The sequence below is a fragment of the Tardiphaga sp. genome (genome assembly GCF_028290785.1).
Lineage (GTDB): Bacteria > Pseudomonadota > Alphaproteobacteria > Rhizobiales > Xanthobacteraceae > Tardiphaga.
Genome location: NZ_JAQGJD010000140.1, coordinates 1 through 44,487, shown reverse-complemented (window position 1 = coordinate 44,487; position 44,487 = coordinate 1). Strand labels below are relative to the sequence as shown.

The 44,487-nt window shown below is 65.2% G+C and carries 48 protein-coding genes; 20 read left to right on the top strand and 28 right to left on the bottom strand.

Features of this window, described 5'->3' with window-relative positions; all coding sequences use genetic code 11:
• Nucleotides 1–497: ABC transporter permease subunit (locus tag JWR89_RS08610; protein WP_299714348.1), on the top strand; the 497-nt coding region annotated here is incomplete at its 5' end.
• 201 nt (nt 498–698) lie between these two features.
• Here the strand turns inward: JWR89_RS08610 and JWR89_RS08605 are convergent.
• The 3 genes from JWR89_RS08605 to JWR89_RS08595 form a co-directional block, all read right to left on the bottom strand.
• A complete protein-coding gene (locus JWR89_RS08605) occupies nt 699–1,760 on the bottom strand; it encodes an AI-2E family transporter (protein WP_299714346.1) in 1,062 nt (353 codons plus the stop codon).
• 172 nt (nt 1,761–1,932) lie between these two features.
• Nucleotides 1,933–2,583 (bottom strand): 3-oxoacid CoA-transferase subunit B, encoded by a 651-nt coding sequence (locus JWR89_RS08600; RefSeq protein WP_299714345.1) that lies wholly within the window; start codon nt 2,581–2,583, stop codon nt 1,933–1,935.
• 26 nt (nt 2,584–2,609) lie between these two features.
• Nucleotides 2,610–3,314, bottom strand: coding sequence for a CoA transferase subunit A (locus tag JWR89_RS08595; RefSeq protein WP_299714343.1), 705 nt, complete (start codon nt 3,312–3,314; stop codon nt 2,610–2,612).
• Between the two features lie 470 nt (nt 3,315–3,784).
• Here JWR89_RS08595 and JWR89_RS08590 point away from each other — a divergent pair, with 470 nt between their 5' ends.
• Nucleotides 3,785–5,713, top strand: a complete 1,929-nt coding sequence (locus tag JWR89_RS08590; RefSeq protein ID WP_299714341.1) for an AsmA family protein — start codon at nt 3,785–3,787, stop codon at nt 5,711–5,713.
• A gap of 161 nt (nt 5,714–5,874) precedes the next feature.
• Here JWR89_RS08590 and JWR89_RS08585 read toward each other — a convergent pair whose 3' ends face one another.
• From JWR89_RS08585 to JWR89_RS08570, 4 genes are all read right to left on the bottom strand, one after another.
• Nucleotides 5,875–6,687, bottom strand: a complete 813-nt coding sequence (locus JWR89_RS08585; protein ID WP_299714338.1) for an ABC transporter permease subunit — start codon at nt 6,685–6,687, stop codon at nt 5,875–5,877.
• Between the two features lie 166 nt (nt 6,688–6,853).
• The gene (locus JWR89_RS08580; RefSeq protein ID WP_299714335.1) at nt 6,854–7,765 is read right to left on the bottom strand and encodes an ABC transporter permease subunit; all 912 of its coding nucleotides are present in this window, start codon (nt 7,763–7,765) and stop codon (nt 6,854–6,856) included.
• Entirely contained in the window at nt 7,762–8,850 is a 1,089-nt protein-coding gene (locus JWR89_RS08575; RefSeq protein WP_299714355.1) for an ABC transporter ATP-binding protein, read from the bottom strand. Before JWR89_RS08575 ends, JWR89_RS08580 begins: the two co-directional genes overlap by 4 nt.
• A 383-nt stretch (nt 8,851–9,233) precedes the next feature.
• A complete protein-coding gene (locus JWR89_RS08570) occupies nt 9,234–11,528 on the bottom strand; it encodes an EAL domain-containing protein (RefSeq protein WP_299714332.1) in 2,295 nt (764 codons plus the stop codon).
• A gap of 195 nt (nt 11,529–11,723) precedes the next feature.
• Here JWR89_RS08570 and JWR89_RS08565 point away from each other — a divergent pair, with 195 nt between their 5' ends.
• Nucleotides 11,724–12,824 (top strand): NAD(P)/FAD-dependent oxidoreductase, encoded by a 1,101-nt coding sequence (locus JWR89_RS08565; protein ID WP_299714329.1) that lies wholly within the window; start codon nt 11,724–11,726, stop codon nt 12,822–12,824.
• Nucleotides 12,825–13,046: 222 nt separating this feature from the next.
• Here the strand turns inward: JWR89_RS08565 and JWR89_RS08560 are convergent, their stop codons facing one another.
• A complete protein-coding gene (locus JWR89_RS08560; RefSeq protein WP_299714326.1) occupies nt 13,047–13,232 on the bottom strand; it encodes a DUF465 domain-containing protein in 186 nt (61 codons plus the stop codon).
• A gap of 244 nt (nt 13,233–13,476) precedes the next feature.
• Between JWR89_RS08560 and JWR89_RS08555 the strand changes: the two genes are divergently transcribed.
• From JWR89_RS08555 to JWR89_RS08545, 3 genes are all read left to right on the top strand, one after another.
• Nucleotides 13,477–13,683 carry a DUF465 domain-containing protein gene (locus tag JWR89_RS08555; protein ID WP_299714323.1) on the top strand — a complete coding sequence of 69 codons (207 nt, stop codon included), beginning with the start codon at nt 13,477–13,479 and terminating at the stop codon, nt 13,681–13,683.
• A gap of 65 nt (nt 13,684–13,748) precedes the next feature.
• Nucleotides 13,749–14,138 (top strand): YkvA family protein, encoded by a 390-nt coding sequence (locus JWR89_RS08550; protein WP_299714320.1) that lies wholly within the window; start codon nt 13,749–13,751, stop codon nt 14,136–14,138.
• Between the two features lie 82 nt (nt 14,139–14,220).
• The gene (locus tag JWR89_RS08545) at nt 14,221–14,472 is read left to right on the top strand and encodes a hypothetical protein (RefSeq protein WP_299714318.1); all 252 of its coding nucleotides are present in this window, start codon (nt 14,221–14,223) and stop codon (nt 14,470–14,472) included.
• Between the two features lie 291 nt (nt 14,473–14,763).
• Here JWR89_RS08545 and JWR89_RS08540 read toward each other — a convergent pair whose 3' ends face one another.
• Nucleotides 14,764–15,417, bottom strand: coding sequence for a GGDEF domain-containing protein (locus JWR89_RS08540; protein ID WP_299714316.1), 654 nt, complete (start codon nt 15,415–15,417; stop codon nt 14,764–14,766).
• 139 nt (nt 15,418–15,556) lie between these two features.
• On the opposite strand from JWR89_RS08540, the gene purE reads away from it, so the two are divergent.
• Together purE and JWR89_RS08530 are read left to right on the top strand one after the other, a co-directional pair.
• Nucleotides 15,557–16,060 (top strand): 5-(carboxyamino)imidazole ribonucleotide mutase, encoded by a 504-nt coding sequence (purE, locus tag JWR89_RS08535; RefSeq protein ID WP_299714314.1) that lies wholly within the window; start codon nt 15,557–15,559, stop codon nt 16,058–16,060.
• Nucleotides 16,057–17,160, top strand: coding sequence for a 5-(carboxyamino)imidazole ribonucleotide synthase (locus JWR89_RS08530; RefSeq protein WP_299714312.1), 1,104 nt, complete (start codon nt 16,057–16,059; stop codon nt 17,158–17,160). Before purE ends, JWR89_RS08530 begins: the two co-directional genes overlap by 4 nt.
• 98 nt (nt 17,161–17,258) lie before the next feature.
• Here the strand turns inward: JWR89_RS08530 and aqpZ are convergent, their stop codons facing one another.
• A complete protein-coding gene (gene aqpZ / locus JWR89_RS08525; protein ID WP_299714310.1) occupies nt 17,259–17,981 on the bottom strand; it encodes an aquaporin Z in 723 nt (240 codons plus the stop codon).
• 249 nt (nt 17,982–18,230) lie between these two features.
• Here aqpZ and rpsU point away from each other — a divergent pair, with 249 nt between their 5' ends.
• Both rpsU and JWR89_RS08515 read left to right on the top strand, forming a co-directional pair.
• The gene (gene rpsU / locus JWR89_RS08520; RefSeq protein ID WP_299714308.1) at nt 18,231–18,539 is read left to right on the top strand and encodes a 30S ribosomal protein S21; all 309 of its coding nucleotides are present in this window, start codon (nt 18,231–18,233) and stop codon (nt 18,537–18,539) included.
• A gap of 125 nt (nt 18,540–18,664) precedes the next feature.
• The gene (locus tag JWR89_RS08515) at nt 18,665–19,321 is read left to right on the top strand and encodes a tetratricopeptide repeat protein (RefSeq protein ID WP_299714307.1); all 657 of its coding nucleotides are present in this window, start codon (nt 18,665–18,667) and stop codon (nt 19,319–19,321) included.
• A 97-nt stretch (nt 19,322–19,418) separates the two neighbouring features.
• Here JWR89_RS08515 and JWR89_RS08510 read toward each other — a convergent pair whose 3' ends face one another.
• The 3 genes from JWR89_RS08510 to JWR89_RS08500 all read right to left on the bottom strand — a co-directional run bounded on the left by JWR89_RS08510 (nt 19,419) and on the right by JWR89_RS08500 (nt 21,869).
• Nucleotides 19,419–20,300 (bottom strand): hypothetical protein, encoded by an 882-nt coding sequence (locus JWR89_RS08510; protein WP_366142978.1) that lies wholly within the window; start codon nt 20,298–20,300, stop codon nt 19,419–19,421.
• 168 nt (nt 20,301–20,468) lie between these two features.
• On the bottom strand, nt 20,469–20,756 hold the full coding sequence (locus JWR89_RS08505; RefSeq protein ID WP_299714305.1) for a cupin domain-containing protein: 288 nt from the start codon (nt 20,754–20,756) through the stop codon (nt 20,469–20,471).
• A gap of 21 nt (nt 20,757–20,777) precedes the next feature.
• On the bottom strand, nt 20,778–21,869 hold the full coding sequence (locus JWR89_RS08500; protein WP_299714303.1) for an ionic transporter y4hA: 1,092 nt from the start codon (nt 21,867–21,869) through the stop codon (nt 20,778–20,780).
• Between the two features lie 188 nt (nt 21,870–22,057).
• On the opposite strand from JWR89_RS08500, the gene JWR89_RS08495 reads away from it, so the two are divergent.
• Nucleotides 22,058–22,447: a VOC family protein gene (locus tag JWR89_RS08495; protein ID WP_299714301.1), complete on the top strand. Its 390-nt coding sequence runs from the start codon at nt 22,058–22,060 to the stop codon at nt 22,445–22,447.
• Nucleotides 22,448–22,600: 153 nt separating this feature from the next.
• Here JWR89_RS08495 and JWR89_RS08490 read toward each other — a convergent pair whose 3' ends face one another.
• The 9 genes from JWR89_RS08490 to JWR89_RS08450 form a co-directional block, all read right to left on the bottom strand.
• Nucleotides 22,601–24,004 carry an NAD(P)(+) transhydrogenase (Re/Si-specific) subunit beta gene (locus JWR89_RS08490; RefSeq protein ID WP_299714298.1) on the bottom strand — a complete coding sequence of 468 codons (1,404 nt, stop codon included), beginning with the start codon at nt 24,002–24,004 and terminating at the stop codon, nt 22,601–22,603.
• A 10-nt stretch (nt 24,005–24,014) separates the two neighbouring features.
• Nucleotides 24,015–24,329 carry a proton-translocating transhydrogenase family protein gene (locus tag JWR89_RS08485; RefSeq protein WP_143575335.1) on the bottom strand — a complete coding sequence of 105 codons (315 nt, stop codon included), beginning with the start codon at nt 24,327–24,329 and terminating at the stop codon, nt 24,015–24,017.
• An 11-nt stretch (nt 24,330–24,340) separates the two neighbouring features.
• Nucleotides 24,341–25,471: a Re/Si-specific NAD(P)(+) transhydrogenase subunit alpha gene (locus JWR89_RS08480; RefSeq protein WP_299714287.1), complete on the bottom strand. Its 1,131-nt coding sequence runs from the start codon at nt 25,469–25,471 to the stop codon at nt 24,341–24,343.
• A 78-nt stretch (nt 25,472–25,549) separates the two neighbouring features.
• Nucleotides 25,550–25,702 (bottom strand): aa3-type cytochrome c oxidase subunit IV, encoded by a 153-nt coding sequence (locus tag JWR89_RS08475; protein WP_299714284.1) that lies wholly within the window; start codon nt 25,700–25,702, stop codon nt 25,550–25,552.
• Nucleotides 25,703–25,805: 103 nt separating this feature from the next.
• On the bottom strand, nt 25,806–26,195 hold the full coding sequence (locus tag JWR89_RS08470; protein WP_299714282.1) for a type II toxin-antitoxin system death-on-curing family toxin: 390 nt from the start codon (nt 26,193–26,195) through the stop codon (nt 25,806–25,808).
• Between the two features lie 12 nt (nt 26,196–26,207).
• A complete protein-coding gene (locus tag JWR89_RS08465; protein WP_299714352.1) occupies nt 26,208–26,432 on the bottom strand; it encodes an AbrB family transcriptional regulator in 225 nt (74 codons plus the stop codon).
• Between the two features lie 102 nt (nt 26,433–26,534).
• On the bottom strand, nt 26,535–28,427 hold the full coding sequence (locus JWR89_RS08460) for a M3 family oligoendopeptidase (RefSeq protein WP_299714279.1): 1,893 nt from the start codon (nt 28,425–28,427) through the stop codon (nt 26,535–26,537).
• Nucleotides 28,428–28,452: 25 nt separating this feature from the next.
• Nucleotides 28,453–28,881: a hypothetical protein gene (locus tag JWR89_RS08455; RefSeq protein WP_299714276.1), complete on the bottom strand. Its 429-nt coding sequence runs from the start codon at nt 28,879–28,881 to the stop codon at nt 28,453–28,455.
• The gene (locus JWR89_RS08450; protein WP_299714273.1) at nt 28,878–29,207 is read right to left on the bottom strand and encodes a helix-turn-helix transcriptional regulator; all 330 of its coding nucleotides are present in this window, start codon (nt 29,205–29,207) and stop codon (nt 28,878–28,880) included. The genes JWR89_RS08455 and JWR89_RS08450 overlap by 4 nt, the downstream gene beginning before the upstream one ends.
• Before the next feature lie 98 nt (nt 29,208–29,305).
• Between JWR89_RS08450 and JWR89_RS08445 the strand changes: the two genes are divergently transcribed.
• The 5 genes from JWR89_RS08445 (at nt 29,306) to JWR89_RS08425 (ending at nt 36,348) form a co-directional block, all read left to right on the top strand.
• Nucleotides 29,306–29,644 carry a hypothetical protein gene (locus tag JWR89_RS08445; RefSeq protein ID WP_299714270.1) on the top strand — a complete coding sequence of 113 codons (339 nt, stop codon included), beginning with the start codon at nt 29,306–29,308 and terminating at the stop codon, nt 29,642–29,644.
• Between the two features lie 115 nt (nt 29,645–29,759).
• Nucleotides 29,760–30,425, top strand: a complete 666-nt coding sequence (locus JWR89_RS08440; protein ID WP_299714267.1) for a TerC family protein — start codon at nt 29,760–29,762, stop codon at nt 30,423–30,425.
• A gap of 63 nt (nt 30,426–30,488) precedes the next feature.
• Nucleotides 30,489–31,994 carry a sigma-54 dependent transcriptional regulator gene (locus tag JWR89_RS08435; protein ID WP_299714264.1) on the top strand — a complete coding sequence of 502 codons (1,506 nt, stop codon included), beginning with the start codon at nt 30,489–30,491 and terminating at the stop codon, nt 31,992–31,994.
• A gap of 297 nt (nt 31,995–32,291) precedes the next feature.
• Nucleotides 32,292–34,424 carry a L,D-transpeptidase family protein gene (locus JWR89_RS08430; RefSeq protein ID WP_299714261.1) on the top strand — a complete coding sequence of 711 codons (2,133 nt, stop codon included), beginning with the start codon at nt 32,292–32,294 and terminating at the stop codon, nt 34,422–34,424.
• A 280-nt stretch (nt 34,425–34,704) separates the two neighbouring features.
• Entirely contained in the window at nt 34,705–36,348 is a 1,644-nt protein-coding gene (locus JWR89_RS08425) for a DUF882 domain-containing protein (protein WP_299714258.1), read from the top strand.
• A gap of 190 nt (nt 36,349–36,538) precedes the next feature.
• Here the strand turns inward: JWR89_RS08425 and JWR89_RS08420 are convergent, their stop codons facing one another.
• Nucleotides 36,539–36,814 carry a DUF2312 domain-containing protein gene (locus JWR89_RS08420; protein ID WP_143575346.1) on the bottom strand — a complete coding sequence of 92 codons (276 nt, stop codon included), beginning with the start codon at nt 36,812–36,814 and terminating at the stop codon, nt 36,539–36,541.
• 290 nt (nt 36,815–37,104) lie between these two features.
• Nucleotides 37,105–37,407: a DUF1244 domain-containing protein gene (locus JWR89_RS08415; RefSeq protein ID WP_299714249.1), complete on the bottom strand. Its 303-nt coding sequence runs from the start codon at nt 37,405–37,407 to the stop codon at nt 37,105–37,107.
• Between the two features lie 248 nt (nt 37,408–37,655).
• Between JWR89_RS08415 and JWR89_RS08410 the strand changes: the two genes are divergently transcribed.
• From JWR89_RS08410 to JWR89_RS08400, 3 genes are all read left to right on the top strand, one after another.
• Nucleotides 37,656–38,174, top strand: coding sequence for a DUF1036 domain-containing protein (locus tag JWR89_RS08410; RefSeq protein ID WP_299714350.1), 519 nt, complete (start codon nt 37,656–37,658; stop codon nt 38,172–38,174).
• Nucleotides 38,171–39,607 carry a pyruvate kinase gene (gene pyk, locus JWR89_RS08405; RefSeq protein ID WP_299714246.1) on the top strand — a complete coding sequence of 479 codons (1,437 nt, stop codon included), beginning with the start codon at nt 38,171–38,173 and terminating at the stop codon, nt 39,605–39,607. The genes JWR89_RS08410 and pyk overlap by 4 nt, the downstream gene beginning before the upstream one ends.
• 91 nt (nt 39,608–39,698) lie before the next feature.
• The gene (locus JWR89_RS08400) at nt 39,699–41,405 is read left to right on the top strand and encodes a hypothetical protein (protein ID WP_299714243.1); all 1,707 of its coding nucleotides are present in this window, start codon (nt 39,699–39,701) and stop codon (nt 41,403–41,405) included.
• Between the two features lie 180 nt (nt 41,406–41,585).
• On the opposite strand, the gene JWR89_RS08395 is transcribed toward JWR89_RS08400, so the two are convergent.
• The 3 genes from JWR89_RS08395 to JWR89_RS08385 all read right to left on the bottom strand — a co-directional run bounded on the left by JWR89_RS08395 (nt 41,586) and on the right by JWR89_RS08385 (nt 43,805).
• A complete protein-coding gene (locus JWR89_RS08395) occupies nt 41,586–42,014 on the bottom strand; it encodes an OsmC family protein (RefSeq protein WP_299714240.1) in 429 nt (142 codons plus the stop codon).
• A gap of 42 nt (nt 42,015–42,056) precedes the next feature.
• Nucleotides 42,057–43,019, bottom strand: a complete 963-nt coding sequence (locus JWR89_RS08390; protein ID WP_299714237.1) for an alpha/beta hydrolase — start codon at nt 43,017–43,019, stop codon at nt 42,057–42,059.
• A 72-nt stretch (nt 43,020–43,091) separates the two neighbouring features.
• Nucleotides 43,092–43,805 carry a DUF3750 domain-containing protein gene (locus JWR89_RS08385; RefSeq protein WP_299714234.1) on the bottom strand — a complete coding sequence of 238 codons (714 nt, stop codon included), beginning with the start codon at nt 43,803–43,805 and terminating at the stop codon, nt 43,092–43,094.
• Nucleotides 43,806–44,012: 207 nt separating this feature from the next.
• Between JWR89_RS08385 and JWR89_RS08380 the strand changes: the two genes are divergently transcribed.
• Nucleotides 44,013–44,195 (top strand): hypothetical protein, encoded by a 183-nt coding sequence (locus JWR89_RS08380; RefSeq protein ID WP_299714231.1) that lies wholly within the window; start codon nt 44,013–44,015, stop codon nt 44,193–44,195.
• Between the two features lie 48 nt (nt 44,196–44,243).
• Here JWR89_RS08380 and JWR89_RS08375 read toward each other — a convergent pair.
• Nucleotides 44,244–44,487 (bottom strand): hypothetical protein (locus JWR89_RS08375; RefSeq protein WP_299714228.1); only part of this gene is annotated, 244 nt, incomplete at its 5' end.

The following is a 44,487-nucleotide window of genomic DNA, read 5'->3' as shown; positions in this document are numbered from 1 at the left end:
TGGGCCTGCTGACGCCGGTGCTGGCGATCGACGGCGCGCTCAATACGCTGGCGGCGTGGCTCGGCCTGGCATCACCGGGGCTGGTCATGGTCGGCTCGGGTGCGGCCGTGGTGATCGCCTATGTGATCCGCTTCCTTGCGGTGCCCACCGGCTTCATCAAAGCGGGCTTCGAGCGAATTCCTGTAGACTACGACGACAGCGCCCGCGCCGCCGGCGCGCCGGCGCTGACCACGCTGCGCAGGATCCAGTTGCCGCTGCTGCGGCCGGCGCTGCTCGGCGCCGTCATCGTGGTGTTCGTCGATTGCCTCAAGGAATTGCCGGCGACGCTGCTGCTGCGCCCGCTCAATGTCGAGACGCTGGCGACCTCGATCTATCAATATGCCAGCCGCGGCAGCTTCGAAGACGGCGCACTCGCCGCGCTCCTGATCGTCGCCGCCAGCATCCCGCCGGTGATGTGGCTGACCCGGTTTGCCGATGTGCCGCAGGGGCCGGTGTAGTTCTGCCGCTACTTCTTATCCCTCCCCCGCGTCTTCGCGTGGGGAGGGTGGCCGCGCGAAGCGCGGTCGGGTGGGGGTGGTGCCACATGCACGGCTTCCTGCTTTGCGCCCCCCACCCGTCACGTTTGTTCGCTTCGCTCTCAAACGCGCCACCCTCCCCACTGCGCGCAGCTTTGCTGCGCTTGGGGGAGGGAAAAAGAGCTACGGCGCTCCGCCATCCTGCTTCCTTTGCGTCGAAAATATCTGCCACGCCGCGATGAACATCGCGGCGATCACCGGGCCGATCACGAAGCCGTTCAGCCCGAACGCCTCGATGCCGCCCAGCGTCGAGATCAGCACCACATAGTCGGGCAGCTTGGTGTCCTTGCCGACCAGCATCGGACGCATGATGTTGTCGACCAGGCCGATCACCAGAAAGCCGTAGGCGACCAGGATCGCGCCCTGCCAGAACGAACCGGTGGCCAGCAGATAGACCGCCACCGGCATCCACACCAGGCCGGCGCCGACCGCCGGCAGCAGCGACAGGAACGCCATCAGCACCGCCCATAGCAGCGCCGCGTTGATGCCGAGGATCCAGAAGATCAGGCCGCCAAGCGCGCCCTGCGCCAGCGCCACCAGCAGGCTGCCCTTCACCGTGGCGCGGATCACCACCGTGAACTTTTCCAAGAGTTCGTCGCGCAGCCCGGCGCGCAGCGGAATCGCATCCTTGACGCTTCCGGCCAGCGTGTCGCCGTCGCGGAACAGGAAGAACAGCAGATAGAGCATGATCACCAGGTTGACCATGAACGCAAAAGTGCTCTGGCCGATGTCGAGCGCCTGCGTCGCGATGGTCTGGCTGCCCTTGACCAGGCCGCCAGTGATTTTTTCCTGCATGTCGCCGAGGTTGGCCACGCCGAACCGGTCGAGCAGGCCGGTGGCCCACGTCGGCAAGGCGTCGAGGATCTGCTGAAAGAACTTCACGAAGTTGAGTTCGCCGGATTGCATCTTGCCGACCACGACGGCGCCCTGCTGAGTTAGCGACGCCGCCACCAGCGTCAGCGGCAGGATGACGATCAGCACGATCAGCACGATCATCGCCAGCGCGGCGAGGTTCGGCCGCTGCGGCATCCGGCGCAACAGCCGGCGATGCAGCGGCGCGAACATGATGGCGATGACGACGCCCCACAGGATGGCGCCATAGAACGAGACGAGGATCCAGCCGAACGCCAGCGACACCGCGACGATCAGGATAAGGAAGAACCTGTCTTCAAGACGGCCGCGCATGGGGGTGTCTGTTTCTTTTCTTCCCCTCTCCCCCTGTGGGAGAGGGTGGCTTCGCGAAGCGAAGACGGGTGAGGGGTAGCCACGAAGTCCGAGTCTAGTGACCCCTCATCCGACGCCGACTTCGTCGGCGCCACCTTCTCCCACAAGGGGAGAAGGAAAAAGCAGAGCGCCGTTACGCGTTGGTCAGCGCCACGCGATATTCGGCTTCGGTCTTGGCCTTGACCTCGTCCAGCGTGACGCCGTCGGCGAGTTCGATCAGCGCCATACCGTCCTTGCCGTGCTTGTCGATGGTGAACACCGCGAGGTCGGTGACCACCATGTCGACCACCCGCTCGCCGGTCAGCGGCAGGTTGCAGCTCTTCAGCAGCTTGGCGCCGTCCTTGGCGGAATGCTCCATCACCACCACGACGCGCTTGACGCCGGCGACCAGATCCATCGCGCCGCCCATGCCCTTGACCATCTTGCCGGGGATCATCCAGTTGGCGAGGTCGCCGTTCTGGGCGACCTGCATCGCGCCCAGGATCGACAGGTCGATATGGCCGCCGCGCACCATGGCGAAGGAATCCGACGACGAGAAATAGCTGGTCTCGGGCAGTTCGGTGACGGTTTGCTTGCCGGCGTTGATCAGGTCGGGATCCTCTTCCCCTTCATAGGGGAACGGGCCCATGCCGAGCATGCCGTTCTCGCTCTGCAGCAGCACATCGACGCCCGCGGGAATGTAGTTCGACACCAGCGTCGGAATGCCGATGCCGAGGTTGACGTAGAAGCCGTCCTTCAGCTCTTTCGCTGCGCGGGCCGCCATTTGATCACGGGTCCAAGCCATCGTTCTCTCCTGTTGTTCGCGGTTTTTTACGCGGGGCGCTTGCGCGTGGTGCGCTGCTCGATCCGCTTCTGCGCGGTGCCGACCTCGACGATACGCTTGACGAAAATGCCGGGGGTGTGGATGTGGTCGGGATCGATCTCGCCGGCTGGGACGAGGTGCTCGACCTCGGCGACGGTGACTTTGGCGGCGGTCGCCATCATCGGGTTAAAGTTGCGCGCGGTCTTGCGGTAGACCAGGTTGCCGGCGGTATCGCCCTTCCAGGCGTGCACGATCGCCAGATCGGCGAACAGCCCGCGCTCCAGCATGTACTTCTCCCCGTTGAACTCCATGGTCTCCTTACCCTCGGAGATCAGCGTGCCGACGCCGGTCTTGGTGTAGAAGCCCGGGATGCCGGCGCCGCCGGCGCGGATCCGCTCGGCCAGGGTGCCCTGCGGGGAGAATTCCAGCTCCAGCTCGCCGGCGAGATACTGCGCGGCGAACAGCTTGTTCTCGCCGACATACGACGAGATCATCTTCTTGATCTGGCGGGTTTCCAAGAGGCGCGACAGGCCGATGCCGTCGACGCCGGCGTTGTTGGACACCACCGTGAGGTCCTTGACGCCGGATTCGCGCAATGCGTCGGACAGCGCCTCGGCGATGCCGCACAGGCCGAAGCCGCCCGACATGACCATCATGCCGTCCTTGAGGATACCTTCGAGGGCCGACTTGGCGTCGGGATAGACCTTGTTCATGGGGAATTCGACCTGATGGAGGAAAGCGCTGAATGGCTCGGAAGCCGGTCTTATTGTCGGGGATTATTAGGCGACTTCCGCGCGACAGGTCAAATCGGGAGCACTTCTCCCTCCCCCCGCGAAGCGAAGCTTCGCAGGTGGGGAGGGTGGCCGGCCGACAGGCCGGTCGGGTGGGGGGCGCCACACGCGCCGTCGCCCGTGGCGCCCCCCACCCCGGCCTCCACTTCGGCAATGCTGCGCATTGCCTCGTTCGGCCGACCCTCCCCACCTTGCGAAGCTTCGCTTCGCCTGGGGGGAGGGATGCCATCAGCTTCGTGGCACCTCATGCGACCGCATAACCCCCGCTACGGCCTTGAAAGCGTCAAGAAAACCGATCAAATTGCGGGCTTGGACGGGCCCCGCGCGACGACGCCCGCTCGCCTGTTTTACCACCAACCAACCCGGATAGATCATTGACGAGTGCCCAAGGAATGAAACGCCTGGGGATGCCGATTGCGGTGCTCCTGGGCGTCGCGCTGATCGGGCTGTTCGCCATGTCCTGGCTGCTCAACCGCGACGCGCTGCGTCATGCGGTGGAGGCGCAGATCCGCGCCGTCACCGGGCTCGAGCTCGTGGTCAACGGCGAGGTCGATGTCTCCGTGTTCCCCGGCAGCTACGTGTCGTTCCACGATGTCGGGCTGAAGGGCGGCGGCGCCATCGACCCGGCGCTGTCGGTGGACGTGCTGACCGCCAATTTGCGCCTGCTGCCGCTGCTGCTGCAGCGCTTCGAGATCGCCGACATGATGATGCTGCGGCCGCGCATCCGCGTGGTCCGCGACGCCGCCGGCGACAGCAACTGGACGCCGTTCATCGAGTCCATCGCCCGCACCATGAAGCCCGGCGCCGACCATCCGCTGTCGTTCTCCGAGATCCGCATCCAGGACGGCGTGCTGAGCTATCAGGACCCCCATAACAGCGAACAGCTCGGCGACATCGACCTGTCGCTGGCGTGGCCTTCGATCTCGCGCTCGTTCGCCGCCACCGGCCAGTTCGACTGGCGCGGCGAGCGCATCGACGGCAGCCTCAGCGTCAGCGATTTCGTCGCCGCTTTGTCCGGCGACCGCTCCGGGGTGAAGGCGCGGATGGTCAGCGCGCCGATCAAGCTGGCGTTCGACGGCACCGTCGCCAACCGCGCCAGCCTGATGATGGAGGGCACGCTCACCGCCGACAGCCTGTCGCTGCGCAACGCGCTGCGCTGGGCCGGCCAGGCCCCTCCCGGCAACGGCGGCTTCGGCCGCTTCGCGCTGAAGGCGCGCGCCAGCCTGGTGGGGCCGTCGATCGCGCTGACCAACGTCAATGTCGAACTCGACGGCAATGTCGCCGAGGGCGTCATGACCTACAGCAATAACGGCCGCCAGACCCTGCAGGCGACGCTGGCCGCCGGCGCGCTCGACTTCACGCCGTATATTTCCACGGTGCGGCTGCTGGCCTCCGGCGCACGCGACTGGAACCGTCAGTTGTTCGATCTCAACGCGCTGTCCACCACCGACCTCGACATGCGCCTGTCGGCCGCCAAGGTCACCGTCGGCTCGTCGGTGCTGGGGCGCACCGCGCTCGGCGCCAATCTGCGTGGCGGAACGCTGGCGCTGTCCGTTGGCGAGGCGCAGATGTATGGCGGCATCGTCCGCGGCTCCTTTGGCGTCGCCCATTCCGACGCAGTGGCCGACGTGAAGGCCCAGTTCCAGTTCACCGACGTCGATCTGCAGGCCACGGCCTCCGACCTGTTCGGCGTCAGCAAGCTGACCGGCCGCGGAAATTTGTCGATGGCGCTGGAAGCCTCCGGCTCGTCGCCGTTCGGCCTCGCGCAATCGCTCGACGGCACCGCGACGCTGACCGGCCATGACGGCGCCATCGCCGGCTTCAACGTCGAACAACTGCTGAAGCGGCTGGAGCGCCGCCCGCTGTCCGGCGCCGGCAATTTCCGCTCCGGCTCGACGCCGTTCTCGACCCTCAACATGAACGTCAAGTTCAACGACGGCATCGCCACCGCGCAGGACATCCGGATCGAAGGCCCCGCCGCGCGCCTGACCCTGACCGGCACCGCCTCGGTGCCGTCCCGGGAGTACGACCTCAAGGGTATCGCCAGCCTGAACTCGCTGCCCAACGCCCCGCCCGGCTTCGACCTGCCGTTCGTGATCCAGGGGCCGTGGGACGATCCCTTGATCTTCCCCGACCCCGAAAGCCTGATCCGCCGCTCGCCCGGTGCGGCGCCGCTGCTCGACGCCGTCAAGGACCGCAAGACCCGCGACGCCGTGCGCTCGGTCCTGGAGCGGTTTACGGGCGCGAAGAAAGAGCCGGAAGCCGAGAAGCCGGCAGAGCCGGCAGAGCCGGCGGCGGTAGCCGTGCCGAAAGCGGAGTAAAGGCGAACACGCCGCTCGGGCTCCGTTCCCGGACGCGGTGCACTGCGCCGCTCCTTTGCGGCGTGGTGCGCCGCAGATCCGGGGTCCCGGTTGTTGCGACGAAACCGGGATCCCGGCTCTGCGGAGCGGCACTTCGCGCCGCAGCGCGTCCGGGACACGTGCTACAACGGCGCCGCGCTATCGCCGCGGCTGCTCGACAGTTTCGACGCCAGCGATGCTCCCACGATCAGCACCGCAATAAACCCGATGATCAGCGTGCAGATCGCGTTGATCTCCGGTTTCACGCCGAGCCGCACCTCCGAATAGATCCGGATCGGCAGCGTCGCCGAGCCCGGCCCGGTGGTGAAGCTGGCGATCACGAGATCGTCGAGCGACAGCGTGAAGGCGAGCATCCAGCCCGCGGCCATCGCCGGCCAGATCAGCGGCAGCGTCACCGCAACAAAGGCACGCGCGGGATCGCAGCCAAGGTCCATGGCGGCTTCCTCCAGGCTGCGGTCGAGCCCGGCGAGGCGCGACTGCACCACCACGGCGACGAAGCACATGGTCAGCGACGTGTGCGCGATGGTGACGGTCCAGAAGCCCCGTTCGGCATCGAGTGCCACGAACAGCAGCAGCAGCGACAGGCCGGTGATCACCTCCGGCATCACCAATGGCGCATACAGCATGCCGGACATCAGCGTGCGGCCGCGAAACCGCGCGCCGCGGGTCAGCGCCACCGCCGCCAGCGTGCCGAGCAGCGTCGCCGCGGTGGCCGACACCAGGCCGACGCGCGCGCTCATCCAGGCGGCGTCGAGCATCGCGCGGTCGTTGAAGAATTCCGTGTACCAGCGCGTCGACCAGCCACCCCACACCGTCACCAGCTTCGAGGCGTTGAACGAGTAGATGACGAGAACGACGATCGGCAGATAGAGGAACGCCAGGCCAAACGCGAGGGCGGCGATGTTGAAGCGCGATAATCTCATCACGGGTGCCACCTGCCCCCCTCCCCCCAGGCACAGCGAAGCTGCGCAAGGCGGGGAGGGGTCGGGGGTGGGGGGCGCAACACGGAAAGCGGCGCGTGGGGCGCCCCCCACCCCAGCCCTCCCCGCCCTTCGCTTCGCTCGGGGGGGAGGGAGCTTACAGCACTTGCGGTAACTACCATCACCTCGCCTCCAGCGCGCGCCGCTGCAGGCGGTCGTAGACCAGCAGCGGCACGATCAGCAGTGCCAGCAGCACGATCGCGAGCGCCGACGCCACCGGCCAGTCCTTGTTGGTGAAGAATTCCAGCCACAGCGTCTGGCCGATCATCATCGAATCCGATCCGGCCAGCAGATCGGGGATCACGAATTCGCCGACGATGGGAATGAAACACAGCAGCACGCCGGCGCCGACGCCACCAAGCGACAGCGGAAACGTCACCCGCCAGAACGCGACGAGACGCGAGGCGCCGAGATCGGCGGCGGCTTCCAGCAACGCGCCATCCTGCTTCGCCAGCGTCGCGTAGAGCGGCAGGATCATGAACGGCAGATAGGAATAGACGATGCCGAGATACATCGCGCTGTCGGTCGACAACCACACCACCGGCGCCGAGACGATGTGCAGCGCCAGCAGTATTTGGTTGAGCAGGCCGTCGTGCTGCAGGATGTTGATCCAGGCATAGATGCGGATCAGGAACGAGGTCCAGAACGGCACGATCACCAGCATCATGGCCACGCCTTGCCAGCGCCGCGGCAGCCGCGCCATCGCGTAGGCGATGGGATAGCCGATCGCCAGCAGCAGCGCGGTCGAGACCAGCGCGACGACCAGGCTGCGCCCGTACGACGCGATGTAGAGATTGTCCGAGACCAGCAGCCAGAAACTGTCCAGCGACAGCGCGGCAAACGCCGCCTTCAGCCCGGCGATGCCATCAGTGAGCCCGAACAACGGCAGATAGGGCGGCTGCGCGATCGCGGTCTGCGACAGGCTGATCTTCAGCACGAAGCCGAACGGCACCAGGAAGAACAGCACCATCCAGATGTAAGGCGCGACCGAAGCCCGGCGCGCCGGGCGGGTGAAGATCGTTCGCGCGCTCATCGCGGCAGCACCACGCAGTCGTCCGGCGCGAACCACGCCACCACTTTCTGCCCGACGCCGTAGGCATCGACGTCGAGCCGGTTGGTATTGGCCAATGCCACGCGCAGGGTGGCGCCGTGGTCGAGCTGCACCTTGTAGACCGACAGCCCGCCGAGATAGCCGACCTCGGTCACCACGCCCTCGATGCTGTTCAGCCCCCCGGCCGAAGTCGGTGCCCGCCGCGACAGCCGGATCTTTTCCGGCCGGATCGCGAGGCAGATCGCGCGGCTGGGGAGAGGCGCTTTCGGTTCGGCGACGGTCAACATGCCCGCGCCGGCGGCGGCAACGGTCAGGCGATGCGCGTCCTGCAGCGTCACCTCGCCCTCGATCAGGTTGATGTCGCCGACAAAGCCGGCGATCCAGCGCGACGCCGGCGCCTCATAGAGCTGCCGCGGCGTCGCGACCTGTTCGAGCCGGCCGTCCTTCATGACGCCGATACGGTCGGCCATGGTCATGGCCTCGTCCTGGTCGTGGGTGACGATCACAAAGGTGGTGCCGAGCCGGCGCTGCAGCTCCATCAATTCGGCCTGCGTCTCTTCGCGCAGCTTCTTGTCGAGCGCGGCCAAGGGCTCGTCGAGCAGCAGCAGTTGTGGCCGCCGCGCCAGCGCACGGGCCAGCGCCACGCGCTGCTTCTGGCCGCCGGAGAGCTGGTCCGGCTTGCGCTTCTCCAGCCCGCCGAGCTTCACCAGCGCCACCATCTCGGCGACGCGGGCGGCGATCTCGGGCTTCGGCAGGGCCGCGCGCTTGAGGCCGAAGGCGATGTTGTCGCGCACGCTGAGATGCGGAAACAGCGCGTAGTTCTGGAACATCATGTTGACCGGCCGCTGATGCGGCAACACCGCGGCGATGTCTTCACCATCGAGCAGGATTTTTCCGGCATCGGGCGTCTCGAAGCCGGCCAGCATCCGCAGCAGCGTGGTCTTGCCGCAGCCGGACGGCCCGAGCAGCGCGAAGAACTCGCCGGCCTGGATATCGAGCGAGAGCCCGTCCACCGCGGTGAAGGCGCCGAATTTCTTGCTCACGCCGTCGACGCGCAGCAGCGGCATCGGATAGGCGGCAACGATAAGCGGGGCTTCGGCGATGGCGTCGGGGAGGATGTCGGTGGCTGTCGTCATCGCCGCACGCTAGCGGCGGAACGTCGCGGGCTCAACTGCAATGGCCCTCTTGTCCCGGGCGAGTGGCGGCATTCTCAGGCGATGCAGCTGCGGAGCCGGGACCGTATCAAACGCCGGCGTCGATTGACGCGCACTTCTTTCCCTCTCCCCCTGTGGGAGAGGGTGGCCGCGCGAAGCGCGGACGGGTGAGGGGTAGACACAAGCTCCGAGCCCTGCAGTACCCCTCATCCGTCGCGGACTTCGTCCGCGCCACCTTCTCCCACCCAGCGAAGCTTCGCTTCGCGCGGGGGAGAAGGAAGAAAGCGGGGCCGGTCTCACCCCACCTTGCGCGCCGGTGTCGGCAGGCGGCCGACCAGCGTGGCGTATTGCGCGATCGGCGCGGGGCGGCCGATGAAATAGCCCTGCACGCCGTCGCAGCCCTCGTTGGCGAGGAAGCTGAGCTGCTCGTGGGTCTCGACGCCTTCCGCAACGATCGAGACGTCGAGGCCGTGGCCGAGCCCGATCACCGCGCGGACGATGGCGGCGGATTGCGGGTTGCGGCCGAGGTTCATCACGAAGGCGCGGTCGATCTTGATCTTGTCGAACGGGAACGCCTGCAGATAGGTCAGCGAGGAATAGCCGGAGCCGAAATCGTCCATCGAGATCCGCACGCCCAGCGCCTTCAGCCGCCGCAGCAGCGCGACGCCGCGGTCGAAATCCTCGATCAACACGCCTTCGGTGATTTCCAGCTCGAGCCGGCCGGGCTGCAGGCCGGTCTCCAGCAGGATCGAATGCACCAGGCTGACCAGGTCGCCGTGCATGAACTGCGCCGGCGACAGGTTTACGGCGATCTGCAGCGGCACCGGCCACGACGCCGCCTCCAGGCAGGCCTGGCGCAGGATCCATTCGCCCATCTCGACGATCAGCCCGCTTTCTTCCGCCAGCGGAATGAATTCGCCGGGCGGCACGAAGCCGCGGACCGGGTGGATCCAGCGCGCCAGCGCCTCGAATCCGGTGATGTCGGCATCGACCACCGTCTGTCCGGCGCGGGCCTGCGGCTGATAGTGCAGCGACAGTTCGCCATTGCGGATCGCCACTGAGAGGTCCTGGTGCAGCACGCGGCGGTCGCGCAGCTGCTGGTCCATCTCCGGCACGAAGATGCTGATCGAGCCGCGCGAGGTGGCCTTGGCGCGGAACAGCGCGGCGCCGGCATTGGCGAGCAGCGCCGCGGCGTCGGAGCCGTCGCGCGGGAACAGCGCAATGCCGGTGGTGACACCGGTCTGCACCGATTTGCCGTCGATCGGAAAACCTTGCGACAGCGCCGTGGCAATGCGCTCCGCGGTCGCCTGGCCCGTCTCCGGCTGCTTGCCGTCGATGATGATGCCGAATTCGTCGCCGCCGAGCCGCGCCACCACGCCGCCACAGGCCGCAGCCTCGATCCGGCGCGAAACCTCGACCAGCAGCCGGTCGCCGGTGCCGTGGCCGAACACATCGTTGATTTCCTTCAACCCGTCGAGGTCGATCGACAGCACCGCGAATTGCTCCGACGCTTCGCCGCAGGCATCGATCATCTGCGTCAGCGCCTGCAGGAAGGCAGCGCGGTTCGGAAGGTCGGTGAGGCCGTCGTGATAGGCCATGTGCGCCATCCGCGCCTCGGTCTGGCGGCGGTCGGTGACGTCCTCGTGGGTCTTGATCAGATATTGCGGCGCGCCGGCATCGTCGAGCACCGTCACGCGGCGGGTCAGGAAAAGCCGCAGCCCGTCGCGGGTGCTGATCGGGTGCTCCTCGGCCACCGGGGCGAGGTTTCTGACGGCGGCCTCGTCGCGGGCGACGATCAGCCTGGCCTCTTCCGGCTTCATCAGGTCGCTCACCGTCCGTCCGATGGCATCCTCGCGCCGGCGGTTGAGGATGACTTCGGCGTTGCGGTTGGCGAACAGATACTGCCCGTCGCTGGCGCGCTGCACGATCAGGGAGACCGGGATGTTGTCGACCACGGTTTCGAGAAATTTCTTGGTACTCTCCAGCTCGTTTTCAAGCCGGCACTGTTCGGTGCAGTCTTCATGAATCCCGATCGCGCCGCCATTCGGTAGCCGGCTGAACTTGATGCGCACGAACTGCCCGCCCGGCAATGCGGCGACATGGCCCCCCGTCGCAGCGGCCTGGTCATAGTAGCTTCCGGTGCTCTCATCGAGCTTGCCGCGCTGGCGGCGCAACTCGCGCAGGCCGGGGCCGGTAATGTCCTTGGTGATATCCGAGCGTTTGAGGTCGTAGATCTCGAGATAGCGGTCGTTGCAGAACACCACGCGCTTGTCGGCGTCGAGCATCACGATGCCCTGGCCGAGATGGTTGAGCGCGGAGCCGACGAACGTATTGCGGCGCTGCTGCTCGCGCCTCACCTTGCTCAACGCCGAGCCCACCCACAGCACGATCGCGCCGAGGAAGGCCAGCACGACCAGGCCGCCGAGCAGGATCTGCCACAACACCGGCGGATCGATGCTGGCGATCTGGTCCGACAACGGCAATGGGCTGGCAGCGGCGCCGTCGCAGGCAGCGGCGATGGCGAGCAGGCACGCGGAAGCGGCTGCAGCCGTTGCCGCCACCTCGCCTTTCCGCCAGATCTTGCCAGTCATTTCACACCCGCGTATTCGCAAAGGCGAGTTTCCCGTTACAGGTATTTGGATCAGGTAAACGTCAGCGTGTACAAAGGCCCGGCACGTCAGGAAACATAGCTATTCGGCTTCGATGCTTAACGTCCGGCTAACGGCCGGACATACCACCCCGCGCCGGGCCAACCCGGCCCTGCAGAAGTGACAACCGGACGGTACATGGACAGGGTTGAATGCATCGTTATCGGGGCCGGCGTCGTCGGCCTCGCCATCGCGCGGAAGCTGGCGCAGGCCGGACGCGAGGTCATCGTGCTGGAGGCGGCGGACGCCATCGGCACCGTGACGTCCTCCCGCAACAGCGAGGTGATCCACGCCGGTATCTATTATCCGGCCGGCAGCCTGATGGCGCGGCTCTGCGTCGCCGGCAAGCATGCGCTGTACGACTATTGCCGTGACCGCGGCATTGCACACCGCAATTCCGGCAAGCTGATTGTCGCCACCCGCCCGGAAGAGGTCGCCCGGCTGGCGGCGATCAAGGCGCATGCCCAGGCCAATGGCGTCGATGACCTGCGCGCGTTGTCGGGCGACGAGGCCCGGGCGCTGGAGCCTGAACTGGCCTGCGAGGCGGCGCTGCTGTCGCCCTCGACGGGGATCGTCGATAGTCACGGCTACATGCTGTCGCTGCGCGGCGAGGCCGAAGCCGGCGGCGCGGCGTTCGCATTTCTGGCGCCGTGGCTGGGCGGCAGGGTCACGGCGAACGGTTTCGAGGTCGAGGTCGGCGGCGACGCGCCGATGCAACTGGCCTGCGACCTGCTGATCAACTCGGCCGGCCTGTCGGCGCCGGCGATTGCGCGCCATCTCGACGGCATGCCGCTGGACCTGATCCCGCCGGCCTATCTGGCGAAGGGCTGCTACTTCAGCTGCAGCGCCAGGGCGCCGTTCTCGCACCTGATCTATCCGGTGCCGGAGCCCGGCGGACTAGGCGTCCACCTGACGCTGGATCTGGCGGGACAAGCGCGGTTCGGGCCGGATGTCGAATGGGTCGATCACATCGACTACACCGTCGATCCCGCACGCGGCGAAAAATTCTACCCGGCGATCCGGCGCTACTGGCCTGCGCTGCCGGACGGCGCGCTGATGCCGAGCTACTCCGGCATGCGGCCGAAGATCGTGCCGCCGGCGGTGGCGGTGCAGGACTTCATGATCCAGGGCCCGGCCACCCACGGCGTGCGCGGGCTGATCAACCTGTTCGGCATCGAATCGCCCGGGCTCACGTCATCGCTGGCGATCGCGGATTACGTGGCGGAGATGGCGGGCTAAAACACGATGTTCGTCATGCCCGGCATTGTGCCGGGCATCCACATTCTACCGCGCAGAACATCGTGGATAGCGGGACATCGAGCGAAGCTATGCTTCGCACTTCGCCCGGCCATGCCGATTTCGGCTGACGGTCGATTCAGTCAACTACCGCCCTAGAACACAGACCGTTTTTGCCGGTCAGGCTCTCAGCACGACAGTTGGATTTGCAGCAGGGTGGGGTTGCTAATGCAGGGTGTCGCTGGCGACATTCTTGAGTCGGGCGATCTCGTCCCTGACCATCAAATTCCGGCGCTTGAGTTCGACGATGCGGAGATCGTCGGTCGAAAGGTGTACGAGAGCTTCGTGCAATTCCGTTTCCAGAACCTTGTGCTTGCGTTCGAGTTCGACGAGATGCGCCTGAAGTGCCATTCGAAATCTCCTGGGTAGGATTGAACCTCGGATTCGGTGGACGATGAATTCTACATGACAGTGGACATCTGTCGATGGGTCTTGAAAATTGTATTTTCAGTTTCGATCATCGTATGAAACGAATCGTGACCGGATTACCGCGTATCGCCTCGAAACCAGACGCTTGCGCGGTGCGCGCGCACCGGCGATAGTCGCTGCGACAATTTTTCTCGTAAACGTCTCGCGAATCCAGTCAGCTAGAATCATGAACGACGACGAAGATCGCGCCCTCCCCGCCGAACTGGCGAAGCTGCAACAGGAACACCGCGATCTCGACGCGGCAATCGACGCCCTGCACCATTCGCCGGCGCCGGACCTGCTGCGGCTGCAGCGGCTGAAGAAGCGCAAGCTGCAGCTGCGCGACCGCATCGCCTTTATCGAAGACCAGATCACCCCTGATATCATCGCCTGAGACGGCGGCGTGCGGGTATCGGCTGTCTGCCGGCAGCCGCAAGAGAATCACGGCGTCGCGGGGCGGTGGTGAAAGTCAGCGAACTCAAACAATGGGCACGCGCGTTGAAGCGCGACGTGCACGCGGTCGCTCTCGCGGCGCGCGACCCGCGCGTGCCGTGGTACGTCCGCGCCCTGGCGATCGCCGTCGCCGGCTATGCGCTGTCGCCGATCGACCTGATCCCGGATTTCATCCCGGTGCTCGGCTATCTCGATGACCTCATTCTCGTCCCGCTCGGCCTGTGGGCGGTGCTGCGGCTGATTCCGGCCGAGGTGCTGGCCGAACACCGCGCGGTCGCCGAGGCCCGCGCGGCGCGCCCGGTCAGCAGGTTAGCCGCGGTGGTCATCGTGACGATCTGGATCGTGGTCGCGGCGGCGGTGATATGGCTGGTCTCAGGTTGGTGGCTGCCTGAGTGAGACGGCGGCGCAGATCGCGAACAGCTTGACTTGGAACAAAATAAGAACATTGATATACCCGAACAACCAAGCGAGACCCGCCATGCCCGATGTCACCTATTACGTAGCGCTGCCGTTCCAGCAGGACGATGCCGGTTCGCCGGTCGCGGGCGCCGCCGAGGAATGCCAGAGTTCGTCCGGCGCCATTCGCCGCGCCGAGGCGCTGTCGCGGGCACCGGGCAGCATCGGCGCGCTGGCGTTCAGCCGCACCGGCGATCCGATGATGGGCGAATTCGGCGACGCCCAGGTGATCATGAAGTTCGGCGAGGTGCCCGGCGATCTCAGCGGGCTGTAGAGCGTTTCATTAGCGCTCTTTCGGAATGAACGGCCCCAACCGCGTCATTGCGAGCCGACGAAAATCGCCGAAGGTGACTTTCGCCGAGCGAAGCAATCCAGAAGGCCAAAAGCGAAGACTGGATTGCTTCCTCGCAAGGGCTCCTCGCAATGACGGCTGCGGCTGAATCGAGTCATCTCAAGGAGAAAATGCTCTAGTAGGCGAAGTGCGCTGCACGGCGTCCGCGACTGGAGTGCAACAGTCATTCGGTGCGAACGAGTCTGGCGCGATCGATTCCGTGGCAGCGTGCGTTCACGCGAATCCCCCGCGCCGTTCCTTCTTGCGCGCATACATCGCGCGATCGGCTTCTTCGAGCGCGGCGCTTCCCTCGATGTCCGGGCCGAGCAGCGCCACGCCGGACGACGCGCCGGCGGAGACGTTGGTATCGCGGAACACGAAGGTGAGCTGGTCGATGGCCGCTTCCAGCAGCCGCGCCTTGGCGCGCGCATCGGCCTCGTTCAGGTTCCACAGCAGCAGCACGAACTCGTCGCCGCCGAGCCGGCCGATCACGTCGGAAGCGCGAACGTGGCGCCTGATCACGCCGACTACCGCCTTCAGCACGGCATCGCCAGCGGCGTGTCCGAAAGCGTCGTTGATCGGCTTCAGGCGATCGACGTCGAGCACGATCAGCGCGCCCGAGGCGCGGTAGCGGGTGATGTAGGCCACCGCGCGGGTCAGTTCCCGCGCGAAACCGCGGCGGTTCAGGATGTCGAGCAGGAAGTCGGTTTCGGCGGAGGCGCGCAATTCGGCGATCCGGGCGCGGGCTTCGGCGAGCTGCGCCTCAAGCCGCCGAATCGTCAGCGCGGCGGCGGGGATGCGGCTTTTCGCCAGCGGCAGCAGCGGCTTGCCGCGGGCCATGGCGCGTTTCGCCGGCCGCAATGCCGGCGTGGGGGGTTTCTTTTTCATGAGGTTTGCTACAAGAGGCTTGCGACAGACTTGGCGGCCCTTCACCAAGACAGCATCATCCCTTCGACGCGCCTTGCCACGCAAGGGGCCGAACCTGTATTTCCAGCTATCTTTCTGGATTCGTGAAAGAAATATCGGAATGCCCGCGCCCGTTGCCATCATCATGGGAAGCCAGTCGGACTGGGACACCATGCGCCACGCCGCCGACACGCTGAGCGCACTCGGCGTCGCCTGCGAGTCGCGGATCGTTTCCGCGCACCGCACGCCGGACCGGCTGTATGAATTTGCCAAGGGCGCCCGGACCGCCGGGTTCCAGATCATCATCGCCGGCGCCGGCGGCGCGGCCCACCTGCCCGGCATGGCCGCGGCGCTGACCGAACTGCCGGTGTTCGGCGTGCCCGTGGAATCCAAGACGTTGTCCGGTATCGATTCGCTGTATTCGATCGTGCAGATGCCCGCCGGCATTCCGGTCGGCACGCTGGCAATCGGCAAGGCCGGCGCGATCAACGCCGCGTTGCTCGCCGCCAGCGTGCTGGCGCTACATGACGAAGCGCTGGCGACGCGGCTCGCCGCCTACCGCCAGGCTCAGACCGACGCCGTTGCCGAGCGGCCCAATCCTTCGGGTCTGGAGGGCACGGCGTGACGGCTTCCTCCTTCAAGAAGCTGAAGCCCGGCGACACCATCGGCATTCTCGGCGGCGGCCAGTTGGGCCGCATGCTGGCGATGGCCGCGGCACGGCTCGGCCTGCGCTGCGAGGTGTTCTCGCCGGATCCGGATTCGCCGGCGTTCGACGTGGTGCAGCACGCCACCTGCGCCGAATATGCCGACGTCGAGGCGCTCGAACTGTTCGCCAACGACTGCGACGTCATCACCTACGAATTCGAGAACGTCCCCTCGGCCACCGCGATGATCCTCCAGGCGCGCCGCCCGGTGCTGCCGGCGCAGGCGATCCTAAAGACCACGCAGGATCGGCTGATCGAAAAGGATTTCGTGACCGGACTCGGCATCGCCACCGCCGCCTATGCGGATGTGGCGTCCGCTGCCGCCCTGCACACCGCGGTCGCGAGGATCGGCCTGCCCGCGGTGATCAAGACCCGCCGCTTCGGCTACGACGGCAAGGGCCAGGCCATCATCCGCGACGGCGACGACCTTGAAAAAGTGTGGGATGGTCTCGCCACCAAATCCGCGATCCTGGAAGCCTTCGTGCCGTTCGAGCGCGAGATCTCGGTGATCGCCGCGCGCGGCGCCGATGGTCACGTCGAATGTTTCGACGTCACCGAAAACGAGCACCGCGACCACATTCTGAAATTCTCATATGCGCCGGCGAAAATCTCCGACCAACTCGCGGCGCAGGCGCGCGGCATCGCCGAGAAGATCGCCAGCGCGCTCGACTATGTCGGCGTGCTCGCGGTCGAACTGTTCGTGGTGCCCGGCGAGAATGGTGCGACGCTGGTGGTCAACGAGATCGCGCCGCGGGTCCATAATTCCGGGCACTGGACGCTGGACGGCGCCTCGGTGTCGCAGTTCGAGCAGCACATCCGCGCCATAGCCGGCTGGCCGCTGGCCAAGCCGGTGCGCCATGGCCAGGTCACCATGACCAACCTGATCGGCGACGACATCCTCGACTACGAGAAGTGGATGACCGTCCCCGGCGCGACGGTGCATCTGTACGGCAAAGGCGCGCCGAAGGCCGGCCGCAAGATGGGTCACGTCACCGAAGTGACGACGGCGAGCTCAAAATAGCTACCTCGATTTAGCCGCAAGACCCGAAAATTTTCCCGCACGCGCGCAACAGGTCTTGCGGCGAAAAAAAGGCCACGGGAACCGTGGCCTTTTGCCGATCAGGTGGCGATCTTGCCTTCGACGATGCCGTCGGGCTCGTCGCTGAGCCAGCGATAGATCACGCCGCCGAGCACGCCGCCGATCAAGGGCGCCACCCAGAACAGCCAGAGTTGCTGGATCGCCCAGCCGCCAACGAACAGCGCCGGACCGGTGCTGCGCGCCGGGTTCACCGAGGTGTTGGTGACGGGAATGCTGACCAGGTGAATCATCACCAGCGCCAGGCCGATCGCCAGCGGCGCGAAGCCGGCCGGCGCCTTGCCATGGGTCGAGCCCATGATGACGAACAGGAACATCATGGTCATCACCACCTCCATCAGGAAGCTCGCCAAAAGGCTGTATTTACCTGGCGAATGCGCATCATAGCCGTTGGAGGCAAAGCCCTTGGCGAGGTCGAAGCCGGCGGCGCCGCTGGCGATCACATAGAGCAGCGCGGAGGCGGCGATGGCGCCGATCACCTGCGCGACGATGTAGGGCACGACCTGCCCGGCCGGAAAACGTCCGCCGGCGGCGAGGCCGACCGTGACGGCGGGATTGAGATGGCAGCCGGAGACGTGGCCGATGGCATAGGCCATGGTCACCACACTGAGGCCGAACGCCAGCGAGACGCCGACCAGGCCGATGCCGACCTGCGGAAAGCCCGCCGCGATCACCGCGCTGCCGCACCCGGCAAAGGTCAGCCAAAAGGTGCCGATGGCTTCGGCGGCATATTTCTTCGTGTTCATGACGTTCTCCCCCTGAGTCGGTCGTAGCCTAGTAAGAAGCCTGTTAAGACATCATAAAGGTGTGGAACCGGAGCCTGCCGGGCCAAAACCCCGTGCATTTTCGGGCTTTTTGCCAGCATAAAGCGCGTGGCGCAGGTGGACAATCGGGATTCCATGGGGTATATCCGCCGCCTTGAGGTTGAGGACATGGCCTTCGTCGGTCCTTCGCTTTACCCGAATTCCAATCCGATCAATTGAAGAGGATGCCGCGTGCAGGTTCTCGTTCGCGATAATAACGTCGATCAAGCTCTCAAGGCGCTGAAGAAGAAGATGCAGCGCGAGGGTATTTTCCGCGAGATGAAGCTCCGCGGCCATTACGAAAAGCCCTCTGAGAAGAAGGCCCGCGAAAAGGCTGAAGCCGTGCGTCGCGCACGCAAGCTCGCCCGCAAGAAGCTGCAGCGCGAAGGCCTGCTGCCGATGAAGCCGAAGCCGGTGTTCGGCGCCGGTCCCGGTGGCGATCGCGGCGGCCGTCCCGGCGCCGGTGGTCCTGGTGCAGGTGCCCCGCGCACCCCGCGCTGAACTATTCCGCACTGATTGAATTGAATAACGCGGGCCCTGCGCCCGCGTTATTTTTTTGACCGGATGCATTTTGCGGTGTGCCGGGTTAGCAATACCGGTACCGTCGTCCGCGAGATATGGCATCCATGGCATTTCGGCTTCGCGAACAGCTCCACCGTGGCGGCGCCCGAGGCCTTGCGCTGATCGCCGCCTTCGCCACCGGGCTGTGCAGCGCCGGGTGCTCGTTCGATCTGTCATCGCTGACGCCCGGCTCCAACAAGGAGCCGCCGCCACAGACCGCCGCCGCCCAGGCCGTCGCCGTGTCGGACGCCACGACAAATCCGAAGGACGCACAACTGCACGCCGGGCGCGCGCAGACCCTGGCGCAGGCCGGAAAGACCGAAGAGGCGCTCGCCGAGTTCAACACCGCCCTCGACCTCGATCCGCACAACGCCAGAACGTTCTACAACCGCGGCCTGCTCTACCAGTCCGAGAAGCAATATGAGCTGGCGATCGCGGATTTCACCTCTGCCAACGGCCTGACGCCGCAGCAGGCCGATCCGCTGCTCGGCCGCGCCACCTGCTATCTCGCCATCGGCAAGGCCAAGGAGGCCGCCGCTGATCTCGACGAGGCGGTGCAGGCCGCGCCGCAGAACGGGCTGCTCTGGGTCACCCGCGGCGCCGCCTATGAGAAGCTCGGCGACCGCGACAAGGCCGCGGATTCCTATAGCCGCGCGGTGTTGCTACGCCCGAAGGACGAAGCCGCCCGCAGCGGCCTCGCCCGCACCGGCCGCGCCGGATAGCGTTTAGTATGCTCGCGGCGGCGCGCCGACCTTGCTTCCCTCGCCCCGCCCGGCGAAGCGCAGCTTCGCTCGGCGGGGAGAGGTTAAGAAGGCAAGCCTAGCGCTCGAACTGCTTTGGGATGACCGAGTGGAAAACCGACTTGGCGGCGGACAGCACGTCTTCGGCCACCGTGGTGCGGTCGCGCGTTGTGCCGGTGGCGTCGGCCTGCAGGTCGAGCGGCGGCGGCGACGGGATCTCGCCGGGCGGACGCGGACGGCGCGAATCGGCGGCCCGCTCGGCGGGCGCGGACGGCGGCCTCGACCCATAGGTCTCGACTGATGGCGTCGATACCATGATCGGTGGCGGCAGTTGCTGCATCGTCGATTGCTGCTGCGCAGGCGATGCCGTGACGGTTCGCGAGACGTCCTGCAGCCGCGGCGCCTCGGGGACACGGGCGGCCTCCAGCGCGGCCGGCTGGGCCTCCTTGGCGTTGCGCAGGCGCTCGATGGCCGCGCGGGCGAGATCGTTGGCGTCGCGGCGCTCTTCCGGCGTCGGCGCGTTCTCGACGGGCGCCACACTGGCAGTGGCTGCCGGCGGCGTCACGACGGCAGGAGCCGGCGTCGTCTTGGCGACAGCCTTCTCGCGCATCGCCGGCTGGTGGCGCCGCGACTCGGCCGGCGTGCTGGCTATTTCGGGTTTCTCGATGCTCGCCTTGTCGGCCGGCTTCTCGACGGCTTTGGCCTTGCTCGAAGCGGGGTCAGGCACGTTGGCGACGTCGGCGGAGGTCTCGGCGGGCTTGGCGTTGGCGGCCTTCGGGGCAGACTTCGATTCACTCTTGGAGGCGGCCTTGGCATCCGGCGTCGAGGCCGTGGCTGCGGCAGGCTTGGCCGCATCGGATTTGGGCACGATGTAATGATTAACGATGTAGGCGCCGACGATCGTGGCGATAATCGACGGCAAAATGTCGATGGTAAACTTCGAAACGTACTTCTTGATCATGAACCGGCCTCTCCCCACCGTGTGATGCGGGAACTTTGAGGCTGATTCAGGGATCAATCACGACGGATCGGAGGCAATCGCCTACCCGTCGCGCTGATTTGTTTCACGGCCGCTTGATGCGGCCGTTCGCCATAAAATAGTGGGGCTCGGTCGTACGCGCCGCGAGGCTCAGGCCTTCTTCACTTCGACTTCGAGGAACACGATTTCCTGGTCGGTCTCGTTGAGCACGTCGTGCTCGACGCCGGCCTTGCGGAAATAGGATTTCCCCGTGGTGATCGGCGCCTGCGAGCGGGTGCCGTCCGGCGCCACGATGGTCATCACGCTCGTGGTGATCGGCACGATCACGTAATCCATGCCATGGGTGTGGTGGCCGGTGGCCGCGCCGGGCGCGAGGCGCCATTCGGTGACGCGAACTTCGGCGGTGTCCTGCTGGACGTCTGATTGGGCGGCGAGCATCGTCTCTGGTCCTTCGATCCGTTACGGCACAAATACCATCAGGAGGAATACAGCAAAGATCAGGATGTGCACCATCCCGGACAAGATGTTCGTGACGCCCGTGGCGAAGGTCAGCATGCTGACGATGAAGGTCATCGCCATCAGCACCATTTCGCGCGGCGGCAACCCGAGAACCAGCGGCTTGTCCAGCAGCCAGGCCGCGAGTGCCACCGCCGGGATCGTCAGGCTGATGGTGGCCAGCGCCGATCCCAACGACAGGTTGATGCTCTTCTGCAACTGGTTGTGGCGCGCAGCGGAGATCGCCGCCACGCTTTCAGGCAACAGCACCAGCAAGGCCACCACGATGCCGGAGAAAGCCGGCGGCGCGCCGATCGCGGCGGCACCGGCATCCACCACCACCGAGAACGATTTCGCCAGCAGCACCACCGCGATCAATGAGATCGCCAGCAGCACAGCGTTGATCGCAAGGGCGCCCCCGGTGGCGTGGCTTTCGCCATCGTTTTCACCGTCGCCCGTGATGAAGTAATCCCGGTGCAGCACCGTCTGCGTGTAGAGAAACAGGCCATACAGGATCAGCGTGACCACGCTGACGAAGGCGAGTTGAAGCGTGGAAAACAGCGGCCCCGGCGTGGTCAGCGTGTAGTTCGGCAGAATCAGCGAGATCGTCGACAGCACGATCAGGACACTGAGATAGACCTTCGACCCCGAGACCTGAAACTCCTGCTCGGTATATCGCAGCCCCCCGGCCAGGATGCACAGCCCGACCAGGCCGTTGCAGACGATCATCACAACGGCGAACACCGTGTCGCGCGCCAGCGTCGGCGCCGATTTGTCGCCCAGCATGATGGTGGCGATGACGGCGACCTCGATGACGATCACCGACAGCGTCAGCAGCAACGTGCCGTAGGGCTCGCCGATCTCGTGCGCAATCACCTCGGCGTGGTGGACCGCGGCGAATACCGTACCGAACAGAATGACAAGCAGCACCGCTGCAAACACCATTCCGAACGCGGACGGCGAGAAGGAGAGACCGAGTCCGGCGCTGGCTGCGACAAAAACGACGGCCAGCGCGGGAAAGATCCACGACGATTTGGGCACGCGCTGGGCTGACATCGAGCAGGTGTCCTGAAGCAGGTGTCTGAGGGAACGTGCGGTCCGGAAGCGGCCGCGCTGGGGAACAACGCCGGCCCGCGCGATCGGTTGCGCGGCTGCGACATGCGGGTCGCCAACCGGCGCACGGTGCGTATAGTTACGGGGATCACCCCAAGGTGAGATTGCAAGAAAATGGAAGAGGAAGCGAGATGTTTTCACATGTCATGATCGGCACCAACGACCTCGACGCAGCGAAGTCGTTCTACGACAAGCTGCTCGGCACGCTCGGCGTCGCGCCCGGCGCGGTCGATCGCCACCGGGTGTTCTATCGCACCAAGACCGGCACCTTTTCGGTGTCGAAGCCGATCAATGGCGAGCCCGCCACCCCGGCTAACGGCGGCACCATCGGCTTCGCCGCGCCATCGCAAGAAGCGGCCGACGCCTGGCACGCCACCGGCCTCGCCAACGGGGCGACCACCTGCGAAGAGCCGCCGGGCATTCGCGAAGGAGGACTGAAGCTCTATCTGGCCTATCTGCGCGATCCCGACGGCAACAAGCTGTGCGCGCTGTACCGGCCGCCGAAAGAGGTCGTGGCGTAGGCCGCAAAAAAACGCCCGGCTTTAGAGCCGAGCGTTTTTTATGGAAGCCGTAGGGTGGGTTAGGCGCCCTCGCGCCGTAACCCACCGATCCGTCGTTGCGGTCGGTCTCTGCCGGTGGGTTACGCGCTTCGCGCTAACCCACCCTACGAAGGATCACAGCGACTTGACGATGTTCTCGGTCATCTTCTTGGCGTCCCCGAGCAGCATCATGGTGTTGTCGCGATAGAACAACGGATTGTCGATGCCGGCATAGCCCGAGGCCAGCGAGCGCTTGATGAACATCACCGTGCCGGCCTTCCAGACCTGCAGCACCGGCATGCCGTAGATCGGCGAGGTCTTGTCGTCCTCGGCGGCCGGGTTGGTCACGTCGTTGGCCCCGATCACGAAGGCGACGTCGGCTTGGGCGAATTCGGAGTTGATGTCCTCGAGCTCGAATACCTCGTCGTAGGGGACGTTGGCTTCGGCCAGCAGTACGTTCATGTGGCCGGGCATGCGGCCTGCCACCGGATGGATGGCGTACTTGACCTCGACGCCTTCCTTCTTGAGCTGGTCGGCCAGCTCGCGCAGTGCGTGCTGGGCCTGCGCCACCGCCATGCCGTAGCCGGGCACGATGATCACCTTCTGCGCGTTCTTCATGATGAAGGCCGCGTCGTCGGCCGAGCCGAGCTTGACCGGACGCACCTCGCCGGTGCCGCCGCCCGCCGCGGCGGTCTCGCCGCCGAAGCCGCCGAGGATCACCGAGATGAACGAGCGGTTCATGGCGAGGCACATGATGTAGGACAGGATCGCGCCCGATGAGCCGACCAGCGCACCGGTGATGATCAGCGCGGAGTTGCCGAGCGTGAAGCCAATGCCCGCCGCCGCCCAACCCGAATACGAGTTCAGCATCGAGATCACGACCGGCATGTCGGCGCCGCCGATCGGGATGATCAGTAGGGCGCCGAGCGCGAGCGCGATGATCACGATCAGCCAGAAGTCGAGCGCGCTGCCGGTCTTGACCAGGCCGACGATGAACACGACGAGCAGGATCGCCAGCACGATGTTGATGATGTGGCGGAACGGCAGGATGATCGGCGAACCGCTCATGCGGCCGGACAGTTTGGCGAAGGCGATCACCGAGCCGGTGAAGGTCAGCGCGCCGATGGCGACGCCGAGCGACATTTCGACCAGGCTGGCGCCGACGATTTTCTTGGTGACGGGATCGACGATGCCGAAGGCGTCCGGCGCGTAGAACGCGCCCGCGGCGACCAGCACCGCGGCCATGCCGACCAGCGAGTGGAAGGCCGCGACCAGTTCCGGCATCGAGGTCATCGGCACGCGACGGGCGATTACCGCGCCGACGCCGCCGCCGATGGCGATGCCGAGAATCACCAGTACCCAGCCCAGCGCGTCGGCCGGCGGATGCGCCGCCAGCGTCGTGACCACCGCGATGACCATGCCGGCCATGCCGAGAAAATTGCCCTGGCGGCTGGAGGCCGGGCTGGACAGCCCGCGCAGCGACAGGATGAACAGGACGCCTGCAACGAGATACAGGACTGCAGCGAGATTGGCGTTCATCGTGCGGCCCTTACTTCTTTTTCTTCTGGTACATCGCCAGCATGCGCTGCGTGACCAGGAACCCACCAAAAATATTGACGCATGCGAAGATCAGCGCGACGAAGCCGAACAGCCGCGCCCAGACGCCGCCGCTGCCGACCATGTTGACGCCGACGGCCAGCAAGGCGCCGACCACGATCACCGAGGAGATTGCATTGGTCACCGACATCAGCGGCGTATGCAGCGCGGGGGTGACCGACCACACCACGAAGTAGCCGACAAACACGGCGAGCACGAAAATCGAGAGCTGAAATACGAACGGGCTGACCAGCGAGGCATGATCCATTGCGATTGTCCTTACGCAGTCTTCGGCTGGAAATTGGGATGAATCACGGCGCCGTCGCGGGTCAGGACCGTGGCCTTGACCAGATCGTCGTCCCAGTTCACCGCGAGCGCCTTGGTCGATTTGTCGACCAGCGTCTCGATGAAGGAGAACAGGTTTCGCGCATACAGGCTCGACGCCGAAGCCGCGACGCGGCCGGCGACGTTGGTATAGCCGACGATCTTGATGCCGTTGATATCGGCGACCTCGCCGGCGCGGGCGCCCTCGATGTTGCCGCCGCGCTCGACCGCGAGATCGACTAGCACCGAACCGGGCTTCATCGACGCTACCATCTCGGCGGTGACCAGGCGCGGCGCGGGCCGGCCCGGGATCAGCGCGGTGGTGATGATGATGTCCTGCTTCTTGATGTGCTCGGCGGTCAGCGCGGCCTGCTTGGCCTGGTATTCCTTCGACATTTCCTTGGCGTAGCCGCCGGCGGTCTGCGCGTTCTTGAACTCGTCATCTTCAACCGCGAGGAATTTGGCACCGAGCGACTCGACCTGTTCTTTCGTCGCGGGGCGCACGTCGGTGGCGGTGACCACAGCGCCGAGCCGGCGCGCGGTGGCGATCGCCTGCAGGCCGGCAACGCCGACGCCCATCACGAACACCTTTGCGGCAGGAATGGTGCCGGCGGCGGTCATCATCATCGGGAACGCTCGGCCGAACGATTCGGCGGCCTCGATCACGGCGCGATAGCCGGCCAGATTGGCCTGCGACGACAGCACGTCCATCACCTGGGCGCGGGTGATGCGCGGCATCAGTTCCATCGCGAAGGCGGACACGCCGGCATCGGCCATCGCCTTCAGCGCGACGTCGTTGCCATAGGGGTCCATGATCGCGATCACCAGCGCGCCGCGCTTGTAGTTCGCCAACTCGGAGGCTTCGGGGCGCTTCACCTTGATGACGATGTCGGCGTCCTTGACCGCATCGGCGTCGATGGTGGCGCCGACCGCGGTGAATTCCGAATCCGGCATGCCGGACTTGATACCGGCGCCCGGCTCGATGGCGACATCGACGCCCAGCGCCTTGAACTTCTTCACCGTGTCGGGCGAAATCGCCACGCGCGGCTCGGATGGATCGATTTCCTTGGCGACGGCAATCTTCATAGGGCCTCCGGCGGCGCAGCGCGCGCGCGTGAGCAAATCAGACGACGGCGCCGCTCACGCGACGCAACCAGCGATGGATCAGGTCAGGAAAATGCCCATCAGGGCAACGATGGCGACGACGCCGATGGTGCCGTACTTCACCAGGGCGATGAAGCCTTCATAGGTCTGTTCGTGGGCCGGATAGTCGTTGCCGTCGGCGGTGGTGTAGGCGGTTTCGCTATGATCTGACATCGAGAGTCTCCCGGAACCAATTGTTGCCTTGGAATTAGCGCAATCGGTGGGGGAGAGCAACGGCGGTGGCTGGCAACGCACGGCTTTGCCATACCGCAGCGCATCATTGCGGCCAGTTATCCCGGATCCAGCGCGTCAGGCTCTCCTCGCTGACTTCACCGGCTGCGAGGGAGAGGATGATGGAGGTTGCCTGCGCGGGGTCGGGATCAAACTGAATGCTGTTCTTTACCAAAAACACCCTCATGCTCAGAAACGCGATGCGCTTGTTGCCATCGACAAAGGCATGGTTCTTTGCCAGCCCGTAGGCATAGGCCGCTGCCAATTCGGCAAATTCAGCTTGTTCGTATTGCCATTTGTTAATCGGGCGATCGAGCGCCGATCGCAGCATGCCTTCATCCCGCAACCCAGGCGCACCGCCGAAACGCCGCAACTGCGCGCTATGAATCGCAATCGCCTGCTCATAGGTGATCCAGCGCGGCTCCCTCTCGTCCATGGGACGCCCCGATCATTTTGCCAGCGCTGCGAGCGTGTCCCGGTATTGGTCCATCGTCTGGTCCGCGATTTTCATCGTCTCTTCGAAATCCGGATCGTAAGGCATCAACTGCAAGCCGCCACCCGCCAACTCCGTCACATGCAGTTCCTGTCCCCGCTTAAGGTCGAGCCGCTGCATCAATTCCTTCGGCAACAGCAAGCCGTCGGAATTGCCGATTTTCTTGATTTCAACTTTCATCGTCATGTCGAGATGCCCAGAAAATTCGATGCGCGCAAAAAACCGCATTATACAATTGTATAACACGGTTTTTTCTTCTGTTCAACGCATGTATTACAGATCCTACCCCATCGCCTCCAGCTCATCGATCATCCCGGAGATCACCGACAGTCCGCCGTCCCAGAATTTCGGGTCCTTGGCGTCCAGCCCGAACGGCATCAGCAGTTCGGAATAGTGCTTGGTGCCGCCGGCGGCGAGCATCGCGAGGTAGCGCTCCGCAAAGCCTTCCTGGGCGTTTTCGTATACGGCATAAAGCGAGTTCACCAGGCAGTCGCCGAATGCATAGGCGTAGACGTAGAACGGCGAATGGATGAAGTGCGGGATGTACATCCAGAAGTTCTCGTAGCCCGGCCTGATGTCGATCGCCGGCCCGAGGCTCTCCTGCTGAACGCTCATCCAGATCTCGCCGATCCGCTCGGCGGTCAGTTCGCCGTTGCGGCGCTCGGTGTGGATGGCGCGCTCGAAGGAGTAGAACGCGATCTGCCGCACCACGGTATTGATCATGTCCTCGACCTTGCCGGCCAGCAGCGCCTGGCGCTGCTTGGCATTCTTGGTCTGCGACAGCAGCCGCTTGAAAGTCAGCATCTCGCCGAACACGGAGGCCGTCTCTGCCAGGGTCAGCGGCGTCGGCGCCATCAGCGCGCCGTTCCTGGCGGCCAGGACCTGGTGCACGCCGTGGCCGAGTTCGTGGGCCAGCGTCATCACATCGCGCGGCTTGCCCTGGTAGTTCATCAGCACATAGGGATGCGCCGACGGGGTGGTCGGATGCGAGAACGCGCCGGGCGCCTTGCCCGGCCGTACCGAGGCGTCGATCCAGCGGTCGGTGAAGAAGCGCTTGGCGATATCGGACATTTCCGGCGAGAACGCGGTGTAGGCAGTCAGCACCATGTCCTGCGCGTCGCTCCACGGAATGCTGCCGGTGGCGGCGAACGGCAGCGGCGCGTTGCGGTCCCAATGCGCCAGCTTCTTCTTGCCGAACCAGCGCGCCTTCAAGGCGTAGTAGCGATGCGACAGCCGCGGATAGGCTACGCGCACCGAGCCGACCAACGCATCGACGACCTCGCGCTCGACCCGGTTGGCGAGATGCCGGGAATCCGCGACGTCCTCGAAACCGCGCCAGCGGTCGGAGATTTCCTTATCCTTGGCCAGCGTGTTGGTGATCAGCGCGAAGGTGCGCTCGTTGGCCTTGAAGGTTTTCGCCAGCGCCTGCCCGGCCGCCTTGCGCTTCGCAGGCAGCCGATCCTGCAGCATGGTCAGCGTCGGCTCGATCGCCAGTTCGCGGCCGGAGACCTTGAAGCGCAGGCCGGAGATGGTCTGGTCGAACAACCGGTTGAAGGCGCCATAGCCGGTCTGCGACTTCTCATGGAACAGTTGCTCGACGCGGTCCTCAAGCTGATACGGCTTGTCCTTGCGGCTGTCCTCGATCCATGGCCGGTAGTGACCCAGCTCCGGCGTCTGCATCGCCTGCTCAATCACGGCGTCATCGACGCGGTTCAGTTCGAGGCCGAAGAACAGCAGATGCACCGACGCAGCGGTGATGCGTTCGGAGACGTCGCCGTAGAATTTCGAGATCGCCGGATCGACGCTGTCACCGGCATGGATCAACCCGGCATAGGAGCCGAGCCGTCCGGCCAGGTCGTCGATCGCCTCATAGCGCTTCACCGCGCCTGCGAGCCAGGCGCCGCCGCCGGGCTTTGCGGTCTCCTCAGCGAGCTTGCCCTTGTAGTCCGCCTCGAACGACGCGCAGTCGGCGTCGATCCTGTCCAGATCGCGGGCGACCTCCGGGGCGTCGATCGCCGAATACAGATCGGCCAGATTCCATTCCGGCAGTTTGGTCGGCTTCGGCTTCGACGGTGCCTTGGTTGACGATTTGCGCGCCGCCTTGCTGGCGGTGGCCTTGGCCGGAGCGGGCTTGCGAGAGGATTTGGCGGTCCGGGCGGTCGCAGATTTCGTCATAGGCACTTTCGGTTAGGCGCAGCCGTCACACGAAAGCGGCGAGCTGCGGCGTCAGGTGGGCCAGCAGTTCTTCGCTCTCGCCAAGCAAGGGTTCGATCCGGTCGTGGACCACATCGCGAATCGTACACCACACCACAACCATCCGCGCGACAAGTGACCACCGCGTGATGCGCAGCGCAGTTCTGGCATGCATGGCCACCAGCGGCAGGCTGCGGTGTTCGAACAGCAGCCGGCCGGCGCCGTCTTCCAGGATGTAGCGCCCGCCGATCCGCGACACGCACAGTTCGCAGGCCTGATCGGGGCGCGGTCCCAGCAGATAAAGCTGCGCGTCGCCGTTTTCGGTGATGCCGGTGTCCCACTCGCGTGCGCCAGCCAGCGCACCGACGAGGGTGTTCAATTCCGCCGCGCTCCAGGCGCCGGCAATCCGTGTCCGTTCGAATGCGATGACTGTCATGGCTTCGTTCCGAATAGCAGCCGGTGCAATTCCGGCTCGTAATAGACCAGTAAATGCTTGGCGAAGGCGGACGGGTCGAGGCCGAGTTCGGTGGCCCAGGCCTGCATGGTCTCGGTCGGCACCCGGCTGAAGCCGTTCTCTACCTGCGAAATGAAGGTGTAATATTTCAGACCGAGTTTTGCCGCGAGGTCGACTTGCGACAGGCCGGCCGCGGCGCGGCGCGCTTTCAGCCAGTCGCCCGCCTGCTTCCGCAACAACCGAGCCTCCGGCACGGCCTTGCCCTGCCGTGCTTCAGCGGAATTAACTTGATCTCGTTCAAGTTTCATGATTACGAAACTATCTAGGATGAATTGATCGATCCGACGACTTTTCGTAGCACGGATGGCCGGCTGCGTGAACGTCGACGGGCGCGACGAGATGCAGCATGGCCTTCATCGACCGAACCCGGTCTAACAGCTTCACCACCCCCGGCTCCGGCCGGACCAAGGAACTGTTCGCGGCCGTCCTGCTGGTCACGTTGATGGCAGCGCTGGCTTTGCGAGCGATGCTTTCCCTCGATGCGTTGGCTCCCGCAGTGGCGACGCTGATGTTCGCGATGGCCGCGGCCACCGCCGGCATCGCGCTGCTGTGCCACCGCGACGGCCTACGTCCGACCTGGTTCGACATCGCGGGGGTGCTGACCTTCGTCGGCATCGGTATCACCATCCTGATCGAACCGGACCAGATGGTCCGGCTGGTCACCCTGTCGGAGCAACCCGACTGAAGAAAATCCCCGCGGGCGTCGCCCGCGGTTTGAAGCCATCGCGTTCTGGCCCGGGCCCCTCTGACAGTTCATGTGAACTGTGATGTCGGACAGGACGTTCAACGGAGCGGCCCCAATGACTCAACTATTCACTGAACTATTTTCCCCTGAAGCCCTGACTGCCCTTTTCCAGGTCGTGATGATCGACCTGGTGCTCGCCGGCGACAACGCCATCGTCATCGGCCTCGCCGCCGCCGGCCTCCCCAAGGAGCAGCGCGGCAAGGCAATCCTGATCGGCATCATCGCCGCCACCATCCTGCGCATCGGCTTCGCCAGCGTCACGGTGCAACTGCTGCAGATCATCGGCCTGCTGCTGGCCGGCGGCGTATTGCTGTTGTGGGTGTGCTGGAAGATGTGGCGCGAACTGCGCGCCGGCCCGGCACACGATATCGACGAGCTGGAAAACCAGCTCAACGCCGACGGCACGCCGGCCGGGTCGCGCAAGACGCTCGGCCAGGCGATCTGGCAGATCACGCTGGCCGACGTGTCGATGTCGCTCGACAACGTCCTCGCCGTCGCCGGCGCCGCGCGTGAGCATCCGACCATCCTGATCTTCGGCCTGGCGCTGTCGATCGCGCTGATGGGACTCGCCGCCAGCTTCATCGCGCGGCTGCTGCAAAACCACCGCTGGATCGCCTATGTCGGCCTCGCCATCATCCTCTACGTGGCCGGCGACATGATCTATCGCGGCTTCCGCGAGGTCTATCCCTACGCGACGGCCTACCTCGCCCCGGCGTTATGAAAGCGTTAACGCTTTCGCCGCCATGGTGCTCCAAATCGGGACAATGCCGCGTTGGAGTATACCATGGTCGAACGAATCCTCGTCGCGGATGACGATGCTGTGCAGCGCCGTCTGGTCGAGAACATGGTGCAGCGCAGCGGCTACGAGGTGGTCGTGGTCGATTCCGGCGACGCCGCCATCGCCCGGCTGACCGATCCCGACGCGCCGGCCATCGACGCCGTCGTCCTCGATCTGGTGATGCCCGGCCTCGACGGCATGGGCGTGCTGACCAAGATTCGCGACGCCGGGCTCGCGGTGCCGGTGATCGTGCAGACTGCGCACGGCGGCATCGACAATGTGGTGTCGGCGATGCGCGCCGGCGCCCATGATTTTGTGGTCAAGCCGGTCGGCGTAGAGCGCCTGCAGGTGTCGTTGCGCAACGCGCTCAACGCCAGCGCGCTGAAGGGCGAGTTGCAGCGCATCAAGCACAGCCGCGAAGGCAAGCTGACCTTCAGGGACATCATCACCCGCTCTGCGGCGATGGACAACGTGCTGCGCACCGCGCGTAAGGCGGCGACCTCAACCATTCCCGTGCTGATCGAGGGTGAATCCGGCGTCGGCAAGGAGCTGATCGCGCGCGCCATCCACGGCTCCGGCGAGCGCGCCAGCAAGCCGTTCGTCGCGGTCAACTGCGGCGCTATCCCTGACAACCTCGTGGAGTCGATCCTGTTCGGGCACGAAAAAGGCTCGTTCACCGGCGCCACCGAACGCCATCTCGGCAAGTTCGTCGAAGCCTCCGGCGGCACGCTGTTTCTCGACGAGGTCAGCGAGCTGCCGCTGGCGGCGCAGGTCAAGCTCCTGCGCGCGCTGCAGGAGGGTTCCGTTGAAGCCGTCGGCGGCCGCAAGCCAGTCAAAGTCGATGTCCGCATCGTCTCGGCGACGAATCGCAAGCTGCTCGACCGCGTCAAGGAAGGCCAGTTCCGCGAGGACCTGTTTTACCGCCTGCACGTGCTGCCGCTGACAATCCCGCCGCTGCGTTCGCGGCGCGAGGACATCCCGCATCTGCTGCGGCATTTCCTGGCGCGGTTCTGCGCCGAAGAGAACCGGCCGATCACCGGCATTAGCGGCGACGCCATGACGCTGCTGACGCAACTCGACTGGCCCGGCAACATCCGCCAGCTGGAAAACGCGGTCTATCGCGCCGTGGTGATGAGCGAAGGCGACCAGCTCGGCCTCCCCGACTTTCCGCAGGCCGCAGCGCAGGCGCCGGGCATTGCCGGTCCGTCCGGCGAACCGCTGCTGCTGGAGCCGGCGTTTCATACCACCGCGCCCAATATCGCCCCCGGCATCGAGGCACCGCCCTATCCCATGGCCGCCGCGGGCAGCCTTTCGATGCTGACTTTGAGCGGCGAGGTCCGGCCGCTGGAAGAGATGGAGGCCGAGATCATCCGCTTCGCCATCGCGCATTACCGCGGCCAGATGTCGGAAGTCGCACGCCGCCTTAAAATCGGCCGTTCAACGCTGTACCGTAAGCTCGATGAAGCCGCTGAAAAGGATGCGCCGGGTTTAGAATCTGAACAGATCGGCTGACACGATCGTACGCCGCGCGATCGAACAGGCCGTTGCGATTGCAGGGAACTTCGAACCGTGGCGGCGCGGTGACACACTGACCAAAAGCAGGGTCAGTTCAGCGGAATACGTTGCAAAAGGGTTATGTTGCAGTCAGTTTGTCATGAGTGCCTGGTGCCGCGCGTGACTGGCATCGGCGTGTATCGTCTGCGTATGAATTGTGCGTGCAGACCGACAGCGCAGGCGCTTCAGCCGAAGCAGTGATGCGAGACCAGGAACTGCTCCATGCCGGAGCAGCTTCACACGAGGGATGCGAGAATGCGTGACACTTCGAGCGGCCGTTCCGGATTTGACCGCGTGCTGATGGCCGTGGCCGCGACCTTCCTGACGGTGTCCGCCAGCGCCGCTTTCGCGCAGACCCCATCCCCCCGCGACAGCGTCTCGGAACTGGCGATCGACGCCGCCGTACCGCGCCCCGAACCCGCCAACGTCCCGCCACCGACCGCCGCCGACATCAAGCTCGACAGCACCGCGTCGGTGCCCGATGCGAGCAAGACGTCGGGAACGACAATCGGCGCAACATCGTCCGACACGCCGGTGAAGCCGAGCGATACGGCGACCGCGCCGGTCGCGACGCCCCCTGCTGCCACGGCCACCGCGCCTGCGGCGACGCCCGCAGCCGAGCCGGCCAAGGAAACGGCAAAGGACGTCGCCAAGCCGGCGACCACTGTTACATCGAGCGATCAGCCGGTGGCCGAAAAGCTGCGCGAGATGGTCGCTGCCAAGTCATCCAAATATCTGGATCGCAAGGGCGAGCGCGCCGCGGTCGAGAAGTTCTACATCGCGCGTGACTACGCCCCGCTGTGGACGCAGAACGGCAGCGTAACCACCGCCGCCAAGGGCGTGATCGCCCGCCTGCAGGATGCGGGTTCCGACGGCCTCAGCGCCGCGGACTATCCGGTGCCGGATTTCGCCGCTGCCACCACGCCCGACGCGCTGGCCGAAGCCGAAATCAAGCTGACTTCGAGCGTGCTGGACTACGCCCGCCAGGCGCAGAGCGGCCGTATGCACTGGTCGCAGATCTCCGGCGACATCGCCTTCCCCGAGCACCCCACCGATCCCTATGAAGTGCTGGTCAACGTCTCGACCGCGCGCAACGCCTCGATCGCGCTGGACAGCTACAATCCGCCGCACAAGGCGTATCAGGAACTGAAGAAGAAGCTGGCAGAGCTGCGCGGCGAGAGCGCCATGCCGATTCGGCCGATCGGCGAAGGTCCGGCGCTGAAGTTCGTCAAGCCGACCAAGAAGAACCCGACCGCGGCCGTGATGGAAGATTCCCGCGTGCCTCTGCTGCGCGCCAAGCTCAATGTCGAGAACGCCGGCGACACCAAGTACGATGCTGCGGTCGCCGAGGCGGTCCGCAAATACCAGGCCAGCAACGAGCTGAAGGCCACCGGCGTGCTCGACGAGGCCACCGTGCGCGCGATGAACTCGCCGAAGCGCGACCGCCAGATCGACACCTTGATCGTCAATATGGAGCGTTGGCGCTGGCTGCCGCGCCAGCTCGGCGCCGCCTCGATCGGCAACGCCTATGTGATGCTGAACATCCCCGACTTCAGCCTCAAGGTGATGCACAACGACACCCAGGCCTGGACCACGCGCGTGGTGGTCGGCAAGGTCGGCCAGCACGCCACGCCGCTGCTGACCGAGACGATGAAGTACATCACGGTCAACCCGACCTGGAACGTGCCGCCGTCGATCATCTACAACGAATATTTGCCGGCGCTGCAGCAGGACCCCACCGTCCTGCAGCGCATGGGCCTCAAGCTGACCCGCAACCCCGACGGCAGCATCCACATTGCGCAGCCGCCCGGCGAGGCCAATGCGCTCGGCCGCATCCGCTTCAACTTCCCGAACAAGTTCCTGGTCTATCAGCACGACACCCCGGACAAGAACCTGTTCGCCCGTGACGTCCGCGCCTTCAGCCACGGCTGCATGCGCGTACAGAACCCGGACCAGTACGCTGCGACCCTGCTGAACATCACCATGCCCGGCGACCGCTACACCCCGGAAAAAATTCGCTCGATGTACGGCAGCAGCGAAATCGACCTCAAATTCCCGACGCCGATCCCCGTCAACATCACCTACCAGACCGCCTGGGTCGATGATTCCGGCAAACTGCAATTGCGCAACGACATCTATGGCCGCGACGCGCAGATGCTGTCGATCCTGCGCAACACCAAGGGCAAGGATCTGGAAAGCGTGGTTGCCCACTCGCAGCCGAGCTACGCCCGCCCCCGCGCCGACATTCCGCAGGGCGTCGCGTTCAACGACAACGGACCGGGCGCCAGCGCCTCGAGCGGCCCCTCATTCTTCGAACGCCTGTTCGGCGGCCCGACCCCGCCGCCGATGGCGCCGGGCCAGAAGCCGCGCCGCACGGTGACGCGTTAATTTTCGCTCGAATCGGAATTATCCATCTGGATCAAGGGCTTCATCGTCGGGTGAAGCCCTTTTTCGTGGCCCGCTTGTTAACCTAGGTTAACCATTCTCCATCTGCATTTCGGCAGAGGGCTATTTTTTGCCATAGTCGGCGGGTTAAGTTTGAGGGTCGGCTTGAACAACCGACGGGGACTGGAGGGTAAACCCTGGTTAACCCTCCTGATTTAGGACTGCGTTTAGTCTCTTTCGCCACATGGGGTCGCGAGAGAGTACGACTTGGGTGGGCTCATCCGTGCTGGCAGGTTTCGCACGCCGTTTCACATCGCTGCCTTCGCGCGCCGGCTTCCAGGCCAGTGTGACGTCGCTGATGCTGATCGCCAGCGCAGGCACGGTTCATAATGCCACGGCGCTTGACGAGACCCGCACGCTCTCCTTCCACCACACCCATTCCGGCGAAGACCTCACCGTCACGTTCAAGCGCAGCGGCCGCTACGACGACGACGCGATGAAGCAGATCAACCACTTCCTCCGCGACTGGCGCAGCCAGGACCAGACCACCATGGACCGTCGGCTGTTCGACATCCTTTGGGAAGTCTACCGCGACGTCGATGGCAAGGCACCGATCCAGATCATCTCCGCCTATCGTTCCCCCGCCACCAACGCCATGCTCCGCCGCCGTTCCTCCGGCGTCGCCCGCGCCAGCCAGCACATGCTCGGCCACGCCATGGACTTCTTCATTCCCAACGTGCCGCTCGAGCAGATTCGCTTCGCCGGGCTTCGCCTGCAGCGTGGCGGCGTCGGCTTCTACCCGACCTCCGGTTCGCCCTTCGTGCATCTCGACACCGGCAGCATCCGGCACTGGCCGCGCATGACCCACGACCAGTTGGCCCGGGTGTTCCCGAACGGCCGCACCGTGCATGTGCCGTCCGACGGCAATCCGCTGCCCGGCTACGAACTGGCAATGGCCGACATCGAGAAGCGCGGCGACGGCGACAGTGTGACGACGTCCAAGAGCAAGCCCGGCCTGCTCGCCTCGCTGTTCTCCCGCAAATCGAACGACGATGAAGAAGAAGGCGCCGGTCCCGCCATTGCGCCCGCCAAGCCTTCCACTGTTGGCCTGATGGCCGCGGCGATGCCCACGAAACCCGCCGAGCCGGTGCCGATGCCGCGCGCCAAGCCGGCACGGGCAACCACTTTCCAGGTCGCTTCGGCTGACGCGCAGACGCTCCCCGCCCCAGCGGCGGCACCTGCTGCGCCTGCGCCGAAGATGGCTTCCGACGGCAATCCGCTGCCGCGCCCGCCCGGCGACATCGCCGCTTCGAAGCTGCAGTCCCCGGCCGACATCATCAATGCCCGCGGCTTCTGGGATGAAATGCCGGCGACGCCGAAGCAGGCCGAGCCGCAGCTCGTCGCCGCCCTCACCGCCCGCCAGGCGCTCGCCAATGCGGTCGATCAGCAGCCCGCGGAAAGCGCTTTCGCCAAAGCGATGGCCTATGCGCCGCCAACATCGTCGCCGGTCGATCGCACCCAGGTGGTCGCCGCCAGCGCGCCGATCCCGCGCGGCCTGCGACCCACGCCGGTGGCGCGCAATCCGATGGCCGTGAACAACATTACCACCGTGGTCGGCAAGAATGCGCAGGGACAGGGCCGCGTCGTGACCATCTCGACCCGTCTCGCCGCCGCCAACGTGCCCGATGACAATGTCTGGATGCGCGCGATGATCGTCGCGCCCAGCGCCAGCACCTCGATGTCATCGACAGTCATGGGCGACAGCGACCTCACCGTCCTGCGCGCGCACTTCACCAAGCCGCAGGCGGTGGTGGCGATGAGCTTCTCGGACGATCCGCAGCTCGGCCTGGTCTGCGAGCACTTCACCGGCTCGATCGGCGCCACGCTAACGACCACGCCGTTCGTGCGCACGGCATCGCTGCGCTGAGGCGCAAGTCCACATTCTGGATTCGAATTGGCTAGGCTTCTTCCTCGTTCTCCCCTTGTGGGAGAAGGTGGCGCGGACGAAGTCCGCGTCGGATGAGGGGTGACCGGGCTCAGCGCCCGCGACTACCCCTCACCCGGCCGCGCTATCGCGCGTCCACCCTCTCCCACGAGGGGAGAGGGAAGAAAGCGCCTTACAGCATCCCCAGCGCCTGCAGATACGTATCCAGGATGGTTTCCTGCTCGGCGCGTTCGTTGGCGTCCTGCTTGCGCATGCGGATGATGGTACGCAGCGCCTTGACGTCGTAGCCGTTGCCCTTGGCTTCGCCGTAGACGTCCTTGATGTCGTCGGAAATCGTCTTTTTCTCTTCTTCCAGACGCTCGATGCGCTCGACGATGGCCTTGAGCTGGTCCTTGGCGAAGGAATGCGTCGCCTGATCGTCCAGAACGGACGCTGCTGAGGTGGCCATGGATACTCCTGATAAAACCGATGTGGGAAGGCGGGGACAGGCCGCCGGAGGGGCCCGTTTTTCGAGATGACACTTCGTTGCTGAGGCGACTCAGGTCAAGCCGCCATCACCGACATCCACAGCACCACGGGAATAATACGCGGTTAATACCGTCTGAATGCCCAAGATCCTTGACCATTACTCTCAGCCGTCATTGCGAGGAGCCCTTGCGACGAAGCAATCCAGTTCTTTACCGTTCGTGGCCCCTGGATTGCCGCGTCGCTTCGCTCCTCGCAATGACGGGGGAACCGTCAGTGGCCGGCGGACGCCTTCTTCATCGCCTCGAGCTGCTGCGGGCTGGCCTCGGCCTGGTGCAGCTTCTTCCAGTCCTCGTAGGGCATGCCATAGACCGCCTCGCGGCTGGCGTCCTTGCTCAGTTCGACGCCCTTGGCGTCGGCGGCGTCCTTCAACCAGTTCGACAGGCAGTTGCGGCAGAAGCCGGCGAGATTCATCAGGTCGATGTTCTGCACGTCGGGGCGATTGCGCAAATGTTCAACCAGACGGCGGAAAACCGCGGCTTCCAGCTCGGTCTGGGTGGTATCGTCAATTGCCATGCTCGGTCTCGCTGTTATGCCGCTACCAGTCTAACATGGGCGCTGTCACAGATTTTGCCAGATCGCCGCGCAGACAGGCGCAGCCCGATAATCAGGTTCCGCGACCGTTGACAGCTCCGACGGGCCACGCGAAATCTTCAATGAAATTGATATAGCTTCGCCCGATGATGTTTGTAGATTCTCTTTGCCGCCCCGTATTGCGTCGCAGCCTGATCGCCGGCCTGTTGCCGGCGCTGGCGCTCGCCTGGATGTGCCTGTGGGCCAGCCCCGCGGCCGCGGACTTCCGGCTCTGCAACAACACCTCAAGCCGGGTCGGCATCGCGCTGGGCTACAAGGACGCCGAGGGCTGGACCACCGAAGGCTGGTGGAACGTGTCGTCGCGGGCCTGTGAAACGCTGCTGCGCGGCACCCTGGTGGCGCGCTTCTACTACATCTATGCGCTCGACTATGACCGCGGCGGCGAATGGTCCGGCCAGGCCTTCATGTGCTCGCGCGACAAGGAATTCACCATCAAGGGCACCGAGAACTGCCTGGCGCGCGGCTTCGACCGCACCGGCTTCTTCGAGGTCGATACCGGCGAGCAGCGCGCCTGGACCGTGCAACTGACCGAGACCAACGAGCAGCCACCGCGGCTGCCGGGCATCCCCGGCGGACCGGCTGGGCCACCCGGACAGGGCTTCCCGAACATCCCCGGCGCGCCGGGCGGAACGCCGCCCGGCGGCGCCGGACTACCGCCGGCAACGACGGCGCCCGGTCCCAAGCCATGAGGCGCCAGCGCCGTATCAAGATCCTGGCCACGCTCGGGCCGGCCTCCTCCGACAGCGCCATGATCCGCAAGCTGTTCGAGGCCGGCGCCGACGTGTTCCGGATCAATATGAGCCATACCTCGCACGACAAGATGCGCGAGCTGGTGAAGACCATCCGCAACGTCGAGAGCAGCTACGGCCGTCCGATCGGCATCCTGGTCGATCTGCAGGGCCCCAAGCTGCGGGTCGGCGCCTTTGCCGAAAGCGGCGTGCAGCTCAAGAACGGCGAGACCTTCATCCTCGATTCCAGTCCGGCGCCCGGCGACGCCACCAGGGTGCAACTGCCGCATCCGGAAATCCTGATGGCGCTGCGTCCCGGCCATGCGCTGCTGATCGACGACGGCAAGCTGCGGCTGATCGTCGAGGAAGCCAGCTCCGACCGCGCCGTCACCCGCGTGGTGATCGGCGGCCGCATCTCCGACCGCAAGGGCGTCAGCCTGCCGGACACCGACCTGCCGGTGTCGGCGATGACGCCGAAGGACCGCCTCGATCTGGAGGCGGCGCTGGAGACCGGGATCGACTGGGTGGCTTTGTCCTTCGTGCAGCGCGCCGACGACGTCACCGAGGCCCGCCGGCTGGTGCGCGGCCGCGCCTCGATCATGTCGAAGATCGAGAAGCCGCAGGCGATCGACCGGCTCGACGACATTCTCGATGCCTCCGAGGCGCTGATGGTGGCGCGCGGCGACCTCGGCGTCGAGCTGCCGCTGGAACGGGTGCCGAGCCTGCAGAAGCGTATGACGCGGATGGCGCGCCGCGCCGGCAAGCCGGTGGTGGTGGCGACCCAGATGCTGGAATCGATGATCCAGAGCCCAGTGCCGACCCGCGCCGAAGTCTCCGACGTGGCCACAGCGATCTATGAAGGCGCCGACGCCGTGATGCTGTCGGCGGAATCCGCCGCCGGGAAATTCCCGATGGAGGCGGTCGCGACCATGAACCGGATCGGCGAGGAGGTGGAGCGCGATCCGACCTATCGCACTGTGCTCATGGCGCAGCGGCCCGACCCGGAACCGACCGCCGGCGACGCCATTGCCGACGCCGCGCGACAAATCGCCGAGACGCTCGATCTGTCCGCCATCATCTGCTGGACCAGTTCGGGCTCCACCGCGCTGCGCGTGGCGCGCGAACGTCCGAAGCCGCCGGTGGTGGCGATCACGCCGAACCTCTCTACCGGGCGAAAACTGTCGCTGGTGTGGGGCGTGCACTGCGTGGTGGCGGAAGACGCCAAGGATCAGGACGACATGGTAGAGCGCGCCGGCCGCATCGCGTTCCGCGACGGTTTTGCGCGGGCCGGCGAGCGCGTCATCATCGTCGCCGGCGTGCCGCTCGGAACGCCGGGGGCGACCAACATGGTGCGGATTGCGTTTGTCGGCACCGGGCGCGACGGGGACTTCTAGCTTAATTGAAGCGTCCGTTTAGCGGCACCTTAACGCCCCCTCGCTACCACAGGTGATATCCAGTCATCGGGCAAATGGGGCGATAGCGACGATGTTGAAGACAGTCTCGGGCATCGCGCTGATCGCGATCGCCATCTTGCTGGCCCTGCAGGTCTTCCCCGTCACCGGCGTCTTTCTTATGATCTTCGGAGGCCCGGTGTGGACCGGCATGCTGGTTCATATATTCCTGCTGGCACTCGCCATCGAAGGAGGGCTTCGTCGCATTCCACGCGCCTTCATCGCAATTCCGCTGATCGCCTATGGCAGCTACTACGTGCTCTATGCCTATCAGACCATCGACATGGCACACGTTTCCGCCGCGCTGCGCATGTCCAATTCGGCCAAGGTAATCGATTTCCGGGCCGACGAGTACTCGCTTGTCACGCCGGCGGCGCAAACGCTGGTATCTACCCATGCAATCGCCGTGGCCTATGAGCCGAACGCAAACTTTCAGCCGGAACAACATGTCGCCGTCCGGTTGATCCACCGCGACCAGTGCAAGCTTCCCAAGGATGGCCTGCTCCGAATTCAGACATCCGGAGTCTCGTTCGGAAACACATCGCTCGACAACGCCTGCCTGTTGCGTTTCCCGGAAGCACCGCCGGAAAGGATCGTGGCGATCGTCAAGCTCGGGGACGAGGAGATATGGAAGCACAAGCGCGGAATCAGCACAGCGACATCGCAGCTGAAGCTCGACGGCAAGGTCGTCGGCAGCTTCACGACTGCATCGGTCTGGCGCCTGCCAGTTCTCCCCGGCCTCGCTGTCGGCTGCGGCCTGATCAGCAATCCGGCTGCTTGGAAATGCGGCGCCGACTTCATGAGATCGCATACGGTTCTCGACACGGTCCCGGACAGCATCGACCGCGAACGCTTCGATGGGCCAGAGAGCGTCATGCTGGGACTTCCGAAATATACGGCCGCAGGCTTTCGCGGCTATCCGGAGAACGACGCCACCGTGGCTTGGCTTGCCGGGGAGCCACAGCGCGTCGAGGACAGGATGTTTGCGTTGATGCAGGACCTCGCCGAGGGAGGGTATCCGAAAGTGCCTATGCGTATGGGATATACGGTCGCTCAAAATCCGGCCCGTCTGGCGCCACTGGCCGAAGCCATGGCCAACCGCTTCATCGAGTTGAGCAACGTCAAGCCGACGCACGACGATGCACAGGAATACACATTCCGCTACGAAAGCCTCGCACGGGCGTTGACCGCGCTTCCAGACGGCGCCTTTGCGAAAGTGGCTGCCCCCCTGTTCGCCTACTTTCTCGAAGGGATGTCGAGGAATCAGTTTCCCACGTTATATGCCCGAATCCAGGCTGCATCCGGTGCGCAGACTCTCGATTTCTACGAAGCGGACTACATGGCGACCAGAGGATACCGACGGTTGATGCCGGTGCTTGCCATTTGCCGGATCGGCCACGCCAGTCCGGCTGTCATCGCTGAAATGAAGACGCAGCTACTGCGCTTGAGCGACGGTCCGTCTTCGGATGACGACAGCAAGACCGCGCTGATCGTCACACTGCTGAAACTTGGCGAGGCCCCTGTTGTGCAGGACAACAAGTCACACCTTGCGAACAACTCTCAACCGAATTTTGCAAATTGGCTCGACGCCGTGCTGGCGGGCAAGGGCACGACTGCGGTCGGCCCGAACAACTGCATGACCAAGGACTGGAACGGCAGGCGCGCGACAAAGCCGTCGCTGGTCCTGACAGAAGGAGTCTGGATTGTCCCGCGCACCAGCTACTTTATGACAACGCCATGAACCGTGCACTTTGTCGGCCGGCCGCGGCACGGAAGTGTAGTCATTTGTCATTCCGCGGCGCGCGCAGCGATAGCTGCGAGCGAACCCGGAATCCCAAGATGTTCAAAACATTTCGAGATTCCGGGTCTGCGCCCTCAGCGCCGTTGGCGCTAAGGACGCATCCCGGAATGACACGTTACCTCAGCCCAGCAGCGTCGCGTCCAGCGTTATCTCGGCATTCAGCAGCTTCGACACCGGGCAGCCGGCCTTGGCCATTGCGGTGAGTGCTTCGAACTTCGCCTGGTCGGCGCCGGGGATCTTCGCCGACAGCGTCAAGTGCACCTTGGTGATGGCGAAACCGTCGCCCTGCTTCTCCAGCGTGACGTCGGCCTTGGTCTCCATCGACTCGGCGGTGAGCTTGGCTTCGCCGAGGATCAGCGACAACGCCATGGTGAAGCAGGCGGCATGCGCCGCGCCGATCAGCTCCTCGGGATTGGAGCCGGGCTTGCCTTCGAAGCGGCTGGCGAATCCATAGGGATAGTCCGCAAGCGCGCCGCTCTTGGTCGAGATCGACCCGATGCCGTCCTTGATGCCGCCCTTCCACTTGGCCGATCCAAAAGTCGTGGTCATGCAATTCTCCTGCTGTGGTTGGAAACCGGTCGAGAACGCACGCTAGCGCGACGCGGCCGTCGGTTTTGTGTCGGCCGCCGCCATCATGTTCTCGATCTCACGGCAGATAAGGTCGGGGGCGGCGTTTTGCACCATGTGGCCGACATTCAGCAGCACGATCAGCCTGGCGCCGGGCACTGTCGCGGCGAGGCGACGGGAATGGACGTCGGGGAACACCGTGGTGTCGGTATCGCCGGTCATCACCAGCATGGGCACCCGAATGTCGCCGTACCGCGGCGCCTGTTCGGCAACCGCCGCTTTCAGCGTGACCAGATCCCAGGCATTGGCGAGAAATTCTTGGGGGCGCAGCACCAGGGGAACCGCGCTGGCCTGCACATAGCCCTCCGGCATCACTTGCGGCAGGAATGCCGCGCGGGTGCCGGGTCCGGCGAGCACTAGGCCGAGCGGCAGCGTGATGGTGTAAGCCAGCAGCGGCCCGATCACCGGCGTGGTCACCACCTTGTTGTAGAAGCCGACGCCGCCGGGCCACGGATAGGCCACGCCGGCCAGGGTCACCAGCCCCGAGACGCGCTGCGGATAATCCAGTGCCAGTCGCAGCCCCAGCGCGCCGGCCAGTGAATGCACCACCACGATCGCGTGGTCGATGCCGAGCTGGCCGAGCGCCTCGTCGATCATCTTCGCCTGCATCGCCGGCGACGAATTTGGCAGATCGTCGCGGGTGCTCCAGCCGTGGCCCGGGCGGTCGATCAGGATGACGCGATGGGTCCTCGCAAGCTGGTCGCCGAGCGGCACCCGCATGGTGCCGAGATTAGAGGTGGCGCCGTGGATCAGCACGATGGGCGGACCGGCGCCCTCCCGGGGCCCGATGTCGACCACATGCAGCCGGCCGCCCGCGACATCGACGAACCAACCCTGCGCCGGATATTTCTGCTGCAGCACGTAAACGCCTACCTGCGTGATCAGCGCGAGCACGAGCAGCGCGGTCGCCGCATAGACAGACAGCATGATCAGGATCCGGGGAACTTTTGGCACGATGGAGCTACGCAGCCGCGTCAGATCGGTTTCGCGGCCGTCTACTCACGCACTGACGCCGAGGCGTCCGATGCCGGGCAGCTTGATGGCGGGGCGGCGGATGTCCAGGCCGAACACTGCGCCGAGCAAATTGACCTCCAGCCCCTCGACCCACCCGACCGTGAGGCCGAGATAGCCGCCCAGGGTGGCGCGGACGCCGGTGCCGGACGGCGTCCAGCCAAAGGCTTCGCCGCTCCACGGAAAATCCTTGCCGATGGCGGTCGGCGGCAGCGCCACCTGCAGTTCTGGGACTGCCGACAGCACCGCGGCCACGAACGTATTGGAATTTGGTCCCGGCCACGCCCGGTAGTCGCCATAGGCGCGGAACGAATAGCTGGCGATCGCCGCCTCAATCTTCGGGATCATCAATGCGGCAGCGTCGCCATCGGCGGCGGCGAGTGCGATCGGCGCGTCGCCGAACCAGCGGCCATCGGCGGCAAAGCCGTTGACGCGGATCGGCTCGCCCCAGGCGGTGTAGTCGTAGCGGGTATAGCGCGAGGCGCCCTTTTCCTTGAACACCAGCCAGGTGTGGACGGCAAAGATGCCGCGCCAGCGCACCGTACGGGCGGCAAACACGCGGACCAGCGCCTCCGGATGCGCGGCGGGCTGCGGCAGCAATCCGGCGCTGGAGCGGTCCGCGCTCTGCCAGTTCACCGAGCGGTCACCGAACCAATAGTATTTCGCCGCCGACACGCCGAGCGGAACGACCAACAGAGCCATCAGAACGATCACGAATTTTCTCACCGAAGGGAGCCCGAAGGAGGTATCGGCTTCATATAGGCGGCGCGCCCGGTTTCGCCACGGCCCGGGGACGCGATGTCGCGGGCCCGGAACTATCCACGCTATCCACAGGGCCGCGGACCCTGTTGTCGTATTCTTTCCGGATTTGACGGGAAAAATATCCTGACTGAAACCGGAGAAGCTTCCATGCCCCCCGAGCGGACCGACATCGCCATCGACGAGATCATCGCTACCTGCGACGGCGACCTGCGCGGGGCATTGAAAGCCCTGTTGCTGGTCAACGAGCAACTGGAATCGGAATTACAGCAGCTCTATGCCCGGGCGGAACGTGGCGATACGGTCCGGCCGGGCAACAGCGTTCTACACTAGCTGCCACCGTCGAGGACCATTCCGCCGGAGCTGTCGTAAATCCAGCCGTTACGCCCGACCCAGCCGCCGCGCCGGTCGATCGGCTTCGGCGCTGCCGTCGTCGGTCGCCTCGGGCGCTTCCTGCATCGGCACCGGCATCAGGATGGTCTGCCCGCCGCTGAAGATCTCGATGCCTTCTTCCTGGAAACGCAGCTTCATGCGGCGGTTGAACTCGCGCTGCACCGGCCAGCGGCCGGAATCGGTACAGCGGATCTGGCCGACAATGGAAGCCATCGCGCCGTCGACCTTGTCG

Excerpts from the sequence above, each read along its gene's own strand:
- JWR89_RS08605 (WP_299714346.1), bottom strand. The coding sequence starts at position 1,760 with ATGCGCGGCCGTCTTGAAGACAGGTTCTTCCTTATCCTGATCGTCGCG.
- JWR89_RS08600 (WP_299714345.1), bottom strand. The coding sequence starts at position 2,583 with ATGGCTTGGACCCGTGATCAAATGGCGGCCCGCGCAGCGAAAGAGCTG.
- JWR89_RS08595 (WP_299714343.1), bottom strand. The coding sequence starts at position 3,314 with ATGAACAAGGTCTATCCCGACGCCAAGTCGGCCCTCGAAGGTATCCTC.
- JWR89_RS08590 (WP_299714341.1), top strand. The coding sequence starts at position 3,785 with ATGAAACGCCTGGGGATGCCGATTGCGGTGCTCCTGGGCGTCGCGCTG.
- JWR89_RS08580 (WP_299714335.1), bottom strand. The coding sequence starts at position 7,765 with ATGAGCGCGCGAACGATCTTCACCCGCCCGGCGCGCCGGGCTTCGGTC.
- JWR89_RS08575 (WP_299714355.1), bottom strand. The coding sequence starts at position 8,850 with ATGCCGCTGCTGCGCGTCGACGGCGTGAGCAAGAAATTCGGCGCCTTC.
- JWR89_RS08570 (WP_299714332.1), bottom strand. The coding sequence starts at position 11,528 with ATGACTGGCAAGATCTGGCGGAAAGGCGAGGTGGCGGCAACGGCTGCA.
- JWR89_RS08565 (WP_299714329.1), top strand. The coding sequence starts at position 11,724 with ATGGACAGGGTTGAATGCATCGTTATCGGGGCCGGCGTCGTCGGCCTC.
- JWR89_RS08560 (WP_299714326.1), bottom strand. The coding sequence starts at position 13,232 with ATGGCACTTCAGGCGCATCTCGTCGAACTCGAACGCAAGCACAAGGTT.
- JWR89_RS08555 (WP_299714323.1), top strand. The coding sequence starts at position 13,477 with ATGAACGACGACGAAGATCGCGCCCTCCCCGCCGAACTGGCGAAGCTG.
- JWR89_RS08545 (WP_299714318.1), top strand. The coding sequence starts at position 14,221 with ATGCCCGATGTCACCTATTACGTAGCGCTGCCGTTCCAGCAGGACGAT.
- JWR89_RS08540 (WP_299714316.1), bottom strand. The coding sequence starts at position 15,417 with ATGAAAAAGAAACCCCCCACGCCGGCATTGCGGCCGGCGAAACGCGCC.
- purE (WP_299714314.1), top strand. The coding sequence starts at position 15,557 with ATGCCCGCGCCCGTTGCCATCATCATGGGAAGCCAGTCGGACTGGGAC.
- aqpZ (WP_299714310.1), bottom strand. The coding sequence starts at position 17,981 with ATGAACACGAAGAAATATGCCGCCGAAGCCATCGGCACCTTTTGGCTG.
- JWR89_RS08515 (WP_299714307.1), top strand. The coding sequence starts at position 18,665 with ATGGCATTTCGGCTTCGCGAACAGCTCCACCGTGGCGGCGCCCGAGGC.
- JWR89_RS08510 (WP_366142978.1), bottom strand. The coding sequence starts at position 20,300 with ATGATCAAGAAGTACGTTTCGAAGTTTACCATCGACATTTTGCCGTCG.
- JWR89_RS08505 (WP_299714305.1), bottom strand. The coding sequence starts at position 20,756 with ATGCTCGCCGCCCAATCAGACGTCCAGCAGGACACCGCCGAAGTTCGC.
- JWR89_RS08500 (WP_299714303.1), bottom strand. The coding sequence starts at position 21,869 with ATGTCAGCCCAGCGCGTGCCCAAATCGTCGTGGATCTTTCCCGCGCTG.
- JWR89_RS08495 (WP_299714301.1), top strand. The coding sequence starts at position 22,058 with ATGTTTTCACATGTCATGATCGGCACCAACGACCTCGACGCAGCGAAG.
- JWR89_RS08490 (WP_299714298.1), bottom strand. The coding sequence starts at position 24,004 with ATGAACGCCAATCTCGCTGCAGTCCTGTATCTCGTTGCAGGCGTCCTG.
- JWR89_RS08485 (WP_143575335.1), bottom strand. The coding sequence starts at position 24,329 with ATGGATCATGCCTCGCTGGTCAGCCCGTTCGTATTTCAGCTCTCGATT.
- JWR89_RS08480 (WP_299714287.1), bottom strand. The coding sequence starts at position 25,471 with ATGAAGATTGCCGTCGCCAAGGAAATCGATCCATCCGAGCCGCGCGTG.
- JWR89_RS08475 (WP_299714284.1), bottom strand. The coding sequence starts at position 25,702 with ATGTCAGATCATAGCGAAACCGCCTACACCACCGCCGACGGCAACGAC.
- JWR89_RS08470 (WP_299714282.1), bottom strand. The coding sequence starts at position 26,195 with ATGGACGAGAGGGAGCCGCGCTGGATCACCTATGAGCAGGCGATTGCG.
- JWR89_RS08465 (WP_299714352.1), bottom strand. The coding sequence starts at position 26,432 with ATGAAAGTTGAAATCAAGAAAATCGGCAATTCCGACGGCTTGCTGTTG.
- JWR89_RS08460 (WP_299714279.1), bottom strand. The coding sequence starts at position 28,427 with ATGACGAAATCTGCGACCGCCCGGACCGCCAAATCCTCTCGCAAGCCC.
- JWR89_RS08455 (WP_299714276.1), bottom strand. The coding sequence starts at position 28,881 with ATGACAGTCATCGCATTCGAACGGACACGGATTGCCGGCGCCTGGAGC.
- JWR89_RS08450 (WP_299714273.1), bottom strand. The coding sequence starts at position 29,207 with ATGAAACTTGAACGAGATCAAGTTAATTCCGCTGAAGCACGGCAGGGC.
- JWR89_RS08445 (WP_299714270.1), top strand. The coding sequence starts at position 29,306 with ATGGCCTTCATCGACCGAACCCGGTCTAACAGCTTCACCACCCCCGGC.
- JWR89_RS08440 (WP_299714267.1), top strand. The coding sequence starts at position 29,760 with ATGACTCAACTATTCACTGAACTATTTTCCCCTGAAGCCCTGACTGCC.
- JWR89_RS08435 (WP_299714264.1), top strand. The coding sequence starts at position 30,489 with ATGGTCGAACGAATCCTCGTCGCGGATGACGATGCTGTGCAGCGCCGT.
- JWR89_RS08430 (WP_299714261.1), top strand. The coding sequence starts at position 32,292 with ATGCGTGACACTTCGAGCGGCCGTTCCGGATTTGACCGCGTGCTGATG.
- JWR89_RS08420 (WP_143575346.1), bottom strand. The coding sequence starts at position 36,814 with ATGGCCACCTCAGCAGCGTCCGTTCTGGACGATCAGGCGACGCATTCC.
- JWR89_RS08415 (WP_299714249.1), bottom strand. The coding sequence starts at position 37,407 with ATGGCAATTGACGATACCACCCAGACCGAGCTGGAAGCCGCGGTTTTC.
- JWR89_RS08410 (WP_299714350.1), top strand. The coding sequence starts at position 37,656 with ATGTGCCTGTGGGCCAGCCCCGCGGCCGCGGACTTCCGGCTCTGCAAC.
- pyk (WP_299714246.1), top strand. The coding sequence starts at position 38,171 with ATGAGGCGCCAGCGCCGTATCAAGATCCTGGCCACGCTCGGGCCGGCC.
- JWR89_RS08400 (WP_299714243.1), top strand. The coding sequence starts at position 39,699 with ATGTTGAAGACAGTCTCGGGCATCGCGCTGATCGCGATCGCCATCTTG.
- JWR89_RS08395 (WP_299714240.1), bottom strand. The coding sequence starts at position 42,014 with ATGACCACGACTTTTGGATCGGCCAAGTGGAAGGGCGGCATCAAGGAC.
- JWR89_RS08390 (WP_299714237.1), bottom strand. The coding sequence starts at position 43,019 with ATGCTGTCTGTCTATGCGGCGACCGCGCTGCTCGTGCTCGCGCTGATC.
- JWR89_RS08385 (WP_299714234.1), bottom strand. The coding sequence starts at position 43,805 with ATGGCTCTGTTGGTCGTTCCGCTCGGCGTGTCGGCGGCGAAATACTAT.
- JWR89_RS08380 (WP_299714231.1), top strand. The coding sequence starts at position 44,013 with ATGCCCCCCGAGCGGACCGACATCGCCATCGACGAGATCATCGCTACC.